The organism is Myxococcus xanthus, from assembly GCF_013116825.1.
Taxonomy (GTDB): Bacteria; Myxococcota; Myxococcia; order Myxococcales; family Myxococcaceae; genus Myxococcus; species Myxococcus xanthus_B.
Window position 1 is genome coordinate 57,672 of record NZ_JABFNS010000002.1, and the last position, 57,671, is coordinate 115,342.

38 protein-coding genes (2 of these 38 cut by a window edge) are annotated in these 57,671 nt (G+C 70.1%); 20 read left to right on the top strand and 18 right to left on the bottom strand.

Annotated elements, in window-relative coordinates; all coding sequences use genetic code 11:
- From HNV26_RS01040 to HNV26_RS01065, 6 genes are all read right to left on the bottom strand, one after another.
- Positions 1–340, bottom strand: the beginning of a protein-coding gene (locus HNV26_RS01040) for a peptidoglycan recognition protein family protein (RefSeq protein ID WP_171439368.1). The gene continues 506 nt to the left of window position 1, outside the view; the window shows 340 of its 846 coding nt (coding positions 1–340); it begins with the start codon at positions 338–340; its stop codon lies beyond the left edge, outside the window.
- A 120-nt stretch (positions 341–460) separates the two neighbouring features.
- Positions 461–3,661 (bottom strand): efflux RND transporter permease subunit, encoded by a 3,201-nt coding sequence (locus HNV26_RS01045; RefSeq protein ID WP_171439369.1) that lies wholly within the window; start codon positions 3,659–3,661, stop codon positions 461–463.
- On the bottom strand, positions 3,648–5,384 hold the full coding sequence (locus tag HNV26_RS01050; protein ID WP_171439370.1) for an efflux RND transporter periplasmic adaptor subunit: 1,737 nt from the start codon (positions 5,382–5,384) through the stop codon (positions 3,648–3,650). Before HNV26_RS01050 ends, HNV26_RS01045 begins: the two co-directional genes overlap by 14 nt.
- Entirely contained in the window at positions 5,381–6,751 is a 1,371-nt protein-coding gene (locus HNV26_RS01055; RefSeq protein WP_171439371.1) for a TolC family protein, read from the bottom strand. The genes HNV26_RS01050 and HNV26_RS01055 overlap by 4 nt, the downstream gene beginning before the upstream one ends.
- 127 nt (positions 6,752–6,878) lie before the next feature.
- The gene (locus tag HNV26_RS01060) at positions 6,879–7,286 is read right to left on the bottom strand and encodes a hypothetical protein (RefSeq protein WP_171439372.1); all 408 of its coding nucleotides are present in this window, start codon (positions 7,284–7,286) and stop codon (positions 6,879–6,881) included.
- A 78-nt stretch (positions 7,287–7,364) separates the two neighbouring features.
- Complete coding sequence (locus HNV26_RS01065; protein WP_171439373.1) at positions 7,365–8,330, bottom strand: PLP-dependent cysteine synthase family protein; 966 nt, start codon at positions 8,328–8,330, stop codon at positions 7,365–7,367.
- Between the two features lie 171 nt (positions 8,331–8,501).
- Here HNV26_RS01065 and HNV26_RS01070 point away from each other — a divergent pair, with 171 nt between their 5' ends.
- The 3 genes from HNV26_RS01070 (at position 8,502) to HNV26_RS01080 (ending at position 11,830) form a co-directional block, all read left to right on the top strand.
- On the top strand, positions 8,502–9,962 hold the full coding sequence (locus HNV26_RS01070) for a sensor histidine kinase (protein ID WP_171439374.1): 1,461 nt from the start codon (positions 8,502–8,504) through the stop codon (positions 9,960–9,962).
- Between the two features lie 66 nt (positions 9,963–10,028).
- Positions 10,029–10,628 (top strand): DUF2378 family protein, encoded by a 600-nt coding sequence (locus HNV26_RS01075; RefSeq protein ID WP_171439375.1) that lies wholly within the window; start codon positions 10,029–10,031, stop codon positions 10,626–10,628.
- A 146-nt stretch (positions 10,629–10,774) separates the two neighbouring features.
- On the top strand, positions 10,775–11,830 hold the full coding sequence (locus HNV26_RS01080; RefSeq protein WP_171439376.1) for an ABC transporter ATP-binding protein: 1,056 nt from the start codon (positions 10,775–10,777) through the stop codon (positions 11,828–11,830).
- Between the two features lie 24 nt (positions 11,831–11,854).
- Here HNV26_RS01080 and HNV26_RS01085 read toward each other — a convergent pair whose 3' ends face one another.
- Positions 11,855–13,027, bottom strand: coding sequence for an FAD-dependent monooxygenase (locus HNV26_RS01085; RefSeq protein ID WP_171439377.1), 1,173 nt, complete (start codon positions 13,025–13,027; stop codon positions 11,855–11,857).
- Between the two features lie 401 nt (positions 13,028–13,428).
- Here HNV26_RS01085 and HNV26_RS01090 point away from each other — a divergent pair, with 401 nt between their 5' ends.
- From HNV26_RS01090 to HNV26_RS01100, 3 genes are all read left to right on the top strand, one after another.
- Complete coding sequence (locus HNV26_RS01090) at positions 13,429–17,769, top strand: DEAD/DEAH box helicase (protein WP_171439378.1); 4,341 nt, start codon at positions 13,429–13,431, stop codon at positions 17,767–17,769.
- Between the two features lie 70 nt (positions 17,770–17,839).
- Complete coding sequence (locus HNV26_RS01095) at positions 17,840–20,404, top strand: S8 family serine peptidase (RefSeq protein ID WP_253816050.1); 2,565 nt, start codon at positions 17,840–17,842, stop codon at positions 20,402–20,404.
- A gap of 117 nt (positions 20,405–20,521) precedes the next feature.
- On the top strand, positions 20,522–21,121 hold the full coding sequence (locus HNV26_RS01100; RefSeq protein WP_171439380.1) for a biliverdin-producing heme oxygenase: 600 nt from the start codon (positions 20,522–20,524) through the stop codon (positions 21,119–21,121).
- A gap of 70 nt (positions 21,122–21,191) precedes the next feature.
- Here HNV26_RS01100 and HNV26_RS01105 read toward each other — a convergent pair whose 3' ends face one another.
- A complete protein-coding gene (locus HNV26_RS01105; RefSeq protein WP_171439381.1) occupies positions 21,192–21,755 on the bottom strand; it encodes a DUF420 domain-containing protein in 564 nt (187 codons plus the stop codon).
- Positions 21,756–21,924: 169 nt separating this feature from the next.
- On the opposite strand from HNV26_RS01105, the gene HNV26_RS01110 reads away from it, so the two are divergent.
- The 12 genes from HNV26_RS01110 to argE all read left to right on the top strand — a co-directional run bounded on the left by HNV26_RS01110 (position 21,925) and on the right by argE (position 38,711).
- Positions 21,925–23,949, top strand: coding sequence for a DUF1585 domain-containing protein (locus HNV26_RS01110; RefSeq protein ID WP_171439382.1), 2,025 nt, complete (start codon positions 21,925–21,927; stop codon positions 23,947–23,949).
- Complete coding sequence (locus HNV26_RS01115) at positions 23,949–24,608, top strand: hypothetical protein (RefSeq protein WP_171439383.1); 660 nt, start codon at positions 23,949–23,951, stop codon at positions 24,606–24,608. The genes HNV26_RS01110 and HNV26_RS01115 overlap by 1 nt, the downstream gene beginning before the upstream one ends.
- A 17-nt stretch (positions 24,609–24,625) precedes the next feature.
- Positions 24,626–26,056, top strand: a complete 1,431-nt coding sequence (locus HNV26_RS01120; RefSeq protein ID WP_171439384.1) for a DUF1501 domain-containing protein — start codon at positions 24,626–24,628, stop codon at positions 26,054–26,056.
- A 14-nt stretch (positions 26,057–26,070) separates the two neighbouring features.
- Complete coding sequence (locus tag HNV26_RS01125) at positions 26,071–27,600, top strand: hypothetical protein (protein WP_171439385.1); 1,530 nt, start codon at positions 26,071–26,073, stop codon at positions 27,598–27,600.
- A 31-nt stretch (positions 27,601–27,631) separates the two neighbouring features.
- Positions 27,632–31,369 (top strand): FG-GAP-like repeat-containing protein, encoded by a 3,738-nt coding sequence (locus HNV26_RS01130; protein ID WP_171439386.1) that lies wholly within the window; start codon positions 27,632–27,634, stop codon positions 31,367–31,369.
- Between the two features lie 76 nt (positions 31,370–31,445).
- Positions 31,446–31,856, top strand: coding sequence for a hypothetical protein (locus HNV26_RS01135; RefSeq protein WP_171439387.1), 411 nt, complete (start codon positions 31,446–31,448; stop codon positions 31,854–31,856).
- Between the two features lie 82 nt (positions 31,857–31,938).
- Complete coding sequence (locus HNV26_RS01140; protein WP_171439388.1) at positions 31,939–32,250, top strand: PQ-loop repeat-containing protein; 312 nt, start codon at positions 31,939–31,941, stop codon at positions 32,248–32,250.
- A gap of 121 nt (positions 32,251–32,371) precedes the next feature.
- Complete coding sequence (locus HNV26_RS01145) at positions 32,372–32,854, top strand: ferritin-like domain-containing protein (protein ID WP_171439389.1); 483 nt, start codon at positions 32,372–32,374, stop codon at positions 32,852–32,854.
- Between the two features lie 78 nt (positions 32,855–32,932).
- On the top strand, positions 32,933–34,420 hold the full coding sequence (locus HNV26_RS01150; protein ID WP_171439390.1) for a hypothetical protein: 1,488 nt from the start codon (positions 32,933–32,935) through the stop codon (positions 34,418–34,420).
- A gap of 67 nt (positions 34,421–34,487) precedes the next feature.
- A complete protein-coding gene (gene hutF / locus HNV26_RS01155; protein WP_171439391.1) occupies positions 34,488–35,876 on the top strand; it encodes a formimidoylglutamate deiminase in 1,389 nt (462 codons plus the stop codon).
- A 73-nt stretch (positions 35,877–35,949) separates the two neighbouring features.
- On the top strand, positions 35,950–37,494 hold the full coding sequence (locus HNV26_RS01160; RefSeq protein ID WP_253816052.1) for a TraB/GumN family protein: 1,545 nt from the start codon (positions 35,950–35,952) through the stop codon (positions 37,492–37,494).
- A 74-nt stretch (positions 37,495–37,568) separates the two neighbouring features.
- A complete protein-coding gene (gene argE / locus HNV26_RS01165; protein WP_171439393.1) occupies positions 37,569–38,711 on the top strand; it encodes an acetylornithine deacetylase in 1,143 nt (380 codons plus the stop codon).
- A 79-nt stretch (positions 38,712–38,790) separates the two neighbouring features.
- Here the strand turns inward: argE and mfd are convergent, their stop codons facing one another.
- The gene (gene mfd, locus HNV26_RS01170) at positions 38,791–42,357 is read right to left on the bottom strand and encodes a transcription-repair coupling factor (protein ID WP_171439394.1); all 3,567 of its coding nucleotides are present in this window, start codon (positions 42,355–42,357) and stop codon (positions 38,791–38,793) included.
- Positions 42,358–42,628: 271 nt separating this feature from the next.
- Between mfd and HNV26_RS01175 the strand changes: the two genes are divergently transcribed.
- Positions 42,629–44,068: a sensor histidine kinase gene (locus HNV26_RS01175; protein ID WP_171439395.1), complete on the top strand. Its 1,440-nt coding sequence runs from the start codon at positions 42,629–42,631 to the stop codon at positions 44,066–44,068.
- 21 nt (positions 44,069–44,089) lie between these two features.
- On the opposite strand, the gene HNV26_RS01180 is transcribed toward HNV26_RS01175, so the two are convergent.
- From HNV26_RS01180 to HNV26_RS01220, 9 genes are all read right to left on the bottom strand, one after another.
- Positions 44,090–44,407: a hypothetical protein gene (locus HNV26_RS01180; protein WP_090485148.1), complete on the bottom strand. Its 318-nt coding sequence runs from the start codon at positions 44,405–44,407 to the stop codon at positions 44,090–44,092.
- A 52-nt stretch (positions 44,408–44,459) separates the two neighbouring features.
- Positions 44,460–44,789 carry a c-type cytochrome gene (locus HNV26_RS01185; RefSeq protein ID WP_171439396.1) on the bottom strand — a complete coding sequence of 110 codons (330 nt, stop codon included), beginning with the start codon at positions 44,787–44,789 and terminating at the stop codon, positions 44,460–44,462.
- A 105-nt stretch (positions 44,790–44,894) separates the two neighbouring features.
- The gene (locus HNV26_RS01190) at positions 44,895–45,539 is read right to left on the bottom strand and encodes a pilus assembly FimT family protein (protein WP_171439397.1); all 645 of its coding nucleotides are present in this window, start codon (positions 45,537–45,539) and stop codon (positions 44,895–44,897) included.
- Position 45,540: 1 nt separating this feature from the next.
- The gene (locus tag HNV26_RS01195) at positions 45,541–46,746 is read right to left on the bottom strand and encodes a PilW family protein (protein WP_171439398.1); all 1,206 of its coding nucleotides are present in this window, start codon (positions 46,744–46,746) and stop codon (positions 45,541–45,543) included.
- Positions 46,743–47,279, bottom strand: a complete 537-nt coding sequence (locus HNV26_RS01200) for a type IV pilus modification PilV family protein (protein ID WP_171439399.1) — start codon at positions 47,277–47,279, stop codon at positions 46,743–46,745. Before HNV26_RS01200 ends, HNV26_RS01195 begins: the two co-directional genes overlap by 4 nt.
- Positions 47,276–51,646 (bottom strand): pilus assembly protein, encoded by a 4,371-nt coding sequence (locus tag HNV26_RS01205; RefSeq protein WP_171439400.1) that lies wholly within the window; start codon positions 51,644–51,646, stop codon positions 47,276–47,278. The genes HNV26_RS01200 and HNV26_RS01205 overlap by 4 nt, the downstream gene beginning before the upstream one ends.
- A gap of 75 nt (positions 51,647–51,721) precedes the next feature.
- Positions 51,722–52,441, bottom strand: coding sequence for a hypothetical protein (locus tag HNV26_RS01210; RefSeq protein ID WP_171439401.1), 720 nt, complete (start codon positions 52,439–52,441; stop codon positions 51,722–51,724).
- A 264-nt stretch (positions 52,442–52,705) separates the two neighbouring features.
- Positions 52,706–54,400 carry a glycosyltransferase family protein gene (locus tag HNV26_RS01215; RefSeq protein WP_171439402.1) on the bottom strand — a complete coding sequence of 565 codons (1,695 nt, stop codon included), beginning with the start codon at positions 54,398–54,400 and terminating at the stop codon, positions 52,706–52,708.
- A gap of 90 nt (positions 54,401–54,490) precedes the next feature.
- The gene (locus tag HNV26_RS01220) at positions 54,491–55,837 is read right to left on the bottom strand and encodes a methyltransferase domain-containing protein (protein ID WP_171439403.1); all 1,347 of its coding nucleotides are present in this window, start codon (positions 55,835–55,837) and stop codon (positions 54,491–54,493) included.
- 204 nt (positions 55,838–56,041) lie between these two features.
- Between HNV26_RS01220 and HNV26_RS01225 the strand changes: the two genes are divergently transcribed.
- Positions 56,042–57,671: the 5' portion of a GumC family protein gene (locus tag HNV26_RS01225; protein ID WP_171439404.1), read on the top strand. The gene runs 563 nt beyond the window's last position; the window shows 1,630 of its 2,193 coding nt (coding positions 1–1,630); the start codon lies at positions 56,042–56,044; its stop codon lies beyond the right edge, outside the window.

The window sequence follows — 57,671 nt, forward strand, 5'->3', positions numbered from 1 at the left end:
GCGTGGTGGGGGCGCTGGTGCCCAGCGCCTTCTTCAACGCCGCGTGCGTGAGGTCACCGTAGAAGCCGGTGGTGGGCAGCTTCTTGTCCGCCTGGAACTTCTTCACCGCCGCTTCCGTCTGCGGACCGAAGATGCCGGGGCCCGTGCTCACCTGGGCCTTCGTCATGTAGCCCACCTTCACGAGCGCATCCTGCAGCTGCTTCACCTTGGGCCCGGAGTCGCCCTTGCGCAGGCCCGCGGGCGGCGCGGAGACCGTGGAGGCCGCGGCGGCGGCGGTGCGAGGGGCCTGCGCCTGAGTGGCGCGGAACACGGAGGAGAGCGAGGGCAGGCGAAGGCTCATGAGGGCTTCCGGGGGGTAGATGCTGCGGAAATCTGCCTGGATTATCGGCGCCCAGCCCCCGGGAGTTGCGTAACTCCCGGGGCGAACTTGAGTGTCCAGTTTCAGCCAGATTGCATTTTTTCAGGCTGTCTGGGTTTCGGCGGGCAGGGGTGGCTCTCCCGTGCCTTCCTCTGGCTGCTCCTGGGGAAGGTGGCGCCGCTTCCAGAGGGCGAAGATGGCCGGATACACGGTCAGCTCGAGTAAAAACGACGTCACGAGTCCGCCCACCAGCGGCGCGGCGATGCGCTTCATCACGTCCGCGCCCGTGCCGGTGCTCCACAGCACGGGGAGCAGGCCAATCATGTCCGTCATCACCGTCATCAGCTTGGGACGGATACGACGCGCCGCGCCATCAACGATGGTCTCCGTCAGGTCGGCCATGGAGCGCAGCCGTCCCTCCTTGTCCGCCTTCTGATGGGCCAGGGTGAGGTAGAGCAGCATCACCACGCCCGTCTCCGCGTCCAGCCCGGCCAGCGCGATGAGCCCCACCCACACGGCGATGCTCATGTTGTAGTCGAGCAGGTACAGCAGCCACACCGCGCCAATCAGGCTGAAGGGCACCGCCAGCAGGACGATGCCCATCTCCACCACGGACTTCGTGCTGAAGTACAGCAGCAGGCACACCAGCAGCAGGGTGACGGGAATCACCACCTTGAGCTTCTCCGTGGCGCGCTCGAAGTACTTGAACTGGCCGCTCCACTCCACGCGCACGCCGGTGGGCGTCTTGACCTCGCGCGCCACCACCGCCTTCGCGTCCTTCACGTAGTCCGCGATGGGCCGCGCGGTGTCCACGAAGACGTAGGTGACGAGCTTGCCGCCCTCGCTGCGAATCATCGGCGGGCCCTGCACGAAGCGCACGTCCGCTACCTGGGCCAGCGGCACCTGCGCGCCGGTTGGGGTGGGGACCAGCACTTCCTTCAACAGTTCGGGGCTGTCGCGGTACTCACGCGCGTAGCGCACGTTGATGGGGTAGCGCTCGCGGCCCTCCACCGTCTGGGAGACGTTCTCTCCGCCGATGGCGCCCATCACCACCTCGTTGATGTCCTTCACGCCCAGGCCCAGGCGCGCGGCCTCTTCCCGCTTCACCCCGATGTCCACGTAGAAGCCGCCGGTGGAGCGGTCCGCGAACGCGCTGCGCGTGCCGGGCACCTGGGCCACGGCCTTCTCAATGGCCACCGCCGCTTGCTCCAGCGTGTCCAGGTCGTCGCCAAACACCTGGATGCCCAGCGGACTGCGGATGCCGGTGGCCAGCATCTCCGTGCGCGTCTGGATGGGCATCCAGAAGATGTTGGGCATGCCCGGGTACTGGAGCGTCTCGTCCATCTCCGCCAGCAGGGCTTCCCAGGTGAGGCCCTTGCGCCACTCGGACTTTGGCTTGAGCACCACCGTCGTCTCGAACATGGACAGGGGCGCCGGGTCCGTGGCCGTCTCCGCGCGGCCCGCCTTGCCGAAGACGCTGACCACCTCTGGAATGCGCTTCAGCTCCGCGTCCATGGACTGGAGGATGCGCGTGGCCTCGGTGATGGACATGCCCGGCGGCGAGGTGGGCATGTAGAGGATGGCGCCTTCGTTGAGCGGCGGCATGAACTCATGGCCCAGCCGCATGAAGGCCGGCACCGTCATCGCCATGGCCACCACGGACAGCGCCACCACCACCTTGGCGTGCCGCACCACGAAGCGCACCACCGGCATGTAGAGGGCCACCAGCCAGCGGTTGAGGGGGTTCTCGTCCTCCCGGCGGATGCGTCCGCGGATGAAGAGCACCGCCAGCGCGGGCGTGAGCGTCACCGCCAGCACCGCGGCGAAGCCCATGGAGTACGTCTTCGTGTACGCCAGCGGCTTGAAGAGCCGGCCTTCGGTGGCCTCCAGCGTGAAGACGGGGAGGAAGGCGACGGTGAGCACCAGCAGCGTGCCGAAGATGGAGGGCCCCACCTCCTGCATCGCGGAGATGATGACCTCGCGCCGCTCGCCGGGGCGGCCTTCCGCCTCCCACGCCTCCAGCTTCTTGTGGATGTTCTCCACGATGATGATGGAGGCATCCACCATGGCGCCAATGGCGACGATGATGCCGCCCAGGCTCATGATGTTGGCGGTGAGCCCCTGGTAGTACATGGGGATGAAGGCGAGCAGCACCGCCAGGGGCAGCGTGAAGATGGTGACCAGCGCGCTGCGCGCGTGCATCAGGAAGAGGAAGATGATGAGGCTGACCACCAGCATCTCCTCCACCAGCGCCCGGCTGAGCGTGCTGATGGACTCCTCGATGAGCCCCGAGCGGTCATAGGTGACGACCAGCTCCACGCCCTCCGGCAGGCCCGCGCGCACCTCTTCCAGGCGCTCCTTCACCGCGTCGATGACGGTGAGCGCGTTCTCCCCGTAGCGCATGACGACGATGCCACCGGCCACCTCGCCCTTGCCGTCCAGCTCCGCGACACCCCGGCGGATGTCCGGCCCCAGGCTCACCGTGCCCACGTTGCGCACCAGCACGGGCGTGCCGTCCCCGCTCACCTTCAGCGGGATGTTCTCGATGTCCTGCGTGGAGCGGATGTAGCCACGCCCTCGGATGATGTGCTCGTGGCCCGCGATTTCCATCACCCGGCCGCCCACGTCCTCGTTGGACTCGCGGACCGCGCGTGTCACCTCGCCCAGCGTCACGCCGTAGGCGCGCAGTTGGTTGGGGTCCACCTGCACCTGGTACTGCTTGACGATGCCGCCCACGCTGGCGACTTCCGCCACGCCGGGCACGCTGGACAGCGCGTAGCGCACGTTCCAGTCCTGGAGGCTGCGCAGGTCCGCCAGGGAGTGCTTGCCGCTCTCGTCCACGAGCGCGTACTGGAACACCCAGCCCACGCCGGTGGCGTCCGGACCCAGCATGGGCGTCACACCCGCGGGCAGGCGTCCGCGCGCCGTCTCCATGTATTCGAGCACGCGGCTGCGCGCCCAGTACATGTCCGTGCCGTCCTCGAAGATGACGTAGATGAAGGACATGCCGAACATGGACTGGCCACGGACGGCCTTCACCTTCGGCGCCGACAGCAGGGAAGAGGAGATGGGGTAGGTGATCTGGTCCTCGACCAGGTCCGGCCCACGTCCCATCCATTCGGTGAAGACGATGACCTGCGTGTCGGACAGGTCGGGGATGGCGTCCAGCTTGGTGTTGCGAACCGCGTGGACGGCCCATACCGCCAGGCCGCCCACCAGCAGGATGGTGAGGAACGGGTTGCGCGCGCACGCGCCGATGATGCGGCCGATGAAGCCCTGTTCGCCGTTCTCAGTGGGCTGCATGGCTGCCTCCGAAGTCATCCGTGGCGGAGCGGATGCGGCTCTCCGCCGCGATGAGGAAGTTGCCGCTGGTGACGACGACGTCGCCGGGCGACAGGCCCTCCAGCACCTCGTAGGTGCCGTTGCCCTTGATGCCGAGCTTCACCTCCTGGGGCCGCAGCCGGCCCTCGCCCAGGTCCACGAACACCAGCCGCCGCGGGCCGGTGTAGATGACGGCCGAGTCGGGAATCTGGAGTCGCGGCGCGCCGCCCTGCAGGACGAAGCGGACGTCCGCGTACATGTCCGGCTTCAGCTCCAGCTCCGGGTTGGGCAACTCGATGCGGATGCGCCCGGTGCGCGTGGCGCCTTGCAGGGACGGGTACACGTAGCCGACGCTGCCCGCGTATTTCTTCCCAGGCAGGTAGGGCAGGGTGACTTCCACCGGATGGCCCGGCTTCACGCGGGCCAGGTCCTGCTCGTACACGTCCGCCTCCACCCACACCTTCGCCAGCGGGGCGATGCGGAACAGGCGCTCACCGGCCTTCACCGCCGCGCCCTCCACCACGTTCTTCTCCAGCACATAGCCGCTGGCGGGCGCCAGGAAGGGCATGTTCTCCACCGGCTGGCCTCGCTGGGCGACGCGCTCGATTTGCGCCGCGGACAGGCCCCACAGCTCCAGCCGCTTGCGCGCCGCGCCCACGAGCGACGCGTTGGCCGCGCTCTGGCTCTGACGCGCCAGCAGGTACTCCTGCTGCGCGGCGTAGAGCTCCGGGCTGTAGAGGGTGAAGAGGACGTCGCCCTTCTTCACCGGCTCGCCCGTGGCGTTGACGCGCAGCTCGTGGATGTAGCCGTCCAGCTTGAGGGTGACGTCCACCAGCGACTTCTCGTCGAAGGTGACACGGCCGAGCGCGCGCAGGGACAGGTCCATGGAGGCCTGCTCCACCTTCGCCGTCTTCACGCCGATGCGCTGCCGCCGCAGGTCGTCCACCCGGATGATGCCGCTCGCCAGCTCGGCGCGGCTGACGGGGGTCAGGTCCATGCCGCAGATGGGGCACGCGCCCGGGCCGTGCTGCTTCACGGACGGGTGCATGGGGCAGGTGTAGTGCGCGATTTCACCCTCGCCGTGAGCACCCTCGGGAGCGGCCGAGCGCCACTCGCTGGCGGAGCCACACGCCAGCATGCGCCGGCCCATGTACGGGTTCTCCAGCTTGGGCTCGCGCTGGAGCCACTGATTCACCCCCTCCACCATGGGGCATTCGAAGACGTGCCAGCCTTCCTGGAGCCGCGGGTCGGCGGCCGCCAGGGCGATGAGCGCTTCGCTCACGCGCGCGAAGTGCTGGCGCGCTGCCTCGGGGTCCTTCGCGGAAGCGAGCTGCGAGGCGCCGTCCGCGCCCTGCTGGAGCCAAGCCTTCAGCGGCGTGCCATCACCCTGTGTGGCCTCGGCGGCCTGCTGGAGCGCGGCCTTCAGCGCTCCCGCCCTGGCCTCGAGTCCTTCCATGGCGTCCTGCGCGAGCAAGGCCCGTGCGGCTTCGTAGGACTCGAAGGCCGCGCGCGTGTACTCCAGGGCGGCGTCGGGCAGCGGCGTGCCCGCGCCGCTGTGCGCCTCATGCGTCGCGGGCGCGGTGCCGGTGTGGGACGTGGCACCGAAGAACCAGCCCGCGAGGGGCTTCCAGGCCACGACGACGATTACGGCGAGTGCCAGCACTCCCAGCCAGGGGGCGATGCGGCGGCGGTTCGGGGGGCTCATCGCGTCTCTCCGTTCCGGGGCAGCCCCGGGGTGTGGCCCATGGCCTTGTCCAACTCCGCCCGGCGGCGCTGCACGTCCGCCAGGGCTGTCTGTTCACGCAACTCCACGCGGCGCAGGCCGCGCTCCGCCTCGATGAGGACCTGGAAGCTGTTCTTGCCGCTCTCGAAGCCCGCGCGGGCGGCGGACACCTGGTCCTTCGCCGCGGGGATGAGCCGCTCCTGGAAGAGCGCCACCACGCGCCGCGCCTCCTCGGCACGCGAGCGCGCCTGCTCCACCTCGACGCGGATGTCGGAGATGAGCTGCTCTTCCTCCCGGCGCAGGCGCTTCAGGCCGGATTCGGCCTCCCGCACAGCGGCCTTCCGCTTGCCGAAGTCGAGCGGGATGTTGAGGGTGACGCCCGCCATGAACTGGTGGGGCGTGTCCATCCACATGGAGTTGTACTCACCCATCACCATGACATCCGGGTAGTAGTCTCGCTTCGCGAGCCGGACGGCGGCCTCGCCTCCACCGAGCCGGGCCCGCAGGCCCTCCAGCTCCGGGCGCAGGCGCAGCGCTTCGTCTTGCAGCCGTTCGGCGGGCACGGACTCCGCGGCATGCGCGGGCATGGCTTCCGGCATGGGCGGCAGCGGTGCCTGGGGGGGGCGGTGCAGCAGGCCGTTGAGCTGGGCGCGAAGCCGCTCGCGCTCGGCTTCGAACATCACCTGTTCGCGCAGCACCTCGCTCAGCTCCACCTCCGCCTGGAGCGGATCCTGCTGCGAGGCGCGGCCGGTGACGTATTGGGCCTCCGCGCTCTTCTTGAGCTGCCCGAGCAGCCGCAGGTGCTCCGCCGTGACGTCGAGCGAGCGCTCCACGACGAACAAGTCATCGAAGAGCGTGGAGGCCGTGAGGGCCAGGCGCAGACGCAGGGCCTCTCGGTCCTCGCGCATCGCTTGCGCTTCCGCCAGCGCCATCTCCCCTCGCAGGCCACGCTTGCCAGGGAAGGGGAGCTGTTGGCTCAGCCCCACGACCTGTCCGAAGGGCACGCTGCCAGTGATGCTCAGCGGCGCGACTTCATAGGTCAGCATCGGGTCCGCGAGCGCCGTCTCACGCGGGTAGCGTTCGAGGCTGGCGCGCCACGCCTCACGCGCTGCTTCCAGTGAGGGGTTGCGCGCGAGCACCTGCCGCACCAGCTCCGCGCGCTCCAGCACGGTGGCGCTCGAGAAGGGCTCGGGTGCCTGGGCCTCGGGGGCCTGCCGGGCAACGGCTTCGAGTTGGGATTGATACCGCTGCTCATTGGCTCCGGCCGCGCCGGGGCCCAGCCACACGGCGACACCGGTGGCGAGCACGGCCCGCGTGGCGGACCGCCTCCAGGTTCCATGGGGTGACATGACTTCCTGCTCCAGATGACGGGATACGAGCCTGTCGCCGGGAGAAGGACGTCACCGGCGGCGGGCGGAATCCGGCCGGTGGACACACGTCCACCCGCCAGGCCTCAACGCATGCGGGCCGGACGTCTCAAATGAGGTAGGAGCAGTGCTGCAGGTACAGCGGTGGCGCGGTGGCGTGATGCACGCCCCGGATGCGCACCCACGACGTGGGCAGGGCCTCGGGCGCGGGCGGCACCACGGGGACCGCGTGGGGAAGCACCGCCAGGGGTGTCAGCGCCCACGCATGGCGTGAGCCCGCGGTGACGGGCTCCGGCGCGGGGAGCTGCACGGCGAGTTCGCCGCAGCAGTCGTGGTGGTTGCCACGGATGCCCGCTTCCTGAGCGTCGGGCGTGGCCTTCGTCCGCTTCGACTGGTGACAGACACACGTCAGGTCCAGCTTCACCGTGCCCTGGCAGAGATGGAATAGCCCCTCGGCCGCCCCCGCGATGGGAGGCAGCCCCAGGACCACCAGCAATGTCAGGACTCGAACGAGCATGAACGTGGGCTTGCCCAGCAGATAGCGCGGCGTGACGGCGCGTGCAACTCCGCACGCGCCGCGCCATTCCCATTCAACTCATGCCGCGCCGCGTGCTGGCGCGGGCTTGGGCTGGATGAGCTCGGTGGAGAAGTAGCGCTCCATGCGGTCGGGGAACACCGTCACCACCTGCGCCCCCGGGCCCAGTCGCTTCGCGGCTTCCACCGCGGCGACGTAGTTGAGGCCGGATGACGGTCCCACCGGGAAGCCGCGGCGGATGAGCGCCCTGGCGGTGCTCATGGCGACGTCGTCCGACACGTCGATTTCAACGCGGCCCGGCATGTCCGCCTCGCGGTACAGCCGGGACATGCCATCCACCACGCCCGGGACGCGGGGGCTGAAGCTGCAACATTCGATGTCGCAGCCCAGGCCGGCGATGGGGCGCGCCACGAAGGCCGTCACCGGACAGCCTGCTTCCGCGAAGGCCTGGTACAGGCCCACCACGGTGCCGCCCGTGCCTACGCCGCTCACTACTCCGTGCACCAGCCCGCCCGGGATTTGCGACAGAATCTCCTGGCCCGTCCACACCCGGTGGGCCTCGGCGTTGTCCAGGTTCTCGAACTGGCGCGGCGCGAAGGCCTTGCGCTCACGCGTCAGCTCCTCCGCCTTCACGATGGCGCCGTGCACGCCGGCTTCGCGCGGCACCAGCACCACGTCACCACCGTAGGCGCGGATGGTGAGGATGCGCTCCCCGGTGACGCCCTCCGGCATCACCGCCGTGAAGCGCAGGCCCATCTGGGCGCAAGCCAGCGCCAGGGCGATGCTCGTGGAGCCGCTGGACGCCTCGATGACCTCGCCGCCGGGGACGAGCTCCCCCTGGCGCCACGCCTTCTCCAGCATGTAGCGCGCGATGCGGTCCTTGGTGGAGCCGCTGGGGTTGAGGAACTCCAGCTTGCACCAGATGGTGGGGCCCTCCTCGTGGAGACGTACGGGGACGAGCGGAGTGGGACCCACGGCCTGGAGGAAGCGGCCGTCCGCGGGAAGAGGGCGACAGGGAGGGCGCATGCGGCCTTCCCTATCGCGAAACGGCTCGTTCGGCACTGGCCATGAACTTTTTGCCGGGTTCCTGGACAGTCGCTCGCCTGCCTGCCCTGACAGCGCGGCTGTTGGTACCCGTAACATCTGGCGTTCAGGCGGAGGCGCGGCTACGAAAGCGCCTGGCCCGCACACTTCCGTATGCCTCCCACTTCCGCGCTCATCCTCAACGTCAACGACGACGCGGCCAGCCGCTATGTCACCTCCCGCGTGCTGGGGCTCGCGGGCTTCCGCGTCCTGGACGCCGCCTCCGGGATGGAGGCGCTTGCCCTGGTGACGGAGGAGACGGACCTCGTCATCCTGGACGTGCGGCTACCGGACATCAGCGGCCTGGAGGTGTGCCGGAGGTTGAAGGAGACGCCTCGCACGCAGGGTGTCCTGGTTCTCCACTTGTCGGCACAGGCCGTGGGGCCGGGAGATCGGGCGCAGGGCTTGGAGCACGGCGCGGACGGCTACCTGGTGGCGCCGGTGGACCCGGAGGAGCTGGTGGCCCAGGTCCACGCGCTGCTCCGGCTGCGCCAGGCCGAGCGCGAGGTGAAGGAGCTGGCCCGCGAGGTGGCGCATCAGCGCCGGCTCCTGGAGTTGGCCATCTCCTGCGCGGCGGACCCCATCGCGCTCTACGACGAGACCGGGCGCGTCCTGTCGGCCAATCAGTCCCTGTATGCCTCGCGCGGCAGCCACGCCGTGCATGCACCGGGCAGGACCCTGGATGAGATGCAGGCCGCGGATGGGGCGCTGACGCCGTACCTGGAACAGGTGCGGGTGGCCCTTCGCACGGGGCAGGTGCAGCGAGGCACCATGGTCCTGGGGTCGGACCGGGGCCCGCGGTACTTCGACTACGTCCTGTCGCCCGCGCTGGGGGCCGGCGGCGAGGTCCTGGCGGTGATGTCCTCCCTGCGGGATGTCACGGAGTCGCGCAGCGCGGAGGAGTTCCGCGAGCAGTTCATCGGCATGCTGGGGCATGACCTGCGCAACCCGCTCAACGCGCTGTCCATGTCCGCGCAGCAGCTGCGGCGCAAGGGTGGGCTGGACGAGCGCCAGGGCATGCTCACCGAGCGCATCCTCACCAGCGCCGAGCGCATGGACCGGATGATTCGCCAGCTGCTGGACTTCGCGCGCTCGCGGCTGGGCGGCGGCATTCCGGTGGTGCGCTCGTCGTGCGACGTGTTCGAGGTGGTGCGCCGCACCGTGGACGAGCTGCGCGCCAGCCATCCTGGCCGGGTGGTGCAGCTGGAGTCCAAGGGCGACGGCCTGGGGAGGTGGGACTCCGACCGCCTGGAGCAGGCCGTGGGCAACCTGGTGGCCAACGCGCTGAAGTACAGCCCGCCGGAGAGCACCGTGTGGGTGGGCGCCGAGGGCTCCGAGCGCGAGGTGGTGCTGCGCGTCCACAACCGTGGCACGCCCATCCCCGCGGAGGACCTGCCCCATGTCTTCGGCGCCTGGCGCCGGGGCCGGCGCGCCGCCAGTGACGCGGGCGCACCCAGCGGCCTGGGGCTGGGCCTCTACATCACCCGGCAGATTGTCCGGGCGCATGACGGGGACGCGCAGGTGGCCTCCAGTGCGACGGAGGGCACGACCTTCCTCATTCGCCTGCCGCGATGATGATTATCTGACGATGGGGGCACCTCACGACTCCCCGCCTGGGGTTGCCGCTACCACCTTCCGTGCATGGCGTCAGAGAAGCTCATTTTCGCTCAGTCCGTGGAAGCGCTCTTCGTGCGGGCGCTCGGGCCGTATCTCACCCGGGATGGACGCCAGCGCCTGAGGGCGGTGGGGCTCGACCTGTCGGAGCCGTTGCGCCCCCAGTACACATTGGAGCAGTGGCGCGCCTTCCTGCGCGTGGCGGCGCAGGATGTCTTCCCGGCCCTGCCGCCGCACGAGGCCAGCTTCGCGCTGGGCGCGCGCTTCCTCCAGGGCTTCCGGCAGACGTCGGTGGGCCGGGCCAGCCTGTCGCTGGTCACGCAGTTGGGGCCGCGGCGCACCCTGGAGCGGGTGCCGTACAACGTCCGGGCCGGCAACAACTTCAATGAGGTCCGCGTGGAGGAGTCCACGCAGGACAGCGCCACGCTGTGGATGAAGGACGTCACGGCGGACACGCCGGACTTCGCGGCGGGCTTCCTGGCGGAGACGCTGCGGTCGGCGGGGGCGGGGCATGTGGAGGTGAAGCCCATCGCCTTCGACGGCACGGCGGCCACCTTCCGCGTCACCTGGTCGAAGGCCGCCGGCCGGGCGCCCGTGGCCGGTGCCGGTCCCCGTCGCATCCACTGAGGAGGGGGCGCCGCCACGACGCGCCCTTCCGCTGGACCGGCTCCGTCTCCGAGTGTCTCGGTTGCCGGTGGAGGCGCTGGCCCCCTTCCGCGAGCTGTCGCACGATGCCGGCCGGACGCGCTCCCTGTCCGGAAGGAAGTCACCGCATGGCCCGGTTGTTCGTCGAGGACCTCTACGTCCGGCTCGGCACGAATGACATCTTGAAGGGCATCACCGCCGACTTCCGAGATGGCGAGGTGGTGGCGCTGCTGGGCCGCTCCGGCAGCGGCAAGTCCACGCTGCTGCGCTCCGTCGCCGGGCTGGAGACGCCCGTGCGAGGGCGCATCCACATTGGCGAGCGCACGGTGTTCGACGCGGCAGCGAAGGTGAACCTGCCGCCAGAGCGGCGTGACCTGGGGCTGGTGTTCCAGTCCTACGCGCTGTGGCCACACAAGACGGTGTTCGACAACGTGGCCTACGGCCTGCGGCTGCGCAAGCAGCCCCGCGAGCAGGTGGAGCGGGCCGTGCGCGAGGTGCTCCAGGGTGTGGGCCTGGAGGGGTATGGCGACCGGTTCCCCAGCCAGCTCTCCGGTGGGCAGCAGCAGCGCGTGGCGCTGGCGCGGGCGCTCGTTTACGGGCCGCCGCTGGTGCTCCTGGATGAGCCCTTGTCCAACCTGGACGCGAAGCTGCGGGAGGAGGCGCGCGTGTGGATTCGCGCGCTCATCAAGCGGCTGGGGCTCACCGCGCTCTTCGTCACCCATGACCAGGTGGAGGCCATGGCCATCGCCGACCGCATCATGCTGCTGGACGGTGGGCGGATGGTGCAGGACGGGACGCCGGAGCAGCTCTACACGGAGCCCCGGAGCCTGTTCGCCGCCGACTTCATGGGGGTGAACAACACCTTGCCTGGCCGCGTGGTGGAGCAGCGCGGCGGCGAGGCGCGGCTCCAGGTGGGAAGCCAGTCGTTGTGGGGGCTGCGGCGTGGGGACGGCTCCGGTGGCGACTCGGCCACTGGCGTCATCCGCGTGGAGGAACTCCAGCTGGCGTCCGAGCCCGGGGAGAACCGGCTCCCGGCCGCGCTGGTGAGCTCCATCTACGTGGGCGGGCGCTGGGAGCACCAGTTCCATGCCGCAGGGCAGACACTGCGCGCCTCGACGCGCCAGTCGTTGGCCCCCGGGGCCTACACGCTCGCGTTCCCCAGGGAGCGCCTCTGGATTTTCTGAGAGGCGCCGGGGACGCGCGGTGCCTCATGGCGCGAGCCCGGTGGGCGCTGGCGCGGAGCGCTGGCCCGCGGCGGGCGTCAGGGCGGGGAAGGCGGTGTGCCGGTTCTTCCAGAAGGGCGCGTCGGGCCACCGTTGCTCCTCGAGGTAGGTGCCGCTTCGCCTGCGCAGGTGTTCGTCGAAGCGCAGATGAAGCGTCTGCTCGTAGGCGCAGAGCGCATCCTCTTCACCACGCAGGTATTGCTCCAGGGCTTTGGCGGCGAGGAGCGCGGAGTCCAGCGCGCTGAAGATACCCTGGGCGGACAGCGGGTCATGGGTGCAGGCCGCATCGCCCACGGCGAGCCAGCGCTCTCCGTGCAGCTGGTCGAGCTCGCCGACGAGCACGGGCGCCGCGACGAGAGGCTCTCCGGCGAAGTCGCAGGCCGCCAGCCTCGCCTGGGTGACGGGGGCTTGTTCGAGCAGGGCCATCCACGGTTCCGGCGTCGCCCAGCGCAGTCCGTGCAAGGAATCTCCATCACCCACCAGGGTGACGGCGACACAGTCCGAGGGCAGTCGCGCGGAGTGCCACCAGCCTTCCGGACATGATTCCACCAGGGCATCCGTGGGGAACGACTCCCCTGGCCGGAGCTGGAACGTGCCATGAACGGTGAAGCAGCGGTCGCGGATGCGGCGCCGCGCGCCCTGGGTCATGGCGAAGGTGGCTTTCCATCCGGTCGCATCCACGACGAAGCGCGCCCGCAGCGTGAGCGCGCCTGTCTTGCGTTGGGAGAGGTGCAGCCGATAGCCCTCCTTCGCGATGGACTCGACGTCCAGCAGGGTCGTGAGGCGAAGGACGCGGACGCCTTGCCGGGCTGCCTCCAGGCTGAGCCGTTCGTCGAAGCGTGCCCGGTCCAGGTGCCAGGCGGAGCCCCAGGGCGACATCCGCATGTCCTGGACGCTGGGCTCCGCGCGGCTCCAGCACAAGGACGTCCCGCGCGAGGCCAGATGTCCATCGCGCAGGAAGCTGCTCCAGACACCGAGCCGGGACAGGGGAATGCGGAGGTCGGGTGACAAGGTCTCGCCCGGGCGGTGCGTGTCGTAATCCGTGCGCTCGAGCATGACGACGGACAGGAAGGGCGCCAGGTCTCGCAGGGCCACGGCCATGGCCGCGCCTGCGGGGCCGCCTCCGATGATGGCGACGTCGTAGGAGGCTTCGCTCATGGCGCGCCCCTCCGCGCGGCGGCGGGCGTCCCGTCGCGGCAGGGCTCAGGGCGCCTGGTTTCGATGCGGGCCCGGAGAATCTCGTGGGTGGGGCTCAAGCTTTCGCTCCTCATGTTGCGAGGGGCGATGTGCAAGGCACATTCCTCCTGGCGGCGAGGCGCGGTGCATCCGCGCGGGTGCTCGGTGTCACGGACTTCCGCTGTATGCGGTGGCTCGTGCCGGGGATGGATGACGCGTCACGCTGCTCCCGTGACGCGTCAGCGTCATGCCCGCACGCAAGAATGGCGTCCCGCCGGGCCCCCGCCTGGTGCCAGGAACACCCGCAGTGGGAGCCTACTCACGACGTTCTGTCGCGTTGACGCCGGGCTGTACCTGTGTTCAGGCTAGTCGTGGAGGTGCCCATGGCCCCGCAAATCAGCCTCGACTTCGCCACGGAGTACGCGGCGCATCCGGCGCTGGCACCGTTCCATCCGGTGGTGCGCCGCTGGTTCGCGGAGCGGCTGGGCGAGCCCAGCCGTCCCCAGGTGGAGGGCTGGCCGCTCATCCAGGCGGGCCAGGACGTGCTCATCGCCGCGCCCACGGGCAGTGGCAAGACACTGACGGCGTTCCTCGCCGCGCTGGACGCGCTCTTCCGGCTGGCGCTGGAAGGCACGCTGCCGGACTGCACGCAGGTGCTCTACGTGTCGCCGCTCAAGGCGTTGGGCAACGACGTACAGAAGAACCTGCTCCAGCCGCTGGAGGAGCTGCTCGCCCGGGCCCGCGCGGAGGGCTTCCGTCCGCAGGAGCTGCGCGTCCAGGTGCGCAGCGGAGACACCCCAGCCTCCGAGCGCGCCCAGATGGTGCGCCGTCCGCCGCACATCCTCATCACCACGCCGGAGTCCTTCTATCTCTACCTCACGGCGGAGAAGGCGCGGGCCACGCTGCGCGCGGTGCGCACCGTCATCGTGGACGAAATCCACGCCCTGGCGCGGGACAAGCGGGGAAGCCACTTCGCGCTGTCGCTGGAGCGGCTCAAGGCGCTCACGGACGTGCGGCCCCAGCTCATCGGCCTGTCGGCGACGCAGAAGCCGCTGGACGCCATCGCCGGGTTCCTGACTGGCGCCTCCCACCGGGAGTGCAAGCGGGTGGAGGTGGGCCACCTGCGCCCGTGGGATTTGACGCTGGAGATTCCAGACGCGGAGCTGTCGTCGCTGGCCAGCCATGAGATGTGGGGGCAGGTCTATGACCGGCTGGTGGCGCTGACGGGGGCGCACCGCACGACGCTCGTCTTCGTCAACACGCGGAAGATGGCGGAGCGCGTGGCGCACGACCTGGGTGAGCGCCTGGGCGAGGGCACCGTGGCGGCGCACCACGGCAGCATGTCGCGCGAAATTCGTCTGGCCGCGGAGGAGAAGCTGAAGTCCGGGCAGCTGCGGGCCATGGTGGCCACCGCGTCGCTGGAGCTGGGCATCGACGTGGGCAACGTGGACCTGGTGGTGCAACTGGGCAGCACGCGCGCCATCTCCGTGTTGCTCCAGCGCGTGGGCCGCGCGGGCCACCACAAGGCGGGCATCTCCAAGGGCATCCTCTTCGCGATGACGCGGGACGAGTTGATGGAGTGCACCGCGCTCCTCAACGCCGTGCGTGAGGGGGACCTGGACGCGGTGCGGATTCCGGAGAAGCCGCTGGATGTGCTGGCGCAGCAGATTGTCGCCGCGTGCGCCTGCGAGGAGTGGGACGAACGCGCGCTCTTCAGCCTCTTCCAACGCGCGTACTCGTACCGGAACCTCACCTGGGAGGAGTACCAGGGCGTGCTGGAGTTGCTGTCCGAAGGCGTGGCGGCGCGCCGGGGCCGCGCGGGCATCCACCTCCACAGAGACCGCGTGAATCAGCGCCTCAAGGGCCGGCGAGGCGTGCGCATCACCGCGCTCACCAATGGCGGCGCCATCCCGGACACCTTCACCTTCAACGTCACCGCCGAGCCCGAGGGCAAGGTGGTGGGCACGCTGGACGAGGACTTCGCGGTGGAGTCCTCGCCCGGGGACATCTTCCTGCTGGGCAGCACCGCGTGGCGCATCCAGCGCGTGTCGGGCAGCACGGTGCAGGTGGAGGACGCGCGCGGCGCGCCGCCCAACGTGCCCTTCTGGCGCGGCGAGGCGCCGGGCCGCACGGACGAGCTGTCGCTCCAGGTGGGCCGCCTGCGCGAGGAGCTCACGCAGCGCGAGGATGCGCCGGCGTTCCTCCAGAAGGAGCTGCGCATGCCGCCGCCCGCGGTGGACGCGCTGTTGGGCTATCTGCGCACGGGGCAGAAGATGCTCGACGCGGTGCCCAGCCACACCACCGTGGTGGCCGAGCGCTTCTTCGACGAGGCGGGCGGCATGCAGCTCATCATCCACGCGCCCTTTGGCAGCCGCATCAACCGCGCGTGGGGCCTGGCGCTGCGCAAGCGCTTCTGCCGCTCGTTCGACTTCGAGCTCCAGGCGGCGGCGACGGAGGACGGCATCCTCCTGTCGCTGGGCGAGCAGCACTCCTTCCCGCTGGCGGAGATTTTCGACTTCCTCCACCCGGACCACGTGGAGGAGGTGCTGGTGCAGGCGGTGCTCCAGGCGCCGATTTTCGGCACGCGCTTCCGGTGGGTGGCCACGCGGTCGCTCGCGCTGCACCGGATGATGGGGGGCAAGCGCGTGGCGCCCAACCTCCAGCGCGCCCGCAGCGAGGACCTGCTGGCGTCGGTGTTCCCAGAGCAGGTGGGCTGCCAGGACAACCACGGTGGTGGCGACCTGGAGTTGCCGGACCATCCGCTGGTGAAGCAGACCATGGATGACTGTCTGCGCGAGGCCATGGACGTGGACGGCCTGCGCGAGGTGCTGCGCGGCATGCGTGATGGCCGCATCCGCCTGCTGGCGCGCGACGTGCCGGAGCCCAGCCTCTTCGCGCACGCGATGATTCACAGCCAGCCCTACACCTTCCTGGATGATGCGCCCGCCGAGGAGCGGCGCGTGCGCAACGTGGCCCTGCGCCGCGCCATGCCCGCCGAGGACGTGACGGCCTTCGGCGCGCTGGACGCGACGGCGATTGCCGCAGTGGTGGCGGATGCCGCCCCGCCCATGCGCGACGAGGACGAGCTGCACGACGCGCTGTTGCAGCTGATTCTGTTGCCCGCCGAGGAGGTTCCGCGCGGCATGGCGACGCCCCTGTTCGAGCAGGGCCGGGTGGCGTGGATGGACCTGCCCGCGGGCCGCTTCCTGGTGTCGGCGGAGCGGGGCAGCGCGCTGCGGGCGCTCTTCCCGGACGCGCCCATGCAGCCGCCGCTGCCGGTGCTGGCGCATGACCGGCCCGTGGAGCGGGACGCCGCCGTGCTCCAGGTGGTGCGCGGACGCATGGAGATGCTGGGGCCCACCACGGTGGCGGAGCTGTCCCGGCTCGTCGTGTTGGACGAGGACTCCGTCAACGCGGCCATGCACCAGCTGGAGGCCCAGGGCAACGTGCTGCGCGGCCGTTTCCGGCCGCTGGAGGTCCCACTGGCGGATGGGGTCAGCCCGCCGCTGGAGTGGTGCGACCGGCGCCTGCTCCAGCGCATCCACCGGCTGACGGTGGGGCGGCTGCGCAAGGAAATCGAGCCGCTGAGCGCGCAGGACTTCATGCGCTTCCTCTTCCGCTGGCACCACCTGGAGGAGCTGGACGCGCTGCGCGGCTCCACGGGGCTGCTCAAGGCGGTGCGGCTGCTGCAGGGGTACGAGGCGCCGGCCTCCGCGTGGGAGCGCTTCCTGCTGCCCGCGCGCATGCGCGGCTACACGCCAGACTTGCTGGAGCGGGCCTGCTACGCCGGTGAGGTGGCCTGGGGCCGCCTGACGACGAAGGATGCGAAGCCCGCGCCGGGGCCTCGCCGGGGCGCGCCGGTGACGCCGCCGGAGCCCGCGCCCACGCGCTCGCGAGCGTCGCCCACGCGCAACGCGTCGTTGACCTTCACCCTTCGCGAGGACCTGGAGTGGATGCTCACCGCGGCGCGGCCTCACGCTGTGCTGGCGGACGGGGACGTGTGGACGCCGCCGGACCTGAGCGCGGCCGGCAAGGACGTGGTGGCGGTGCTGGAGCGGCGCGGCGCCTGCTTCTTCCAGGATCTGGTGTCGCGCGCGCGGCGCCTGCCCGCCGAAATCGAGGATGCGCTGTGGGAGTTGGTGGCGCGCGGGCTGGTGACGGCGGACGCGGTGCAGAACCTGCGCGTGCTCCAGAGCCCGGCACACCGCAAGCGGCAGAAGCTGCTCCAACGCGGTGGCCCTGGCCGCTGGAGCCTGCTGACACCCGCTGAGCCGAAGTCGCAAGACGATGTGCTGGACTCGCTGGCACGCCTCTTCCTCCAGCGCTACGGCATCGTCTGGCGCGACCTGGTGATGCGCGAGGCGCTGGCGCCCACGTGGCGCGAGCTGCTCTTCGTGTACCGCCGCATGGAAGCGCGCGGTGAGGTGCGCGGTGGCCGCTTCGTGTCGGGCTTCGTGGGTGAACAGTTCGCCCTGCCGGAGGCGGTGGACATGGCGCGCTCGGTGCGCCGTCAGCCTCCGTCCGGTGTGCGGGTGCAGCTGTCCGGTGTGGACCCGCTCAACCTCACGGGCGTGGTGACGCCCGGGCCGCGGGTGCCGGCGATGCCGGGCAACGTGGTGACGTACGTGGACGGCGTGCCGCGAGATGTCGGCGCACTGGACGATGCGGCCGACGGCAACGTTGGAGAGGACACGGAAGACGGCGGCGAGGCGATGGCGAGCTGAGTGGTGAGGCCCCGTCGGGCAGCGGATGCTAGGGTGCCGCCCCTTTCGTTTCTTCCGAGGGGTCGCCCGAATGCGTCGCCTGCTGTTGATGGGACTGTTGCTGCTCTCCGCCACCTCCTGTTCAGGCGACGACGAAGACCCGGGGGAGCCGTCCTCCAGGACCGGGCGCATCCAGGGGACGCTGACGCCTTTCCGGAGCAGTGAACGGTCCGCTGGCGACGGTGCCTCCCAGACGGTGCGCTCGCCGTTTCGCGCGGGTGAGCTGGAGAAGCTGAAGGAGACGCTGCGGGAGATGCACGCGGTGCGCTCGCGCGAGCCGCGGGTGGCGCCGAAGGCCGTGCCAGGGCTTCGCATCATCCCGTCGCAGCCGGGCGCCGCGCCGCTCGAGCGGGCGTCTCGAGAGGACCCCACGATTCCCGGGGACGTCATCCTCCGCTTCGAGGAAGCGGGCCTGACACCGGAGCGCGTGCTGGCGGCGGTGCGGCGTCCGGGCTTCCGCGCGGTGCACAAGGGCTACGCGAGTGAGTACGTGCACCTGGTGGGCTACGAGCCGCTGGACGGCAAGGCGGTGACGGCCGCGAAGACGCAGGAGTGGGCGGCGCAGCTCGCCCAGGTGCCGGGCGTGACGTACGCGGTGCGCAACGAGCGGATGCGGGCGACGGCGGCGCCGAATGACCGGGGCTACAGCCTTCAGTGGCACTACCCCACGCTCAACCTGCCCGCCGCGTGGGACCTGGTGCCGGACGCAACGGACGTAGTTGTGGCTGTCATCGACAGCGGCATCGTTCCGCACCCGGACCTGACGCATGTGTTGCCGGGTTACGACATGATTTCGGACCCGCAGAACGCGGGTGACGGCGACGGTCGGGACAGCAATCCACGGGACGAAGGCGGGGACACGCCCAGCGGCGGCTCGTCGTGGCACGGCTCGCATGTGGCGGGCACCATCTCCGCGGACACGAACAACCAGGTGGGCGTCGCGGGCGTGGCCTGGAACGCCAGGCTGCTTCCGGTGCGGGTGCTGGGGAAGAAGGGCGGGAGCAGCTTCGACATCGCCGCGGCCATCACCTGGGCCACGGGCGGTGAGGTGCCGGGCGTGCCGGACAATCCGAATCCCGCGAAGGTGGTGAACATGAGTCTGGGTGGCAGCGCGCCGCCGCAGGCGCTGTATCAGGACGCCATCGACGCGGCCTTGGGACGCGGGGCCATCATCGTCGTCGCCGCGGGCAACGAAGATGTGGATGCGCGCAACAGCACGCCGTGCAACCAGCAGAACGTCATCTGCGTGGGCTCCACCAGTCTTGCGGGGCAGCGCAGCAGCTTCTCCAACTACGGCGTGGACGTGGACGTGGTGGCGTCTGGCGGAGAGATGCGCGAGGACCTGAACGGCGACGGCTATCCGGACGGCGTGCTGTCCACGGTGCTGGATGAGAACGGGCAGCCGGCCTACGCCTTCTCGCAGGGCACCAGCATGGCGGCGCCTCACGTCGCGGGGGTGGTGGCGCTGATGGCGGCGGCGCAGCCGGGCCTGAAGGCCGAGGTAGCGGAGCGCATCTTGAAGGAGACCGCCACGCCGCTCACCAACGCGCAGTGCCCGGAAGGCTGCGGCGCGGGGCTCGTCAACGCGCGCGCGGCGCTGGCCCGTGTCGCCAACGTGGACCCGGGCACGTTGGACCCTCAGCTCAACGTGACGACGTCCACGCTGTTCTTCCGGGGCAGCGGGACGCAGCAGCTCATCCTCAGCAACGTGGGCGGGAACCGGGGCGGCGACTTGACGGTATCGGCCAGCGTCAGTGGGCCCAATGCCTCGGCGGTGTCATTCCCGCAGGGCAACACGGTGCGGGTGCCCGCCTTCGGCTCGGCCTCGCTGAGTGTCGCCGTGGATGCATCCGGGCTGGCCGGAGGGGACACCGTGGTGACGCTGAACCTGGTGGGCTCGGGGACGGCGGGCTCGGCGACGGTGGCGGTGAAGATTGGCGTGGCGGGCGCCTCCAATGACCTGGATGCCCTCATTGCGTTCGTGTGGCAGGACGCGCAAGGGGAGTGGCAGGCCTCGGAGGATGCCATCGCCATCGCGCGCGCCTCGGCGGACTACGCGTACAGCATCTCCCTGGCGCCCCGGACGTACTTCGCGTTGGCCACCATCGACGACGACCAGGATGGCAACTTCTTCGAGGACGGCGAGCGCACCGGCTACTGGCGCAACGTGGACTCCTTCGAGCCGCTGGAGCTGGGGGCGGGCGACCGCATCGAGAATGTGAGCTTCGACCTGATTCCCCTGGCGCCCATCGATGATGACCCGGCGCTGGTGGTGGGCAGCGCGTGCGGCTCCAGCGTGGACTGTCCCGGGGGCGTGTGCGTGACGGACTATCCGGGAGGGTACTGCTCCATGGATTGCACCAGCTCCGCGTGTCCGGCGGGTTCGCGGTGCTACATCGTGGACTCCTCCTCGGGCCTCAAGGCCTGTCTGGCGACCTGCGCGCGGGAGGTGGGGACGGGGCAGGGCGACTGCCGCCCCGGGTACGTCTGCTACAGCGACGGCACGGGCTCGGGGACGTGCCAGCCCAATTGCCGCACCTCTGGCCTGACGTGTGGGCTGGGACGGGCGTGCATGGCCAGCGGCTTCTGCCGCTGAGGAAGGCTCGAGTGCCCGTGTCCAGGGCGCCCGAGGGGTAGAGAGGTGGACACTTGGCCACAGCTCCCGATTCCCACCGGGAAGTGACAGCGGCATCGTGCAAGCACCTTGTCCTTGATGCAGCGACTGAAGCGTGAGACGCGCCCGCACCACGAGCGCACCGAGGCGCAGGTGCGATTGATGGATGCGGACCTGACGCCCACGGCGTACCGACGTCATCTGGAAGCGCTTCACGGCTTCTACGTTCCGCTGGAGGCCCGGCTCGCCGGGCTGGGGCTTGAAGCGGTTCCTGGCCTGTCCGTCCACGCGCGCTGGAAGGTACCTCTCCTGAAGGAGGACCTTCGCGCGCTTGGCCATGACGACGCCACGCTCGAACGGTTGCCACGCTGCGCGGAGCTGCCCTCACTGGCGGGCGTGCCCGAGGCCCTTGGCTGCCTCTATGTGCTGGAAGGCTCCACGCTGGGCGGCCAGCTCATCCTCCGGCACCTGCGCCGCCACTTCGACGGCATGTCCCTGGGCGACTTCTCCTTCTTCCGCGCGTACGGAGATGAGGTCGGGCCCCGGTGGCGTGCCTTCAGTGACGCCGTCAACCAGGCCTCCGTCGTCGCGACGGAAGACACCTTCGATACCCGCGTGGTGATGGGCGCGCGGGACACCTTCGACGCCTTCGCTGACTGGCTGCGACAGGAACAGGCACCCGCCCCCGTCTCCGCCTGACATCGACTGGAGGCAGTGCGTTCGGGAGTCCCTCCACCTGACTGCTTCGTCGTCGCCCTGAGTCAGCGCGTTACAGGACGGCGGGCGCGCTGCCACGCAGCATGAAGTACACGACGACGCCCGTCGCCGACACGTAGACCCAGATGGGCGCCAGCCACCGCGTCACCTTGCGGTGCCTCACGAAGTCCTTGCGCCACGTGAAGTAGAAGGCCACCAGCGCCATGGGAACCACGGGCATGGACAGCAGCACGTGGCTGGCCAGGATGCACAGGTACAGCCCGCGCCAGTCCCCCACGTAACGCGTGTCGCCATGCACGAAGTGGTAGGACAGGTAGCAGACCAGGAAGAGCGCGGACGCGGTGAAGGCCGAGACCATCAGGTACTGGTGGACCTGCCGCGCGCCTCGTTTGATCGCCACCCACCCGCCGATGAGCAGCGCCGCGGCCGTGGCGTTGAGGCCCGCGTTCACCGCCGGGAGGAAGCGCAGGTTCACCCCGTCCACCGGGCCGCCGCCGCGCACCAGCAGAATCCACCCGATGAACGCCAATGCCAGCGCGGACACCACGGCGGTGAAGATGAAGAAAGCCCGGTCACTCACCCGGGGCTGCATCGCGGCAGGGGCGGCGTTCGACATGGGCCCTATGTCTCGCGCGCCGGGCTTCGTTGCAACCCTTGCTAACTGGTTGACACTATTAGGGAGTGCATGTGGGATGGAACATTCCAATGGGTGCTACTGGATACTGAAACTGTAATTCCTGCATACTGAGAATGGTCCCCCCGACCCCCCCTTCCGGAGGTCCCCCGTGCTCCGTGTGCGCTACCTTGCCTGCCTGGCTGGTGCCGCCTTGCTTCTGGCCCTGCCAGCCTCCGCTCAAGAGGAGGCTGTCTGTTCACCAGTTGTCGCGAAGGTGCCCCTGGAACGGCATCTCCGGCAGCTGTCGCTGGACCTGCTCGGCCGCCCTCCCACCTATGAGGAGTACCAGGCCGCCCAGGCCAAGGGCTCCATCGGCGTGGAAGACATCCGCGCGATGATGACGAAGGACGAGTTCAACGCGCGCATCCGCAACTACCACCGCGCGTTGCTGCGCTCGAACCTCTCCGGAAGCCTCAACAACAACCAGAACTCGCGGGTGACGGGCAACGGCATTGCCACCGCTTATGGCGTGGCCGGCAATCCCGCGACGACGCTGCGCGGCGCGAATGGCGCGACGTGCGACTCAGACATCGCGCAGGACAGGTGCCTCACGGCGGAGCAGCCAGACGCGCACGCGGCGCCGCTCACCGAGCGTCCCCGGACGAAGTGCCACGACGACGAGGGCGTGCCGCTGGCCGTCAGCTACGACTACGACACGAACTACTACGCGTGTACGCCGCTCGCGCCGACCACGCCGGATGGCACCGCGAAGTGCTCGGACCTGCTGAGCACCAGCCACCCGAAGCATGAGTACCTCTACTTCTGCGACCAGCGTGGTTCGGGCAGCGGCGCGGGGGCCTTCATCTGTGAGCCGGACCCGGCGAAGACCACGACCCGGGCGCTGACGGTGAAGGAGATGGATGGCGCCAAGATCAAGGCGTTCAAGCACCCGAACCCGGACTCCAAGCCAGCGCTCACCGAGCTGAAGCGCTGCACGCTGGACCTGGAGCTGCGCAGCGGACTCAAGGGCAACTACGGGGTTCAGCGCGGCTGCATCCTGCGCGAGGGCTTCGTGAACAAGGCCGCGCCCTACTGGGCCACCGACAAGACGCCGGAGAGCGTCAAGGTGTGCGCCATCGACGCGCAGGAGCGCACCCACAACCCCTGGAACCTGGCGTCCTGTGAGACGTCCCGCTTCTCCACCGACCGCAGCTGCGGCTGCGGCGTGGGCATGCGCCGCTGCGAGACGCCCGCCATCACCGCGCAGGACATCCGGGACGTGCACAGCCTGCGCGTGGCCGCCTTCAACGACGAGCCGCTGCGCATCGCCGAGTCGGTGGTGCAGCGCGACGAGCCCTACTTCAACATCCTCACCACGCGCCGCTCGTTCATGAACGGCACCCTGTCCGAGTACTTCCGCAACCAGCAGGGCGTGGGCGTCTTCAACGTGACGACGCCCACCGCGCAGGGCGCCGTGCCGGCGGTGGCCTACAACGACACGGAGGCTTGGGCGGAGTACACGCGTGACGAGGGGCACGCGGGCGTGCTCACCACGCCGTCCTACCTCTACCGCTTCCCCACGCACCGCGCGCGGGTGAACCACTTCTACGAAGCCTTCCTCTGCAAGACGTTCGCGCCGCCGCCGGGGGCTTCGTCGCCCGCGCCGGAGGACGCGTGCAACCGCGAGAACAACCTGGCGGTGCGCTGCGGCTGCAACTACTGCCACGCCACCATCGAGCCCACCGGCGCGCACTGGGGCCGCTACGCGGAGCGCTCCGCGCAGTTCCTCGCGCCCGACCAGTTCCCTCGCTACGACCCGAAGTGCCGCGACTGCGCCCTCAACGGCGACACCAACTGCGGTGGCGAGTGCAGCCAGTACATCATGCAGGCCTACGACGGTGATGGTGCCAGCAGCCTGGGCCTGCTCAAGACGTACCTGTACCGCACGGCGGACGAAGAGCAGAACATCGAGGCCGGCCCCGCGCTGCTGGTGCAGAAGATGCTCCAGTCGGGGGACCTGGAGCGCTGCACGGTGCGGCGCATCTGGACCGAGTTCCTCGGCCGCCCGATGACGGCGGAGGAGCAGCGCCTGTACCTGGCGCCCTTCGCGCAGGACTTCGCGCGCAACGGCCACCGCCTCAAGGCGCTCATCGAGCGCGTGGTGACGTCCGACGCCTACCGGAGGATTGACTGATGCGCCGCCTCGTCTTGACCGCCGCGCTGCTCGCGCTGGCCTCCGGCTGCACGAAGGATGACGCGCAGTCCACGGGCGGCATCATCGAGCCCATCCCCAACCCGCATCAGCCCGGGGACTTCACGCCGCTGCCGGACCCCGAGGTCCAGGACGGCAGCGTGGGCCGCGCGCCGCGCCGACTCACCGTGGCCCAGTTGGACGCCGCCATCGTCGGGGCGGTGGGGCAGCGCTGGAGCGAGCTGGACTCGCGCGCCACGTCCATGGGGCGCGCGGACTACGCCCTGGTGGTGAGCGAGAACACCGAGCCCAACCTGGTGTTCGCCAAGTTCCTGGAGGACGGCGCGCGCAAGGTGTGCATCAACCAGGCGTCCGCGGAGATGCGCATGACGGACGCCTCGGCCCGCACCATGGGCCGGCTGCTGCCGGAGAAGTGGGATGACCTGACGAAGCTGACCGACGCGGAGGTGCGCGCGCAGCTCGTCTACATGTCCACCCGCTTCTGGGGTTCGCCGCTGTCGGGCGAGGAGCTCACGAAGTGGACGACCTTCTTCACCCAGGCCGCGGCTCGGGTGCAGACCCTCGCCTCTTCCAAGCGCCATGAGACGTTGGCCGTGGTGTGTATCGCCATGCTGACGGACCCGCGCTTCATCACCTACTGACGCTCGGAGTGACCGCGATGAAGAAGAACCGCCACGACGAGAATGGCTCCCAGGGCTGCGCCCACGGACGCCGTACCTTCCTCAAGGCCACCGCTGGCTTCATGGGCTCCACCCTGTTGGGTGGGCTGCCCTTCCGCGCCTTCGCCCAGGCGGCGGAGATGGCGCCGGCGGACCGCTGCTTCGTGTTCGTCTACTTCAACGGTGGATGGGACCAACTGCTGGCCTTCGACCCGCGGGACCCGACCGAGTTCACCGCGGACCGTGCCTCGGAGACGAAAATCCTCCCGGGCTACGACCAGATCAACGACTCCCGCTTCGAGTCCCGGCCGCTCATCCCCGCCGAGCTTCCGGGCGTGGGCCGGTCGAACATCGACTTCGGGCCCGCGGTGGGCAACGAACTGGCCAGGCACTACGACCTGATGACGGTGGTGCGCGGCATCAACATGAACACGCTGGGCCACGAGGTGGGCTACCGCTACTTCCTCACTGGGAAGATGCCCATCGGCAGCGCGGCGCGTGGGTCCTCCACGGCGACCGAAATCGTGGGGCAGATGAAGCCGCGCGTGCCCATTGCCTCCATCTCCTACAACGTGGAGTCGTACAACGACCGGTACGGCGGCTATGCCAACGCGCTGCGCGTCAGCCGCCGGGACGACCTGATCCTGACGCTGAAGGGCAGCACGGACATGCTGGACAGCGAAATCGAGAAGCAGTTGCTCGACTTCCGCGGCCAGCCCGTCAACTGCGAGCAGGCGGCCTATGGCGCGCGAGGGTTGGGCACCACCTATTCGAACAGCCAGGAGCAGATGCGGCTCATCCAGTCCCAGGGACTGGACAAGTCGTTCGACTTCCTCGTGGGGCCCAACCAGCCGCACAGCGCGGAGATGGCGGCCATCCGCACGAAGTACAACCTGACCAGCGCCAACGACGTGAATGGCGAGCGCGGCCGCGCCGCCACGGTGGCGACCGCGCTGAAGAAGGGCATCGCCCAGTGCGTCACCATCAACCTCACGGGCGGCCTGGACACCCACTTCGGCAGCCAGCTCACGCAGGCCAACAATCAGCGGCGCGGCTTCGACGCCCTGGCCATGCTGGTGAAGGACCTGCGTGAGAGCGGCCATCCCGCGGGTGGCACCTTCATGGACCACACCACCATCATGGTGTTCTCCGAGTTCTCCCGCACGCCGCTCATCAACAGCTCCGGTGGCCGTGACCACCACCTGAGCAACTCCGCGCTGCTGATGGGGGCCGGCATCAAGCACAACTTCGTGTTCGGCCGCAGCGGTGACATCGGCATGGCGCCGGGCACCTTCGACCTGCGCAACGGCGCGTCGGACCCGAACGGCGAGAACATCCTCCCCGAGCACGTCATCGCCACGGTCCTGGCGTCCGCGGGGCTGGACTACAGCATCACCCGCGTCGAACCGCTGCGTCCCATCCTCGCCTGAGCCGTCCATTTCGCATGCGCATCCATCCGAGGGCTTCCGCCTCCGCCGTCTTCTCCCTGCTCTCGCTCTTGGTCCTGGGGGCATGCGGGGAGGACCGTTCGCTTCCGCTCGACAAGCCCGAGCCGACGCCCTTCCAGCCGGTCCAGGTTCCAGCCGTCACGGCCCTGGCGCCGGTCTCCGGCTTCGCGGACCAGGCGGGTGGGGGTGTCTTCACTACCGCTTCGCGCGAGCTCGTCCGGCTGCGGCTGGACGGCACGTACGGGGCGCTGGAGCCGCACCCGGACAATGAGGTGGCGGCGGGCGGCATCCTCGGCGTCTTCCGGCTGGGGCCTCACAGCGCGCTGGTGGAGACGCAGACCGGGCTCTTCATGGCGGAGTCGGGGTGGCTCATCGCGCCGCCCTGGCGGGACGCGCTGGGGCAGGGCGTCATCGCCACCGCGCAGTCCGCGGACGGCGCGGTGTGGCTGGCGCACACGCGCGGCCTGTTCCGCCTGCAGGAGGGTACGCTGGCGGAGTTGAAGGTGGACAGCGCGTCGGTGAAGGCCATCACCTCGCTGGCGGCGGCGCCCTCACCGGAGAACCTGCCCGGCGTGTGGTTCCTGCACGACGGCGGGTTGAGCGTCGCGGTGGCCCTCAGCACCACCTACTACCGGGTGCACACCACGAGCGCGCCCCTGGCGGAAGGCGAGTCGCTGCAAGCGCTGGCCGGAATCGGGCCCGCGGTGGGCACCTCTGGTGAGCTGTGGGCGCTCACCAACCAGGGCCTGCTGCGCCGGGGCAAGAACGGCTGGCGCCGCGTGGAGCTGCCGCAGCCGCCGCAGAAGCTGATCGCCTCGGGCCGCTTCCTGTGGGCGAAGACGGGCGGCTCGTTGCTCCAGTACGACGCGGACGCGAACGTCTGGCGCGCGGCCACGGACGCCGGCGCCGGGGACTTCCATTTCATAGCCGCGGATGAGAGCGGCAGTGTGTGGGTGCTGCAGGGCGGGGTATCCGCCGCGCTGAGCCACGTGCTGGTGCCGCGCCTCCGGGGGCTCTACCAGGGCATGCAACTGGTGAACGACGGCCTGGTGGTGCGCGCGGTGATGCCGCCGGGCGGAGCGCCCGAGCGCGTCGTCTACAAGCTGGGCAACTCGGAGATTCCCACGGAGGGGCCGGACTACAGCCTGGGCGGCCTGGAGGCCGACGGGACGCACCGCGCCTACTCCTTCGCGTCGCTGGAGGCCGGCCGCTACGTCCTGTCGGTGGTGGCGCGCTACGCGGATGGTTCGGAGGCGCGGCGCTCGGTGCCGTTCGACTACGCACCCCTGGCGTCGGGGCCGCTGAGCTGGGACAAGGACATCCGCCCCATCCACGAGGCGCGGTGCCGCAACTGCCACAACAGCTCCAGCGCGGCGCGCTCGCTCGACAGCTTTGAGCTGTGGCGGGCCAACGCGCCCATCATCACCGAAGCCGTGAGAGACCAGCGGATGCCCGCCGACGGTCCCATGGACCCCGAGCTCATCTCCCGCATCCAGCGCTGGGCCTCCTCTGGCGCCAGGCCCTGAAGCAACGCGCAGTCTCCCCGAGGTACCTGACATGACCCGACTGACCCGCGCGGCCCCCCTCCTCGCGCTCCTCGCCGCGGCCTGCTCGGATGAGCCTGCGCCCGCGCGCGTGGCGCAGCCTCACCAGACGGACCCGTGCACGGGCCTGGCCGCGCTGACGCTCACCGCGCAGCCCGCGCGCGTGCGTGTGTCGAGCCCCGTGTCCCTGGTGGCCACCGGCGGCAGCGGCCATTACACCTACCTGCTGGAGCCGGGCGGCTCCTCGGGGTCGCTGGTGGGCAGCCGCTTCCTGGCGGGGCGCACGCCGGGCACGGACACGCTGGTGGTGGAGGACGCGCGCTGCCCGGGCGTGAGCGCCACTACGCAGGTCAACGTGGCGGCGGCGTTCAACGTCGCGCCCGTGCGCGCGGAGCTGCGGCCGGGCACCTCCTTCCAGGTGGCGACGGACGGCGTGCTGGGCTCGGTCATGTACCTGCTGTCGGCCGACGGCTCCGGCGCCACGCTGTCGCCTGGTGGCCTCTACACGGCCGGCACGCGTGAGGGCCTGGACGTCATCACCGTGCGCGACACCCAGTCGGGGGACGAGGCGGTGCTCCAGTACGAGGTCCGCGCCCATGCCCGGCTGACGGGGGCGCCGGCCTTCCTCGCCGCGCCCTCGGGTTCGTCCGTTCCGCTGGCCACGCGCGGTGGCAGCGACCGGGTGAACTGGACGAAGGAGTCCGGCCCCGGGACGCTGGTGGGCGGCCGGTTGACCTTCGAGCCCGGCGCCACCGGCGTGGCGGTGCTCAACGCGGCGGACCCCTTCACCGGGGACACGACGCGGGTGTCGGTGCGCGTGCTGGACGAGCTGACGCGGCCGGGACTGCCGCACGGTCGTCTGTCCGACGCAGCCACCCTGGTGACGGCGGACTTCGACGGCGACGGCCACCTGGACCTGGCGGTGGGGCAGCGCGAGAGCGACCTGAACCAGCCGTCGGGCGGCGCCGTGTTCATCTTCAAGGGGGGCAGCGGCGGCCTGCCGACGGAGCCCACGTGGGTGCTCACCGGCACCACGGAGACGGCGCAGTTCGGTGACGCGCTGGCGGCGGGCGACCTGGATGGCGACGGGCGCGCGGAGCTGCTGGTGTCCTCGCCGGGCGCGGACGTGGCCGTCACCAACGCCGGCGCGGTGTACCTCTACACCTTCCGAAGCGGGGCGCCTGCGCCGCTTCGCCAGCAGCTCACCGGCCTGCTCCGCAACGCGGCGTTCGGCTCGGGCATGGCCATCGCGGACTTCGAGGGCGACGGCGACCTGGACGTGGTGGTGGGCTCGCCGCTGGGCGACCTGGCCCCCACCAACGCCATCCGCAACCGCGGCACGGTGGACATCTACGCGTCGACGCGGAGCTCGCCGGTGCCGGACCTCCCCACGGTGCGGCTGGGCGGCTGGGATTTGACGCAGGACGGCGCCCTGGTGTCGCGCAGCAACACCGAGCTGGGCCGCGCGCTGGTGACGGGCGACCTCAACGGGGACGGCCTGGTGGACCTGGCGGCGCTGAGCCGGGTGTCCCGGTACGACGCGTCCGGAGCGGTGTCGGGCGCGCAGGTGGCCATCTCCGTCTTCCTGGCACGCGCGCAAGGCGCGCGCTTCCGGGCCTCGCCGGACGTGTACGTGCTGCCGGCCAACACGGCGGACAGCAACGAGGGCACGTGGCGGCTGGGCGTCATCCCCGCCGAGGGCACGCGGCCTCCGCTGCTGCTGGCGGTGGCGGACCGGGCGGACTCGCCGGACCTGCGCTCGAGCGGAGGGCTGCAGTCCGGCAGTGACTCGGGGGGGGCGCTGCTGTTCGATTTGACGGGCTACTCCGCCACGGGTGAGCCCGCGAACCGGCCGCCCCAGGTGATGCGCGAGGACGCCTTCGCCCGCATCTACGGCGAGGCCAGCGGCATCAACGCGGGCCGGAGCTGGGCGGTGATGGACGTCGACGGCGAGCCGGGCCTGGAGCTGCTCCTGGGCGCGCCGTACGCGTCCGCGCCTTCGGGGGTGGGGAGCGGCACGCTGCGCTGGAGCGGCAAGATTCTCGTCCATCCCCTGGCGGCGCTCGAGAAGGGCAGCGTCCTCAACCGGCCGCTGACGGTCATCAACGGGACGGCGGTGTCGGACACGCTGGGCTCGGGGCTGGCGACCTGGGGCCCCGCGGCGACCCCGTCGCTGGTGGCCTTCGCGGGCCGGTCCTCGTCGGCGCAGGGGGCCTTCACCGGCAGCGTGGAGCTGTACCACCGTCAGGGCGCGTCGGTGACGGAGTGGACGCGCACCAGCGTCCGGGTGCCGGCGAAGCCGAGCGTGGAGCGCTTCGGCGAGGCGGTGGCCATTGCGCAGGGCCCGCAGGGCCGTCCGCTGGTGCTCACGGGCGCGCCGGGCTGGTCCGGCCCTGGCACCAGCAATGATGGCAATGCCCTGGCCATTGGCCGTGCCTACGTCCACGACGTGGCGGCGCCCGCGCAGGCCACCGTGGCGGAGGAGGGGCTGCCCTCGCCGCACCGGGCGGGCCGCAACGTGGGCGTGGACGTGGCCTTCTCCGACTTCAACGGTGACGGGCGTCCTGACCTGGTGGTGGGCGCGTCCAACTTCTACGTGCCGGGCACGGGCACCACGAGTTCGAACAACGAGCTCAACAACACGTACACGTCGGTGCCCGACGCGTGTGTCACCAGCGGCTCCCAGTCGATGGGCGGCGCGCTGGTGTCGCTGGGGCAGGCGGACGGGAGCTTCAAGCCGGCGTACCGGCTGTTCGCGCCGAACGTCATCGCGGACTGCACGTCGGAGCCGGAGTCCCTCTGCCGGCGCACCGGCATCGGGCGCGGCGTGGTGGGCGGGTTCGATTTGAACGGCGATGGCCGTGAGGACGTGGGCCTGCTGCGCAACGACGGCATGGAGGTGTTCCTGGGCCGCGCGCCCGAGGACGCATCGCTGGCGAAGCTGAGCATGGTGTGTGAGTCCGTCTACACGATGCCGTCCATGGACATTCAAACGTCCGCGCCCACGTCGCTGGGCGACCTCAACGGCGACGGCTGTGACGAACTGGCCTGGCGTTACGCGGAGGGCTCGCGGTCGGGCGTGGCCATCCTGTTGGGCTTCGACGCGGGCGGCTCGCGCTGCGGCGGGCGCAGGGCGGCCACCGTGTGGCGCATCGCCGGTGACAGCGAGGTGCAGCTCACCAACATGGGCCTGGGCCTGAGCATGACGCGCGCGGGCCGGTTCCTGGGCGACACGCGCGACTTCGTGGCCATCAGCGCCACCAGCGTGCCCTTCAACGGCGTGACGCAGCCGGTGGTGCTGCTCTTCGACAAGACGGTGCTGGTGAACCGGATGCAGGCGCTCCAGTCCGCGGGCTCGCCGCTGGTGGTGGGCGCGCTGGGTGACGGCCTCAACCCCATTGTCCTGGTCCACCGCCACCGCGCGGTGAACTTCGGCGCGCGGCTGGTGGGCGGCACGGACCTCACGGGTGACAACATCCCCGACCTGCTGGTGAGCGCGCCGGGCGCCTCCGAGGCCTCCGACGGCGGTGGCGCCGTGTTTCTCTATGCTGGCGGGGTTGGCCAGCAGGGCGCGCTTTCGCCGTTCCTCATGGTGGTGGGAGATGCCTCGGAGCGCTCGGCACTGGGGCAGGCGATGTCGATGATGCCGGGCAGCGGCAGCTCGCCGCCCATGCTCGTCATCGGCGCGCCGCGCAGCTACCGGACGGGGACGCAGAACGGCACGGCCTTCGTGTTGCCGCTCGGCTTTTGACGGTCCGCACCGGGAGGCTGTTGGGTCCACGCTGGGGCCGGGGCTATCCTGGCGCCTGTCTCAGCGTGGGAGGCCCATGAGCCTGAACCGGGAGTGGCGTCACGGCGAGCAGCGAGCGTGGTTCGAAGCGCCGGACATCCTCTGGGCGCGCTTCCGGGGCTCCATCACCCTGGAGACGTCGGTCTGGTCGTGTGGCGTGTACCGGGAGATGGCGGACGCGCAGCGCTTCTACCTGGCCGCGGACATCACGGACTCGCACCTCAGTCCGGAGTCGCGCCGCTACCTGGTGGACCACGCGCAGGCGGGCTGGTTCCTGGGCGTCGTCTACATCGGCGCGGCGATGGAGCAGAAGGCCACCACCAAGAGCCTCATGGTGGGCGCGATGCTGAGCGGCGGGACGCGGCTCGACACGGCCTACGTGGATTCGGCCGAAGAGGCGCGGGCATGGATTGCGCGACACCGCGAGGCGGCGGCGCGGACAGGCTGAGCGCGGTGGGCGGTCCGGCGGGGTGACGGGCGTGCTGCACACGGTAGGGTGCATGCACATCGTCCTGTGGCCAGGAGGGTGCATGGGGGCCGAAGCCCTGGGTTGGTTCAGTTCATTCGTCCTGTTGTTGACCATTGCCGTCCAGGTCCACAAGCAGTGGAAGTCTGGCTCGAGCGAGGGCGTGTCCAAGTGGCTCTTCGTGGGGCAGATGACGGCCTCCGTGGGGTTCACGCTCTACAGTTGGAAGGTCGGCAACTGGGTCTTCGTGGTGACGAACGCGCTGATGCTGTTGAGCGCGGTGCTGGGGGCCGTGATTGTCCTCAAGCACCGCCGGGCCGCGCGGAGGAAGCACGCCACCCAGTCGCGCGCGCCCTCTGACGCCGTGCATGCCTGAGGACCTGGGCCCTGGCTGTCCGCCTGCCCCAGGGGCGGGCAATCAGCGCGTCCAGGAGGTGGGTTGGTTTGCGGGAACAGCCTTCTCACATTGCCCGAGCCCCTTAGCGCAGGAGTTCGACATGGCCGACAAATCGGAAGTGGCCCGGCTGCGCAGCCTGGCCCAGCTCGACGCGGATGCCGTGGGTGCCTACGACGCGGCCCTGGCCCGGATTCCGGAACCGTTGGTCCGCGAGCGGCTCAATGGATTCCGAATCGACCACGTCCGGCACGTACAGGACCTGAACGCCCTCATCCACGAGGCGGGCGGGACGCCGCTGGAGCTGCGCCTGGACCTCAAGGGAACGGCGATGGTGGGCCTGACGGCGATGTCCAGCATGATGGGCACCGAGGCCGCGCTGGTGGCCATGCTCGGCAACGAGGAGTTCTCCAACCGCGCCTATGACGTCGCCCTGCGCTTCGACTGGCGCCCCGAGGTCCGGGCGCTGATCGAAAAGCACCGGGAGGACGAGCGGCGCCACGTGATGTGGATTCGCGAAGCCGTCCGGACGCGTCCTTGGGAGCGGGCGCGCGCCGCCGCGGAGGGTTCCGAAGCGCCCGCCTGAGCGGCCCTCCCGGGCCGATATGCCGGGGCCTGGTCCTCGTTTACGCTCCCGCTGGGGCTCTACGAGGAGACGGGACGAATGCGCTCGGTGGTCTACGCGGCGGTTGTGTTGGCGGGCCTGATGACGGGCTGTGCCCATCAGGCTGGCACCTATAGCGACCTCTTCATCCCGGACGGAGAGGCCATCTACGAACGGCCGGTGGAGGAGATGTGGCCGGAGGTGCGCCAGTACTTCACCGAAGCCAACCTGCCCTTCCGCGAGGACCGGGGCAGCATGGTGCTGGAGACGGACTGGCGCCAGGAGTTCGGTGGCTCGAAGGTGTCCGGCTTCTTCCACCGCTACATGGTGATGGGCAAGCGCGAGTCCCCCACCCAGAGCAAGCTGTGGATCATCCGCATCACCAAGAGCCGCAACAAGGCGCTGGCCCCGCCGGGCCGTGAGCTGGACTGGGGTGTGGCGCGCATCATCGGTGACCAGGGAGGAGGTGCCTCCTCGGCCCCGGGCCTCTCCGTGGAGGATTGGGAGGATCGGCTGGATGCGCCGGTGGGGGAGAACTCCTTCTTCGCGGAGTCGGGGCAGGGCTCGCGAGACCTGGTCATGGAGTGGCGGGTGTTCCGCTCCATCTCCCCCAAGCTGATGAAGGAGGAGAACGCGCCCAAGCCGGTGAAGGTGGCGATGGCGGCTGACGCGGAGGGAGGCGCGGCGGCCATGGACTTCGAATGTGGCTTGCCGATTCTGGGCCTGGGGAAGCAGGTGAAGCCGGGTGGGGTGCTGCTGCTGGGGGAGATGCACGGCACGCAGGAGGTGCCGCGCTTCATCGCGCAGGCGTCATGCCAGACGGCGGTGGCCGGCACGCCGGTGACGGTGGGGCTGGAGCTGCCGCTGGAGAGCCAGACGCGGGTGGACACCTTCCTGGACAGCGCGGGGACGGACGATGACTGGCTGAAGCTGATGGAGGCGCCCTTCTGGCGCAGCCCGTACCCGGACGGCCGCAGCAGCGAGGCGGTGGCGAATATGCTGGAGCAGCTGCGCCAGCTGCGCTCGCGCGGACTGGACGTGGATGTGTTCGTCTTCGACCACCCGAAGGCCCAGGGGCAGGCGAGGGAGAATGCGATGGCGGCGACGGTCCGGCACCAGGTGGAGTCGGGCCCGGGGCGCTTCCACGTCATCCTGTCGGGCAACATCCACTCGCGCACGAAGAAGGGCCTGCCGTGGGACAAGTCCTTCCAGCCGATGGGGCTGGTGCTGAAGGACGCGCTCGACAGCGTGGTGGCGCTGGACATGGCGTACAACAGCGGGTCGGCGTGGATTTGCGCGGTGGACAGCAAGGGCGTGAAGGACCAGCTGGCCTGCGGCATCCGCGAGGCGAAGGGGCGGGACAACGGCGACCGCTTCTTCCTGCACACGTGGGGCGGAACGAACGATGACGGCTACCACGGTGTCTTCTACGTGGGGCCGGTGAGCGCGTCGGCGCCGGCGGTGCACAAGGGGCTGGGACGTCCGGGTGGGGGCGACAACTCGAGTGTTCCGTCGGAAGACCGGACTCCGACGCTCGCGCTCCACTGACGTCTGGCATCTCACGGGGCGCGTCGCGGCTGCTGCGCGCCCCGTGGCGCTGGCGTAAGTTGCCGGCGTGAGCGACATCACTGTCTATCAGCCGGAGCTCCTCTACATGGGCGGCCGGTTCCACGAAGGGCGCGGCCTCGCGGTGAGCGCCGACGGCCGCCTCCTGGCCTTGGAATCCGTCCCCGCGGGCGCGCGCACCGTCGCGCTGCCGGGAAGGGCCTTGCTACCGGGGCTCGTCAACGGACACTCCCACGCGTTCCAGCGGCTCATCCGTGGGCGTACGGAGTACGTGGCATCAGGCCGGGAGGCGGACGACTTCTGGAGCTGGCGCGAGGCGATGTACCGCGCCGCCGAGTCGCTGAGCCCGGAGGACCTCTACGTCGCCTCGCGGCAGGCCTTCGTGGAGATGGCGCTCGCGGGCATCACCACCGTGGGGGAGTTCCACTACGTCCACCACCAGTCCGACGGCACGCCATACGCGGACCGCAACACGTTGGCGCACGCGGTGATTCGCGCCGCGCGGGATGTGGGGTTGCGCATCTGCCTGCTGCGCGTGGGGTACGCCCGTGCGGGCTTCGGCGTGGCGGCGAATCCGCGGCAGCGCCGCTTCATCGACCCGGACGTGGAGACGTTCCTGGGGTCGGTTGAGGCGCTGGCCCGCGAGGTGCGCTCCGACGCGGCGGTCAGCGTGGGGCTCGCGCCGCACAGCGTGCGCGCGGTGCCTCGGGAGTGGCTGGCGGCGCTCGCGGCCTCGCCCGTGCGGCGCCTGCCCGTCCACATGCACGTGGCGGAGCAGCCGAAGGAAATCGAAGCCTGTCTGGCGGAGCATGGCCGCAGGCCGGTGGAGCTGCTGGCGGACGTGGGCCTGCTGGGGCCCGGCTTCACGGCGGTCCACGGGGTGCACCTGACGGACGAGGAGGTGTCGCTGTTGGGCCGGGCCGAGGCCACGGTGTGCGCGTGTCCTTCCACGGAGCGGAACCTGGGTGACGGCATCGTTCCCGCGGATGCGCTGGTGAAGGCGGGCGCGCGCATCAGCCTGGGCTCGGACAGCCAGGCCACGGTGGACCTGCTGGATGAGGCGCGACAGCTGGAAGGGCACCTGCGGCTGTCGCGGCTGCGGCGCGCCGTGCTGGACCCGGGCGGGGGGGCCATGGATGGGCTGGCGGCGCGGCTGCTGGACATGGCCACCGTGGACGGCGCGCGGAGCCTGGGGCTCGCCACCGGCGTCCTGGAGGCCGGCGCGCCCGCGGACTTCTTCACGGTGGACCTGCACCATCCGTCGCTCGTGGGCGCCCTGCCGGCGTCGCTGCTGCCCGCCATTGTGTTGGGCGCGGAGAAGGCGGCGGTGCGCGATGTGGTGGTGGGCGGACGCGAGGTCGTCCGTGAGGGCAGGCATGCGCTCGCGGAGGAGAGTGGCCGCGCGTTCCAGGTGTTGTCTCGCGCGCTGTACGCCTGAGCGGCAGTCCTCCTCCGATATGGCATTGGGGCGCGGCGCGTTCACCCCCGGGAGTTCATTCCCGGAGGGGCCGATGCGCGCGAAGTGGTTCGCGGTGGTGACGTTGATGTGCTTCCAGGTGGGCTGCGCGGCCCGGCAGGGAAGCACCTACAGTGACTTGTTCATCCCGGATGGCGAGGCCATCTACGAGCGGCCCCTGGAAGAAGTCTGGCCCGAGGTGCGGCAGTTCTTCACGGAGAACAAGCTGCCCTTCAAGGAGGACAAGGGGAGCCTGGTGCTGGAGACGGACTGGCGCCAGGAGTTCGGCGGTTCGAAGATTTCGAGCTTCTGGCACCGGTACATGGTGCTGGGAAAGCGCGAGACGCCGACGAAGAGCAAGCTGTGGATCATCCGCATCACCAAGAGCTCCAGCACCGCGCTGAGTCCTCCGGGTCGTGAGATTGATTGGGGGCCGGGCCGTGGCCTCGCAGGAGGGAGTCGCTCCGAACGGCAAGCGACCGCGGGGACAAACAGTCTGTTGGAGTCGACAGGGGGAGGGATGGTGGACCCCATGCTCAGCGTTGAAGACTGGGCGGACCGGATGAACGCGCCCCAGGGAGAGAACTCCTTCTACGCGGGTTCGGGGCAGGGCTCGCGGGACCTGGTCATGGAGTGGCGGGTGTTCCGCGCCATCTCCCCCAAGCTGCTGAAGGAAGAGAGCGCGCCCAAGCCGGTGCAGGTGGCAACGACGCCCGGTGCGAACGCGGGCGCGGAGGCCATGGCCTTTGAATGTGGCCTGCCCATCCTGGGCCTGGGCAAGCAGGTGAAGCCCGGTGGGGCGCTGCTGCTGGGAGAGATGCACGGTACGCAGGAGGTGCCGCGCTTCATCGCGCAGGCGTCGTGCCAGGTGGCGGTGGCCGGCATACCGGTGACGGTGGGGCTGGAGCTGCCGCTGGAGAGCCAGGCGCGCGTGGGGGCGTTCCTGGAGAGCGCGGGGGCGGAGGAGGACTGGCTGAAGCTGATGGAGGCGCCCTTCTGGCGCAGCCCGTACCCGGACGGCCGCAGCAGCGAGGCGGTGGCGAACATGCTGGAGCAGCTGCGTCAGCTGCGCTCGCGCGGGCTGGACGTGGATGTGTTCGTCTTCGACCACCCGACGATGCAGGGGCAGGCGAGGGAGAATGCGATGGCGGCGACGGTCCGGCACCACGTGGAGTCGGGCCCCCAGCGCTTCCACATCGTCCTGTCGGGCAACATCCACTCGCGCACGAAGAAGGGCCTGCCGTGGGACAAGTCCTTCCAGCCGATGGGGCTGTTGCTGAAGGACGAACTCGACAGCGTGGTGGCGCTGGACATGGCGTACAACAGCGGGTCGGCGTGGATTTGCGCGGTGGACCGCCGCGGCGCGAAGGACCGGCTGGATTGCGGCATCCGCGAGGCGAAGGGGCGGGACAACGGCGACCGCTTCTTCGTGCACACCTGGGGCGGAACGAACGATGACGGCTACCACGGTGTCTTCTACGTGGGGGCGGTGAACGCGGCGGCGCCGGCGGTGCACAAGGGCCTGGGGCGGCCTGGAGCGGGAGACAACTCGCTGTCTCCGCTGGAGGAGGCCGAGCCCCAGGTTGCGTCCGTTCGCTGAATCGACATGGGGGAGGGAAGGGCCTTCCGGGGGCTGGCGTGCCGTGGCATGACCCTTCCCCGGAGGTCTTACCCATGAGTGACACGCTGCCCGCGCTGCGGGCCACCCTGACGGAGTTGGTGGCGATGGACACCACGTCCTTCCGCCCCAACGCTCCGCTCATCGACTACGCGCAGGCGCGCCTGGAGGCCGCGGGCTTCAGCGCGGAGCGCCAGAAGTTCCTGGACGACGCGGGCGTGGAGAAGGTGAACCTCGTCGCGGTGAAGGGCGGTTCCAGCTCCGGCCGCGCCGCGCTGGCCCTGGTGGGGCACTCCGACTGCGTGCCGTACGACGCGGCCTGGACGGACGCGCTGCGGCTGACGGAGAAGGACGGGCGGCTCTACGCGCGCGGCGCGTGTGACACCAAGGGCTTCATCGCCTGCGCGCTGCACGCGGCGTTGAACGCCGAGCAGTTGAAGGCCCCGCTGATGGTGGTCCTCACCGCGGACGAGGAAGTCGGCCTGACGGGCGCCAAGAAGCTGGTGGAGGCGGGGCTGGGCCGCGCGCGGCACGCGATTGTCGGCGAGCCCACGCGCCTCATTCCGGTACGCGCCAACAAGGGCTACTGCCTGGCGGAGGTGGAGGTGCGGGGGAAGGAAGGGCACAGCGCGTACCCGGACTCGGGCGCGTCGGCCATCTTCCGCGCGGGCCGCTTCCTCCAGCGCCTGGAGCACCTGGCGCTGACGGTGCTGCGCGAGGACCTCGACGAGGGCTTCCAGCCGCCCTTCACCACTGTGAACGTGGGTGTCATCCAGGGCGGCAAGGCGAAGAACGTCATCCCCGGCGCCTGCCGCTTCGTCGTGGAGTGGCGGCCCATTCCCGGGCAGCCGCCGGAGCGCGTGTCGCAGTTGCTGGAGACCATCCGCCAGGAGTTGGTGCGGGATGAGCCCGCCTTCGAAGCGCAGATTCGCGTGGTGCGCACGGACCGGGGTGTGAATACGCGGGCGGACGCGGAGGTGGTGCGCTTCCTCGCGGAGGCCAGCGGCAACGCGCCGGAGACGGTGTCCTTCGGGACGGAGGCGCCGCAGATGACGGAGCTGGGCGCGGAGGCGGTGGTGTTCGGCCCCGGCGACATCCGCGTGGCGCACCAGACGGGCGAATACGTGCCCGTGGAAGACCTGGTGCGCTGCGAGGCCGTCCTGGCTCGCGCCGTGGCCCACTTCTGCGGCGGGCGCTGAGCCTGAGTGACCGCGCTTGGGCGGAAGCACACGCCTGAGCGCACGGCCTCGGTGGCGGAACGGCCGCCGAGGTCCGCGCCTACGCCTGCGGCAGCGCGCAGTGGCTCAAATCCCTCAGCACCTTCTTGGCCTCGGAGATGAGGTCCTGGCCACTGGCGCCCTGTGGCGCGCGGGCGATGAGCTTCATGTCCGGGGTGAGGCGGTAGACGCCCTTGGAGCGTTGGACCAGCCCCGCCACCTTGGGGCCATCCAGCAGCGCGTCCGCGCCCAGCGTCACCACCAGCCGGGTGGTGCCCACCTCCAGCCCGCGCAGGCGCAGGTCGCGCATGTCGATTTTCAGCAGCGTCAGCTCGGACAGGTGGTCCACCTCGTCGGGGGCTTCGCCGTAGCGGTCCACCAGCTCGGCGCGCAGGTCCGTGACTTCGTCCGGGTGGCTGGCCTGGCTGAAGCGCTTGTAGAAGACGAGCCGCTGGTGGACGTCGCTGACGTAGTCGTCCGGGATGAGCGCCGGCATGGGCAGCGTGACGTCCGGCTCGATTTGCACCTTGGGCGGCTGGCCCTGCATCTCCGCGACGGCTTCCTCCAGGAGCTGCGCGTACATGTCGAAGCCAATCTCTGCGATGGCGCCCGACTGCTTGTCGCCCAGCAGGTTGCCCGCGCCGCGAATCTCCAGGTCATGGCTGGCGATGGAGAAGCCCGCGCCCAGCTCGGTGAAGTTCTGGAGCACCTCCAGGCGCCGCTGCGCGTCCTTCGTCACCGCGCGCCGTGACGGCACCAGCAGGTACGCATACGCGCGCTCCTTGGACCGGCCCACGCGGCCACGGAGCTGGTAGAGCTGCGCCAGGCCGAACTGGTCCGCCCGGTTCACAATCATCGTGTTGGCGCTGGAGATGTCGATGCCGCTCTCGATGATGCTGGTGCACAGCAGCACCTGATACTTCTTCTCCGTGAAGCCGAGCATCACCTTCTCCAACTGCCCTTCGCCCATCTGCCCGTGCGCCACGCCGATGCTGACCTGGGGAACCAGCGCGCGCAGCTGCGTCTCGATGGAGGGCAGCGACTCCACGCGGTTGTGGACGAAGAACACCTGTCCGCCGCGCGCCACCTCGCGCTCAATCGCCTCCTTCACCACCGTGTCCTCGTACTTCATCACGAAGGTGCGGATGGCCCGGCGGTCCTGCGGCGGCGTGGCGATGATGCTCATGTCGCGCACGCCCGACATGCTCATGTGCAGCGTGCGGGGGATGGGCGTGGCCGTCAGCGTGAGCACGTCAATCTGGGAGCGCCACTTCTTCAGCGACTCCTTCTGCTTCACGCCGAAGCGCTGCTCCTCGTCGACAATCATCAGGCCCAGTTCCTTGAAGGCCACCTCGCCGCCCAGCAGCTTGTGCGTGCCGATGAGGATGTCGACCTTGCCCTCCTTGGCGCGTTTGAGGATTTCCCGCACCTCCGGCGCCTTCTTCATCCCGGAGATGACCTCCACCGTGACGGGGTAGTCCGCGAAGCGCTTCTTGAAGGACAGGAAGTGCTGCTGCGCCAGCACCGTGGTGGGCACCAGCACCGCCACCTGCTTGCGGTCCAGCGCGGCCTTGAAGGCGGCCCGCATGGCCACCTCCGTCTTGCCGTAGCCGACGTCGCCGCAGACGAGCCGGTCCATGGGCTCCGGCTTCTGCATGTCCGCCAGCACGTCCTCAATCGCCTTGGCCTGGTCCGGCGTCTCCTCGAACTCGAAGTCCGCTTCGAACTGGGCGAAGTACCGGTCCGGCGCGCTGAAGGCATGGCCGGGGTGCGCCTTGCGCGCGGCGGCAATCTGGAGGAGCTCCGCCGCCATCTTGAGCAGCTGCTCCTTGACGCGCTTCTTCGTCTTCTCCCAGCTCGTGGTGCCCAGCTTGTCCAGCTGCACCTGCGTGGGGTCGCCGCCGGAGAACTTCTGGATGAGCCGCATGCGGCCCACCGGCAGGTAGATTTTGTCCCGGCCCGCGTACTCCAGGACGAGGAAGTCCCCGGGCACGCCGTTGACCTCCATCTTCGTCAGGCCCGCATAGCGGCCGATACCGAAGTCGGTATGGACGATGAGGTCGCCTTCCTTCAGGTCCCCGAAGCCGGAGCCGAACGCGTCCAGCTTCTTGCTGCGCTTGGGACGCCGGCGCGCGCGGGCGCCGAAAATCTCCTCGTCCGCCAGCACCGCGAGCCCGCCCGGCCCATCCACGAAGCCGTGGCTCACCTCGCCCGTGAAGAGGTGCGCGCGGATGGACGGCTCGTACAGCGCCACCGCGTCTTCCAGCGGCTCCGTGTGGACCTTCACCACCACGTTGCGGTCCATCAGCAGCCGCTTCAGCCGGTCCGCCTGGCTCAGCGTGCCGCACGCCACCACGCAGGCCACGCGCAGCTCGCGCCAGCGCTCCAGCCGCTCCACCAGCGGGGACAGCGCGCCCTCTTCACCGTGGTGCGCCAGGATGGCCTCGCGCAGGTCCTGGGTGCCGCCGAAGCTGAAGTGCACCGGCGGGCGCTCCGTCTGCGCCAGCGACAGGCCACCGCCTTCCAGCACGCGGAAGGACTGCAGCCGCTGGTTCACGTCCTCACGGGAGAGGAAGTGCTCCAGCGGCGGACAGATGAGCTCCTGCCGGGCCTCGGCCGCGCCGTGCGAGCGCTCCAACTCCTCCCACAGCGTGTCCGCCGCGCGGTCCTGGCCCAGCGGGTCGTCCAGGTAGATGACGGGCGCCTCGGGGCTCCAATCGCGCAGGAAGTCGAACAGCGTGGACAGCCCGCCCTCGAAGAAGCCGGGCAGCAGGCCCTCCATCCCGAAGCCGGGCAGGCCTTCGCGCAGGGCGTCCAGGTGCTCGCGCAGCTTGATGGTGGGCAGGTTGATGCGGTCGGCCACCGCGCGGGCGGCGGACTCGGCGCGCGGGCGCGTCTCGTCGGTGAGCAGCACCTCGCGCGCGGGGACCAGGTCCACTTCCTTCAGCGCGTCCACCGTGCGCTGGGACTGCGGGTCGAAGGCGCGGATGGATTCGATGGTGTCGCCGAAGAACTCCAGGCGGACCGGCTTGTCGTAGAGGGGGCTGAAGACGTCCAGCAGGTCGCCGCGCACGCTGAACGTGCCCACGTCCTCCACCAAGGGGCTGTTCTGGTAGCCCATGCGCACCAGCCGGCGCGCCAGCGAGTCCCGGTCGAAGTCCTGCCCCACGGCCACCCGCGCGGCCAGCGCGCGCATCACCGCCAGCGGCAGCACCTTGCGGTGCAGCGCGCGCACCGACAACACCAGCGCGGGGAAGCGCGTGCCCTGCCCCAGATGGAAGAGGGCGCCCAGCCGCTCCGTGACGGCCGCGGCGTCGGGAGACACCTCGTCGTAGGGCAGCACCTCGTCCGCGGGCAGCCGCAGCACGCGCGGCGCCAACAGGCTGCCCTGGCCGCCCAGGAAGAAGGACAGGTCGGCGGCGAGCGCGTCGGCGGCTTCCTCGTCCACCGCCACGCAGACCAGCGGCGCTCTCAGCGCGCCATGCAGGCGGGCGAGCACATGCCCGCGCGCCGCCCCCTTGAGCCCTTGCGTCCGGACGCGCTGCCCCGCCCGAAGTCCGTCAACCACCTGGGCGAAGGGGTCGCCCGCCGCGCCGCCGTCCTGCGTCTGTGTGATGGAAGTGTCCATGAGTGGACCCTGAGGGCCCCAGGGTAATTAGGAGTCTCACCCTGTCAGGTCAACGACGGAGCGCTTCGGCTGTCGAGCGAAACAGGAGAAATCGGAAGCTCTGGTTAGCTCGGGCACTGTTCAGCCACCCCGGGGACCGGTTGGCCCCGCCCCCTGTTGCGGGGTTAGGGTGGCTCACAACGGCAGCATCGGGGGCCACGCCGACATGTCATCTGGCCGTGGAATCAACAGGTGCCAGGGCACCGAAGGGGACGAACCTCTTTCCGAGGCGGTGGTCGTCTTGCGGAGCGTGCGCTCCGCGGTCGGCGGCATCGTCGACTTCGAGTGTGTCTCCGCCAACGTGCAGGCGGAGCGCTGGCTCGGCGGAGAAGAAGGCAGCCTGGTGCACAACCGGCTGTTGGAGGAAGCGCCGTGGGCGTGGGACGGCGGCCTCTTCAGTGCGTGTGTCCGCGTGGTGACACGCCGCGCGCCAGAAATCGCGCGGGTGTCCCGGCAGTCGCCCATGGGCACCGTGTGGCTCCTGGCGCGCGTATCCCCGTATGACGACGGCGTGGTGCTCTTCCTGGAGGACCTCACCGAGCGCATGGCCGCGGAAGAAGCCCTGCGGCGCGACCATGACCTGCTGCACGCCGTCATCGAGAGCGCCACCGACGCCATCTACGTGAAGGACGTGTCGGGCCGGTACATCCTCATCAACCCCGCCACCGCGAGCGCCTTCCACCGGGCCCCGCGCGAAATCCTGGGCCGCACGGACGCGGAGCTGCTGGGCGCGGACCGGGCCGCGCCGACGCTGGCGCACGACCGCGAGGTGATGAGCTCCGGGCACACGGCCACGTACGAAGGGGCGGAAGGCGGCCCGGGGACGGACCGCATCTGGCACACGACGAAGGGCGTGCTTCGCCGCGGAGACGGCACCGTGTACGGCCTGTTCGCCATCTGCCGGGACGTCACCGCGCGGCGGCGCCAGGAGCTGGAGCGCGAGGAGGAGGCGCGCTTCCAGGAGCGCTTCATCGGCGTGCTGGGCCACGACCTGGGCAATCCACTGGCCGCGGTGCGGCTGTCCTCCGCGGCCCTCCTGGCCAGGGACACGCTGCCCCCGGAGGTGCGGCGCGTGGTGGCTCGCATCGACGGGAGCGCCGAGCGGATGGCGCGGCTGGTGAAGCAGCTGCTCGACTTCACGCGCGCCCGCATGGCGGGTGGCATCCCGCTGCGTCCCCACGAGGTGTGCATGGAGGACGTGTGCCGGCGCATCATCTCCGAACTGGAGCCCGCGCATCCGGAGTGCTGCGTCCGGCTGGAGGTGGACGGCGAGTCACGCGGCATCTGGGACGAGGAGCGCCTGGGACAGGTGCTGTCGAACCTGCTGGGCAACGCGCTTCAACACAGTCCGGAGGGGAGCGCGGTGCGGGTGCGGCTGGCGGCGAAGGACTCGCTCTTCCAGCGCGTGGAGGTCCACAACGGTGGGCCGCCCATCCCCGAGTCGTTGCGCCCGCGGCTCTTCTCGCCGTTCCACGGGGTGTCCCCCGCGCCGGGGCAGCCGAAGCCGAAGCACCAGGGCCTGGGGTTGGGGCTCTACATCGTGTCGCAAATCGTCACGGCGCACGGAGGCTGGCTGGACGTGGCGTCGTCGGCGGACACGGGGACCTGCTTCTCGGTGACGCTGCCTCGCGTCACCCGGCCGCTGGGCGGGCCGCCAGGCAAGACTGCCTGAGGCCCGGCCCGTGGCCTGCTGCTAGCGCTGGCCGAACTTCACGGCGGCCTGCAGGCGGATGACGTCCGTCAGCGCGCCCGGGTCCACCAGCTCCATCGCCGCCTGCTGGGACAGGCCGGCGTAGCGGCGCTTGCGGTACTCCTCCTCGTCCTCCTCACCGCCGCCCTTGTCGCCCTTGTCGTCACCGCCGCCCTTCCCGTCATCCGGGCGGAGGGACAGCGACTGCGCCGGGGACAGCCCCTTCTCGATGTGCACCGACGAGAGCGCGTCCGCGCGCAGGGAGGTGAACAGGCTGGCCATGGAGAGGCAGAAGACGACGGCGACGGTGAGGTTCTTCATGGGGGGGCTCCGTTTCTCTTGCGGGGGATGACGCGCGGCTTCGAACAGAAATTCAAGGGGCCGTCGGCGCCTTCATGGTGCGGATGTGTCCCACGAGTGCGTCAATCTGCGCTGGGGTAAGCTTGTCCTTGAAGGGCTTCATCTTGCTGTTCCGCGGATCGCCGTCAGCAATCACCCTGCGGATGTCGGCGTCCGTCCGGGACTGCTGCCAGGCGGGCCGGCTCATGTCGCCGATGGACTCCTTCTGGCCCATCTTCGTCTGCGCCTTGCCGTCATCGCCGTGACACACGGTGCACTTCGCCTTCCACATGTCGGCCACGGCGTCCGCGTGGGCGCCGGTGGCTCCACCCAGGCTCAGGACCAGGACCAGTCGCTTCATCATCGTCGGGGGCTCCTCGCGGACGGCACGCCGGGCCCTGGGCCCGGGCCCCGAGCATACGCCGAAGGAGCCCGTTCGCACGCGCGACGGCGGCGGTGCGGACGCCGCCTACTGGCAGCCCGCCGTGGAGGCGTGCTTGTCACAATCCACGGGGCGTACGGCCGCCGTCAGGCCATCCGCCTGGAATACCAGCTCCGGTTTCCAGTCCGGCGCTTCGAGCGTCCCCCGGTTGCGCCGGAGGACGAGCCGCCCCTCCGGGGGCAGCGGGTCGTTCTGCTGGCACACCTTTCCGCCGGGCGCCGGCGGAGCCACGACGGGCGCGCCGGGGCCGGGGTCGCTCAGCCAGCACAGGCCCACCAACGGGGCCACGTCGAGCTTCGGCGGGATGACCAGCTCCGGCCCCAGCTCCGCGCATTCGCAGCCGCCCACGCCGCAGGCGTTCTCCTCGCACGCGGGGATGGGACACACCGAGCCCCAGGCGTCACTGCATGCCAGGGCCTCCCAGCGCATGCGCGTCACCTGGACGCCCTGCTCATCCATGACGCGCGTTCCCAGCCGCACGGGCTGGTGGGTCGCGCGTGCTTTCTGACGGGCCTCTTGCATCATCAGCACCAACTCGCGCTGCGCGGCGCTGAGTCGCTGGCGCTCCGTCATGCCCTGGAAGCTGGACACGGAGAGGGTGGCGAAGATGCCAATCAGGGCCACCACGACCATCACCTCCAGCAGCGTCATGCCTCGGTTGCGTGGCCCCATGTCAGCCCCCCGTTCCCACGAACGCGAAGTTGCGAGGCGCCAGGCGGATGACGCTGTGCCGGCGCTTGTAGCCATCCCGCGGGTTGCCGTCGTCGTCTCGCGCTCCGGGCGCTTCGTTCCCGGTCAGCTCGGCGCGCTGCGAGCGCGCGGTGATGGACAGCTCCACCACGCGAATGTGGCGCATCAGCTCGTCACCCGCGCTGCCCGGGCCGCGGTCCGGCGGAACGGGCACGCCTGGGTCCCAGGCCCAGGCGATGTGCGCGGCGCAGGTGGCCTGGGTGCAGGTGGCCAGCGAGGGGCGCCCGGTCTCCGCGTCCGGGAAGAAGCGCACGGGGGCGCCGGGGAGCGCGTTGGGGGCATTCACGCCCAGCCGGACCTGCAACTGCTCGATGTCCTGGGACACCGCGGTGTAGGCCGCGGGCCCTATGGGCCCATCCGCGTCCATCTCCAGCACGGGCGTGCCGCCGGGCCAGTTCACCCGGTAGCTGCGGCTGGTGAGCGGGAGCAGGTACATGCCTCCTTCGCGCGGTTCCCGTGTGCCGAGCCATGGCGACTCGGGAAGCGCCACGGCATCGGGATGGCAGTTGCCGTCGGCGGGCGCGGGCCGGCCTGGGATGGCGGGCGTCCACTCCACGCCTTCCGCCTCGAGGTCCGTCACCTGTCCCACGCAGGCCCAGCCCCGCTCGTCCTCCGTGCCCGGGAACACCACGGCGATGACCGCATTGTCCAGGAAGGCGGGCGGCGGGCCTCCGACGCACAGCGTGTCCTCGAACCAGGCCGCGGTCGCCGGCAAGGGACACTGCTCCAGCAGCACCATGCGCGCCGGGTCCGTCTCCCAGACCTCCAGGGCATCCGACAGCAGCGCGGCGTTGGGGGGCGGGACGAAGGAGGCGTCATCCGGGAAGGTGGCCCGGGGCCGGGCCCACACGGCGTAGAACAGGTTCGCTTCGCCGGAGGGGAGCCGGCCGCCGGTGAGGGAGACGCTGCCAATGCCAGCGCCCGCCCGCTGCACGCCGAACGCCATCAGGTCACGCGCGGCCCGGCCCTTGTTCTGTGTCTCCATGAGGCGCTCCTCCAGGAGGCCCCGGCGCTGGAGGTGGACGCTCACGCCAATGGCGGCGGCGAGCACCACCATGGACATCGATGCGGCCACCATCAGCTCGATGAGCGTGAAGCCGCGCGGCGTCGTCGAACGAAGTCGCTTCATGGCGCCATCCGGGTCTGCAGGGCCACCGCGCGGCGGGGCGCACCGGGCTCTTCCATCCAGCTCACGGTGACGCGGACGTTGACGACCTGGTGCAGGGCCAGGTTGCTGGCGTGGGGGAGCGGGATGGCGCGGCTCAGCGCGGGCTCGCCTGTCTCGGCGCCCTCGAAGGGTGGGTCCACGTCCAGCGTCAGCGTGTAGGCCATTTGCGGCGTCGCGCCCGGAAGGGGCGGCGCCTCCGCCATGCGGCCATTGGCGGACCACCACACGTCGCGCCTCGTGTTGTCGAGCTGCTTGATGTTGACGCAGGGGTCGTTCAGCGGCTCGCCCACGCAGCGGAGGTTGACCACGCGCTCCAGTTCCTGTTCGGCGATGAGGCTCGCCTGGCTCAGGTTGTTGTTGCGGCGGTTGTGACGGGACGCGGTGCCCAGCGTGAGCATGATGCCCAGGATGCCGAGCATGAGCACGGCGGCGGTGGCGATGGTCTCCAGGATGCTGAGGCCGCGCGGATGGGCGTGGAGCCTGCGCCGGTTCATGGCACCACCTCCTGGACGCGTGAGCCGGACTGCACGTCCCAGATGAGGACCCGGGAGCTGCTTCGCGGCGACTCCGAGGTGGGGTTGTTGTACGTCCCGCTTCCCAGCGCGCGCACCTGTCCGTTCTTCACGATGAGCAGGTGATTGTCATAGAGCACGGGCGCGTGCGTGCCGTGGCCGTCGATGGGGGTGTCGTTGCCCGCGAGCGCATTGCCCGAGGTGCTGTAGGCGTAGACCCTGCCGCTGGTGGTGCTGTCCAGGTCGCAGGCGCTGGCGGCGCGGCCCACGGCGCTGGTGGTGAAGACGCCATCCTGGGTGGTGGAGACGCCGCCCCAGACGACCTGGCCCTCGCCCAGCTCGCGTGTCCATGAGAGGTGCGCGGGGCAGTTGGCGCCTGGACGCGTGGCGGGCACCGGGTCGCGGTCCTCGAAGGCCATCAGGTGATAGCGGGGCCGCGGGTTGGCGGTGTCGTCCGGCTCGTTGGCGATGTCCGGGTTGTTGGCGGTGCCGAAGTACAGCCGTACCCGGCGGGAGCCGCTGTCAGGCACCACCGACGCGGAGATGGTGGAGTAGATGCGCTGGCTGGTGGGGTTGCGGATGCCGGGCACGGCCTGCGCGTCCGCGACGACACAGGAGGCCAGCACCTTGCCCAGCGGCGTGTTCGTCCCGGTGTTCGAGTAGGTGGGGTTGATGCGGTAGATCTTCCCCGAGGTGGATGGGACGTAGATGACGTCGACGTTGCCGTCGCCATTCACGTCCAGCGGGATGGGCTCTCCGCCGATGCCTTCATTCACATCCGCGGTGGTGCCCAGCGTGACGACGCCCGCCAGCCGCGCCTTCGCGCTGTTGCCCGTCACCTGCGCGGGCAGGCCCGTCTTGAGGTCCATCAGGTAGACGGTGCCCACCGTGCCGGACTCAGGCGAATAGTCCGTGCCGAACATGGACACCCACTTCTTGCCGCCCGCCTGGCCGAAGTCCATGCGCACCAGAGAGGGTGCATGGCGCGAACCGCGTGTGTCGGGCTTGGGCGTGGCGCCGGTGAAGAGCGCCGGCAGCGGGTTGCAGCCGTTGCCGGTGCTGGTGCACGGAATGCCCGCTGACGTGAAGCGGTCCCGCTTCATGTCGAACTCCCACAGGGGCGTGGGGTAGCTCGGGTCCGTGGGGTTGGTGACGTCGAGCGCGAAGAAGATGCTCTGCTTGGGGCCCGTGGCGCTGGCCAGCACCGTCTTCGCGCCCTCGTTCCGGGCGGGGCGGGGGCGCCAGGCCTCGTCGGTCTCCCGAGGGTCGTGGCCGGTGTCCGGGCGGTAGTCGTCGCTCCGCAGGTCCACGTCCGCCACGGAGGGCGTGGCGTCCATCGTGGCGCGCTCGGTGGAGTACGCGTCGTTGGCGCGGCGGTAGTTCTCCACGTAGTAGGGCAGCATCTTGAAGGGCAGGTAGGCGAACAGCTCGTTGCCCGCGCCGTAGTCCTGGCCACTGGCGCAGCTGCCGGCGCGGCCGAAGTAGCCTTGGTACTCCACGCGGCCTGGCGTGCAGGGGTCATCCCCCGTGCGGAAGTAGCCCGTGCCCAGCGCGTGGAGGTACCCCTGCGTGGTGCCCACGTACGTCACCGTGGGGCGGCCCGTGTTGGCCGCGCTGAAGTTCTCCGTGAACTTCCGGCGCTCCGCGTCCAGGTTGCGGCCTTCGAGCAGCCACGCCGGCACGTTGGGCGGCCCGATGACGGCCGCCGTGGACAGGTTGACGCCGCCCAGCGGCCAGGTCCGCATCCGGTTGCGGATGACCGGGGACTGGCGGTCCTCCCAGCCGTAGAGCCAGTCGCGCAGCGCCACGCGGTCATCCGCGGTGCAGCCGTTGCGGCCGTCCAGGTCATACAAGTAGACGCTGCCGTTGCGGCGGGTGCAGTAGGTGTCGGGGAAGACGGGGCTGGTGGTGTTGGTGCGCGCCATCAGGTCCTTCACGTCGATGGCCTGCTGGTTCACCGGATTGAGCGTGACGAGCCTGCGCGTGTCGAGCGGCTCGCCGGGACGGGTCTCCAGCGTGCGCATCAGGTCGCGCATCCACTTGCCGGAGTCCCAGACCTCCTGGGTGGGCTCATAGGGCGCCAGCGTTGCGGGCTCGTAGAGCTTCTTCAGGTAGATGTGGCCCCGGTCGATGGTGTCCGGACGGTGGTCGTAGGTGCGGATGGAGACCTGGTCCACGCCTCCGTCCGCGACCCAGGCGCGCCCGGGCGTTTCATAGACGCCGTGGATGACGGCGTTGGCCATGGGGATGAGCGACGCGCGGCCGTATTCACCGCTGCGCTGCGCTTTGTAGGAGACGTTGATGTTGTGGATGGTGGGCTGGCAGGACTCACCCGGGCTCTCCAGCACCGCGCGCCAGCACAACTGTGTTCCCACGCGGCCCTGCTCCAGGAAGTCCTGCAGGACGGCCGTCTCATTGCGCACGCCACCGTCACTGTCCGGGATGGGGACCCGGAGCCAGTTCGGATTGTCGTTGAGGACGTACGTGGGATTGGAGGTGTTGCAGGGCTCCTGGCAGACCTTGCAGTCCAGCGCCACCTCATAGCGGATGTCCGGCCTGCGCTGGCCCGTGCCGCCGTCCGGCAGCTTGACGGAGAGCGAGCAGGGCGCGACGCCGCCGCCATCCGCCGCGTAGTAGGGCTGGTCCTCCACGGTGAACGTCACCTCGGTGATGGTGAAGTCCAGGGAGATGTCCGGAGAGATGTCCGACACCACGTCGGAGCGGTAGGAGCCGTTGTTCTGTTTGTTGATGAGGATGACGATGTCGCTGTACGTGCGGTCGCCGCCCGCGTTCTGGTCTTCCCATCCCAGAATCCAGACCAGGGGGTTGTCACGCGGCGCGCCCACAATCGTGTGCGCCGCGCGGCGGTTCACGGAGGGGACATCCTGCGTCTGGTCGAACGGGAAGACGACGCCGCCATAGGCCGGGTCGTTCTCCAGCCGGGGGTACACCATGGGATTCAGCCAGTCAGTGCGGAGGTTCTTCTGTCTCACCACGAGCGGGTCGCTGCCCTGGTGCAGGTCCATGTTGAGCGGCGTCTTGGTGAAGAAGACGTTGATGTCGCCGTGCATCCACAGGTCGCACTGCACCTGGCGCCCATCCATCGTCGGACGGGTGATGAAGCACGAGTCCGTGGCCGGGCCGTACACCTGCTCCACGTAGGTGACGAGGAAGAAGACGATTTCACGCCGGCCCGCGAGTCGTCCCATGGGGACGACCTGGTCCTCGGCCTTGGTGATGGCGGCGGTCGTGCTCTTGCCGGTGATGAGGCGGCCCGCGCTGTCGAACGCGCTGGCCTTGTAGTCAGGGATGCCGTCCGCCTCACCGGATTTGTCCCAGGCCGTGCCGGTGCGCATGAACTGGCCGGCGGCGTCGAGCGTCCAGCCCTGCCGCGGCGCGAAGCACTCCGCCGATTCCGATTCGTGGCACGACGTCTCGTCGTCGTCCGTGGAGAGGAAGACGAGGTTGCCGATGCCTCTGTTCCCGTTGAGGGCATGGCGGGGCTCCAGCAGGTTGGGGATGTGTGGGAACAAGCCCTGGTCGCTGAAGTACGTGTCGATGATGCCGGAGGTGACAGCGCTCGGCCTCAGGTTGTCGCGTCCGTGGTACGGGTCATACACGAGCAGGTCTGCCGTGAAATCGCGCACCGCGCGGCCCACCACGCCGCCAGTCGAGGGCCGGTTGGGGTAGTCCGCGCGCCCTTGCCACCTTCGAGGGCCCGTCCCGGCGGTGTAGTGGCTGCCGGCGTTGCACGGGCCCATCAGCAGGTCGGGCTCTCGCAGCGTCACCGTCCCCGCGTCGCCCCAGCGCCGGTGGATGAACGTCTGGTTGGGACAGCGGGGTGCCACGCCGATGTAGCGCGCGGGGTTGAGGTTGTAGAGGTCCTCGTGGAAGTCGGGCACGCCGTTGTTGTTCTTGTCCAGCAGCCGGTCGTCATCGGAGTTCTCTCGCGTGCCGTTGTCGTCGATGTACTCGGCGTCGATGAGCTCGTCGTAATAGAACCAGCCCAGCGTGCTGGAGGCGCCGCTGCCCGCGCGGTCATCGACGATGAGCGCGGTGAGCTCCTGCTCGAAGGGCAGGATGATTTTCTCCGGGTCCAGGACGTTGAGGTTGGTGTTGAGCCGCAGCTTGGGCGGGTTGTCATCCGTGACGATGATGGCGCTGGGGATGCCCGCGTCCCTGCTGAAGTCGGGTTGCTTGTCCTGGTCCGTGGTGTCGATGCACAGCGCGAGGCTGCTGGCGCCGCCATCCGTGCCGCCACTGCCCGTGCCGCCGCCGGGACTTTGGGCGAGCACGGCTCCCGCGGCGGCCACGGCCACCGCGGCCATCCAGGTTCGAGTCCAGCGCATGATGTCCCCCCTGGCGGCCGGTGCTTCAGGGCCGCCCGATTCAGGTGCAACGGATTGCGGTCGAAGGCTTGGGAATCAGAATGTCGGAAGGCCGCTGCTGGAGGTGCCGGTGCCCCGGCAGCCCATCTTCGTGCCGTAGCTGCACGCGAGCCCTCCCCGGGTGCTGCTGTGCTCCAGGAGTGAGCGGACGATGGTGCGGTAGGGGAGGCCCGGGCCCGGGGGTTGGACCTCGCCCACCGACACCAGCCAGATGCGGCCGTTGGCGTCCGCGTTGCGGTCGGCGTCGTCGTCGTCCTCCACGACGAAGACGCGGAAGGAGACGCTGCGCGCCTCCGGGTAGGCGCGGATGGGCTCGCCCGCCGCGTCGTTGATTTCGACGGAGGCGCCCGGCACGGTGTCGTCGATGGCCGTGCCACGCGCCAGCGTGTACGGCGTCTGGGGAATGAGTTCGCGCCAGGGCACGCCGCCCGTGGCGACGTCGGGCAGGCCCTGCTCGGCCACGACCTGCAGGCGCTGCAGGACGTCCTGGCTGTAGCTGCCAATGCCTCCCGCGACGGGGTTGTTCATCATCGCCAGGACGACGGCGCGCCCTTCGGCCATGCCCGCCTCGGCGGCGAAGAGGGCCTCTCGCGAGCGGCGCTCATGGGATTGGAGCGTGCTCTCCGTGGTCACCGCGCGGAGGGACACGAGCACGCCCGCGGTGACGAGCGCGATGAGGCCCAGCGCCAGCAGCAGGGTGAATCCTCTCCGCGCGCCAGAGGCGTGTGCGGACTTGCGGGTCGGATGACAGCGCACCGGGGACTCCTTGCCCTGAAGGGCAGCAGGGAAGCGCAGGTGTCTGTCTCAGCAATCCTCAGGCCCGCGCTCGCGGTGCAGCCATGTCAATGCATCCAGCCGCTTGGCCAAGGCCCTGGGTAAAGCCTGACACGGAGTCACACGACACGGATTGCGGACCTCGCAAAACTTGCGAGTCAGCGACAAAGTGGGACGGGCCGTGAGGCTCATCCCAGAGGGCAGGACGTGTGATGGCCCCGTGACAGTCTCACGGGGCGCCGTGTCTCAGCCGCGCCCGCGAGGCCAGAACGTCACGTCGCGTTCCGGCGCGTTCAACCAGACGGACTTGAGGAAACGCACGGCGTTGCGGTCCGCGGTGTCATGCCGGCTGGTGAAGACATGCGCCGTGCCCACCAGCAGCAGCACCGCCAGGGCTGCCCCCAGCGCGGGCGCCGCGGGCCACGTCTGGCCGGGCTTCCGCGCCAGGCTGACGAAGACCCAGGCGGCGGTGCCCAGCAGCAGCCCCGCCAGCACCCCGCCCGTCAGTCCCGCCGGCAGCCCCAGGAAGGTCAGCACGCCGGGCGGGAAGTAGCCCGCGCGCAGTAGCGGCAGCGCCAGGGCGCCCACGGCGTTGGAGACGTCATCGGGGATGTAGTTGATGAAGGTGGCCACGCCGGTGGCGACGATGGACACCGCGCACAGGAGCGCGGCCACGCCCAGGGCCCACGCGCCCTGGCCGGCCGCGCGCAGGCGCTCCAGGAGGAGGCCGGCGGGCAGCAGGAGGAAGGGCACCAGGCCGGTGAGGTGGCGCGGCCCCGTCGTCCAGCCCCACGAGTCGTAGGAGAACGACGAGGTGAAGTACGTGTAGCCCAGGAGCAGGGCCAGGCTCAGCCACGCCAGCGCACGGGCCTCCGGCGACTGGCTCCGGCGGCGCCACACGAGCACCAGTCCCGGCAGCGCCAGCAGGAGGAAGGGCGCCAGGGTGAACAGGCCCCGCAGCGGGGAGAAGAAGGACAGGGCGAAGGCGCGCGGGTCCGGCGTGCGGATGCCCAGGAAGCCGCCCAGGTGCCAGGGCTGGTAGCCCGCGTCGTTGAGGTACTTGTAGCCGCTCGTCAGCGGGTGGCCGAACGTCACCTGGTGGTAGGCCATCAGCGCCACCAGGAAGGGCAGGGCGCCCAGCGTGGCCAGCCCCGCGGCCCGGCCCAGGCGCGCCCAGCGAACACGCGCGGGCGCGTCCTGGAAGGCGATGGTGAGCACCGCGTACAACACCAGTCCGAGCACGCCCAGCGCGCCGGTGTACTCGGCGGCCACGGTGGCGCCCGCGAAGGCTCCCGCCAGGACGTAGCCCCGCTCGCGCCATTCGCCACGCGCGCAGCGCCACAGCGCGTAGAAGCTGGCGAAGAGCAGCACCGCCGTCGTCTGGTGGCTCATGAAGAGCAGCGAGTAGCTGAAGGCCAGCGAGCCCAGCCCATACGTCACCGTGAGCGCGTCCGCGACGAGCGGCTCCAGGGTCGCGCGCAGGTAGCGGCGCACCAGCCATAGCAGGCCCAGCGTGGGCAGCACGGTGAGCAACAGGCGCGAGAAGAAGACCAGGGGGACTTCCGGCACGGCATGCCGGTGGCCGCCGCCCACCGCGCGCAGCACGGCGTAGATGGGCACGGCGGTGAACGACAGCAGCGGCGCCTTGCTGGGGTAGTACTTCCCGTCCTTCAAGGACAGGTCACCGACCTTGCCGTAGTCGTGCAGGGCCTGGTTGATGTGCAGGGTGCCGTACTCCACCAGCGCGCGCGTCTGCCACAGCCGGCACAGCTCGTTGGGCGAGCGCAGGCCCGGGTGGTACGGGAACAGCAACACGTACAGCGCCGCCAGGGCGGCCCATACGGCGCGCGGCGCGCCTCGGGACGGCAGGGACTGGCGCTCGGGAGTGGGGGCCGTGGTGGGCTCCAGGGGCGCGTCGGCGGGCAAGGGCGTGGAGTTCATGGCGGCGGGGCCCTGCTCTCGGGCGAGGCCGCCTCGGAAGGCGGCTGCGATTCAATGGACGGCCGGGGTGTCACGCGTGGCGGCGGTGCCTCACGCGTCGCCCCCGGTGGCGCGGGCCACGGCGAAGAGGCTCATGCCCACCGGCAGCTTCACGTGCGACTCCGCCCGCGCAATCAGGGGCGCCAGCGTGTCGTAGAGCTTGAGCTGGAGCTTGGGCACCGAGCGGCGGCGCAGCAGGCGGCTGTTGACGAACCATCCCGGCAGGCCGGCCAGGTTCATCCACTCCAGGGTCTCCACCTGGAAGCCGTTCTCCTCCAGCACCGCGCGCAGCGTGGACGGCGTGTAGCGGCGGTAGTGGCCCACGGCCTCGTCGATGGCGCCGAAGAGCTGCTGGAGCGCGGGCACCAGGATGACCACCCGGCCCCCGGGCGCCAGAATCTGCTTGAAGCGCCGGACGGCGGACGCGTCATCCGGGATGTGCTCCAGCACGTTGGAGAGGACGATGGTGTCCAGCCGCTCCGTCTTGAGCGACTCCCAGTCCGCCAGGGCCACGTCGGACAGGTACGGCCGGATGTGCGGCTTGCCGCGGAAGAGGTTCTTCAGGCGGTCCACGTAGAAGCGGTCCACCTCCAGCGCGATGAGCAGCTCCAGGCCCGACTCCAGCTCGCGGGTAATCGTGCCGATGCCGGCGCCAATCTCCAACACCCGGCGGCCCAGGTGCTCGCGGAAGCGGCGGCCCAGCCACTGGTTGTAGTGGACGGCGCCGTCCATGCGCTCCAGCGTGGTGTAGCCCTCGTGCTGGTTGTCCGCGTCGTCGCGCACCGTGGCGTAGCGGACCAGCGTCTTGAGCCGGGACAGGTGCGCCGCGGGCGTCCGGCGAGGCACCGCGCCAGGGGGCAGCGTCACCTCGGTGAGGCGGAACAACTGCGCGGCCAGCTTCACCACCAGCTCCGCGTCCACCGCGTCGTCGTCGCTGGTGAGCGTGACGGAGCGCAGCGCGTCGGTGCGGAAGGCGCGCAGACCGGTGAGCGGGTCCGTCAGCGGCACGTCGGTGACGAAGCGGGTGACGTGCCCCAGGGCCCGGTCCGCCAGCAGCTCCGGCGCCAGCCCCTGCGCCGTGCGCAGGCCGAAGACGGCGTCCGCGGTGTCCGCCTGGATGGGGCGCACCAGCGCGTCATAGACGTCCTGCGAATACGAGGTGTCCGGATCCTGCAGCACCGTCACCGCGCCCGACACCTTCTCCAGCGCGGCGCGGATGGCCGCGCCCTTGCCACCCGGCACCGAGAGGACGTGCACGTTGGGCGAGGAGGCGGCGTCGACGGAGCCCTCTCCAGCGAGGACGACCTCCGCGCCGGGAGGTAACGCCTGGGCGAAGCGGGAAGCGGCAGCCGCGGTGTCGGGCGAGAAGGGGAGGACGAAGGAAAGCGGTGGCGTCACGCCGGGCTGACTAGCACAGGCGGCTCGGCCATGCGCGTCAGTGCCCGCGAAGAAGCGTGGATGGAGGGCATCCAGCCGACCGCGGAACAATGGACAACCCCGCGGGGACACGGCACGCTCGTCGCGGTCCCCAAGCGTGTGGGTGTAGGTCGGCGGAGTGCCGCGGGCCGTGGAGTCGCTCTGGAGACGGCAGGGAGACGTGACGTGGATGGAACCGGTTTCGACCCGGCCGGCGGCGCTGGTGGCCTGACGCCCGCGGGCCTCATGCAGTATGTGCGCGCGGTGTGGCGCCGCAAGTGGGTCGTCCTTGGCGTGGCGGTGGTGGTGGCGGCGCTCACGGCCGCCCACACGTTGCGCCAGCCCAAGGTGTACTCGGCCAGTGCCTCGCTCATCATCGACGTGATGGCGCCTCGCTTCCTGGATGGGGAAGTGAAGGAGGTGATGGGCGAGGAGCGCAGCAACTACTGGTTCAACAAGGAGTACTACGCCACCCAGAGTCAAATCATCACCTCGCGCGCGGTGGCGGGCCGGGTGGTGGACAAGCTGGGCCTGTCCACGGACGCGGACTTCCTGGGCCTGGCGCACATCACCGACGAGAAGACGCGCCTGCAGGCGATGCAGGGCGCGGACGCGGTGGCGCTGGTCCAGTCGCGCATCCGGGTGATTCCCGCGAGGGACTCGCGGGTGATGAACATCGCGGTGGATGACTTCGACGCCAAACGCGCCGCGCTGCTGGCCAACGAGGTGGCCGCCGCGTACATGGCGGAGAACCTGGCCCTCAAGCTCCGGACGACGGAGGACGCGCGCGACTGGTTGGAGATTCGTCTGGCCGAGCTGGAGTCTCAGTCCAAGTCGAGCGAGCTGGCCGTCTACGACTTCAAGAAGGACGCGGACATGCTGTCCACGTCGCTCGAGTCGAGGATGAGCATCGTCAGTGAGCGCATCAACAGCTTCAACCTGAAGCTGACCGAGGTGCGCATCCAGATTGCCGCTCAGCAGGCGCGAGTGGAGGCCATCCACCGGCTGCGCAAGGCGTCTCCGGAGGATGAGACGTGGGCGGAGGCGCTGTCGGGCGCCTCGGACGGCCCCATCCAGGACCTGCGGCGCAGCTACACCGAGCTGCGCATGACGTGCGCGGAGCTGGGCGAGCGCTACCTGGCCGAGCACCCGAAGCTCCTGGAGTGCAACCGCAAGCTGTCGGTGGTGCGCGAGGACTTCCTCAAGAGCCTGAGCAACGTGGTGCGCAGCGCGGAGACGTCGCTGGCGGAGTCGGTGGCGCAGGAGAAGAACCTGGTGCGCCTGCTGGACGCGGAGAAGTCGGAGGCCTTCCTGGTGAACAAGAAGGCCATCGAGTTCGACCGGCTCAAGCGCGACTCGGACAACAACCAGCGCCTCTACGAACTGGTGGCCAGGCGCCTGAAGGACATCGAGCTGTCGGGCATGCTGCGCACCAGCAACGTGCGCGTGCTGGACCCGGCGCGGCCCATCCTGGTGCCGGTGAAGCCTCACGTGCGCCGCAACCTGGCGGTGGGGCTGGTGCTGGGATTGCTGGCGGGCCTGGGCGTGGTGCTGCTGTTGGAGCTCCTGGAGAACAGCGTGGCCACGCAGGCGGACGTGGAGGAGCGGCTGGGGCTGGCCTTCCTGGGCGTGATGCCGCGGCTGGACGGCAGCAAGGCGCCGCGCGAGCGGGACCTGCATGTCCACCGCGAACCCAAGTCGACAGCGGCGGAGTGCTGCCGCGCCATCCGCACCAACCTGCTGTTCATGTCGCCGGACAACCCGTTCAAGACGCTGGTGGTGACGTCCAGCGGGCCGCAGGAAGGCAAGTCCACCA

What these genes read in the sequence shown, in the direction of transcription:
- HNV26_RS01200 (WP_171439399.1), bottom strand. Translation starts at nt 47,279, where the DNA reads ATGAACCGGCGCAGGCTCCACGCCCATCCGCGCGGCCTCAGCATCCTG.
- HNV26_RS01055 (WP_171439371.1), bottom strand. Translation starts at nt 6,751, where the DNA reads ATGTCACCCCATGGAACCTGGAGGCGGTCCGCCACGCGGGCCGTGCTC.
- HNV26_RS01075 (WP_171439375.1), top strand. Translation starts at nt 10,029, where the DNA reads ATGGCGTCAGAGAAGCTCATTTTCGCTCAGTCCGTGGAAGCGCTCTTC.
- argE (WP_171439393.1), top strand. Translation starts at nt 37,569, where the DNA reads ATGAGTGACACGCTGCCCGCGCTGCGGGCCACCCTGACGGAGTTGGTG.
- HNV26_RS01130 (WP_171439386.1), top strand. Translation starts at nt 27,632, where the DNA reads ATGACCCGACTGACCCGCGCGGCCCCCCTCCTCGCGCTCCTCGCCGCG.
- HNV26_RS01135 (WP_171439387.1), top strand. Translation starts at nt 31,446, where the DNA reads ATGAGCCTGAACCGGGAGTGGCGTCACGGCGAGCAGCGAGCGTGGTTC.
- HNV26_RS01090 (WP_171439378.1), top strand. Translation starts at nt 13,429, where the DNA reads ATGGCCCCGCAAATCAGCCTCGACTTCGCCACGGAGTACGCGGCGCAT.
- HNV26_RS01185 (WP_171439396.1), bottom strand. Translation starts at nt 44,789, where the DNA reads ATGATGAAGCGACTGGTCCTGGTCCTGAGCCTGGGTGGAGCCACCGGC.
- HNV26_RS01085 (WP_171439377.1), bottom strand. Translation starts at nt 13,027, where the DNA reads ATGAGCGAAGCCTCCTACGACGTCGCCATCATCGGAGGCGGCCCCGCA.
- HNV26_RS01195 (WP_171439398.1), bottom strand. Translation starts at nt 46,746, where the DNA reads ATGAAGCGACTTCGTTCGACGACGCCGCGCGGCTTCACGCTCATCGAG.
- HNV26_RS01095 (WP_253816050.1), top strand. Translation starts at nt 17,840, where the DNA reads ATGCGTCGCCTGCTGTTGATGGGACTGTTGCTGCTCTCCGCCACCTCC.
- HNV26_RS01060 (WP_171439372.1), bottom strand. Translation starts at nt 7,286, where the DNA reads ATGCTCGTTCGAGTCCTGACATTGCTGGTGGTCCTGGGGCTGCCTCCC.
- HNV26_RS01080 (WP_171439376.1), top strand. Translation starts at nt 10,775, where the DNA reads ATGGCCCGGTTGTTCGTCGAGGACCTCTACGTCCGGCTCGGCACGAAT.
- mfd (WP_171439394.1), bottom strand. Translation starts at nt 42,357, where the DNA reads ATGGACACTTCCATCACACAGACGCAGGACGGCGGCGCGGCGGGCGAC.
- HNV26_RS01205 (WP_171439400.1), bottom strand. Translation starts at nt 51,646, where the DNA reads ATGCGCTGGACTCGAACCTGGATGGCCGCGGTGGCCGTGGCCGCCGCG.
- HNV26_RS01120 (WP_171439384.1), top strand. Translation starts at nt 24,626, where the DNA reads ATGAAGAAGAACCGCCACGACGAGAATGGCTCCCAGGGCTGCGCCCAC.
- HNV26_RS01215 (WP_171439402.1), bottom strand. Translation starts at nt 54,400, where the DNA reads ATGAACTCCACGCCCTTGCCCGCCGACGCGCCCCTGGAGCCCACCACG.
- HNV26_RS01125 (WP_171439385.1), top strand. Translation starts at nt 26,071, where the DNA reads ATGCGCATCCATCCGAGGGCTTCCGCCTCCGCCGTCTTCTCCCTGCTC.
- HNV26_RS01115 (WP_171439383.1), top strand. Translation starts at nt 23,949, where the DNA reads ATGCGCCGCCTCGTCTTGACCGCCGCGCTGCTCGCGCTGGCCTCCGGC.
- HNV26_RS01145 (WP_171439389.1), top strand. Translation starts at nt 32,372, where the DNA reads ATGGCCGACAAATCGGAAGTGGCCCGGCTGCGCAGCCTGGCCCAGCTC.
- HNV26_RS01180 (WP_090485148.1), bottom strand. Translation starts at nt 44,407, where the DNA reads ATGAAGAACCTCACCGTCGCCGTCGTCTTCTGCCTCTCCATGGCCAGC.
- HNV26_RS01105 (WP_171439381.1), bottom strand. Translation starts at nt 21,755, where the DNA reads ATGTCGAACGCCGCCCCTGCCGCGATGCAGCCCCGGGTGAGTGACCGG.
- HNV26_RS01190 (WP_171439397.1), bottom strand. Translation starts at nt 45,539, where the DNA reads ATGGGGCCACGCAACCGAGGCATGACGCTGCTGGAGGTGATGGTCGTG.
- HNV26_RS01160 (WP_253816052.1), top strand. Translation starts at nt 35,950, where the DNA reads ATGCGCGCGAAGTGGTTCGCGGTGGTGACGTTGATGTGCTTCCAGGTG.
- HNV26_RS01100 (WP_171439380.1), top strand. Translation starts at nt 20,522, where the DNA reads ATGCAGCGACTGAAGCGTGAGACGCGCCCGCACCACGAGCGCACCGAG.
- HNV26_RS01070 (WP_171439374.1), top strand. Translation starts at nt 8,502, where the DNA reads ATGCCTCCCACTTCCGCGCTCATCCTCAACGTCAACGACGACGCGGCC.
- HNV26_RS01045 (WP_171439369.1), bottom strand. Translation starts at nt 3,661, where the DNA reads ATGCAGCCCACTGAGAACGGCGAACAGGGCTTCATCGGCCGCATCATC.
- HNV26_RS01150 (WP_171439390.1), top strand. Translation starts at nt 32,933, where the DNA reads ATGCGCTCGGTGGTCTACGCGGCGGTTGTGTTGGCGGGCCTGATGACG.
- HNV26_RS01050 (WP_171439370.1), bottom strand. Translation starts at nt 5,384, where the DNA reads ATGAGCCCCCCGAACCGCCGCCGCATCGCCCCCTGGCTGGGAGTGCTG.
- HNV26_RS01065 (WP_171439373.1), bottom strand. Translation starts at nt 8,330, where the DNA reads ATGCGCCCTCCCTGTCGCCCTCTTCCCGCGGACGGCCGCTTCCTCCAG.
- HNV26_RS01140 (WP_171439388.1), top strand. Translation starts at nt 31,939, where the DNA reads ATGGGGGCCGAAGCCCTGGGTTGGTTCAGTTCATTCGTCCTGTTGTTG.